Genomic DNA, 57,671 nt, shown 5'->3' with positions numbered 1-57,671 from the left:
CCGAACCACGTCCGACGCGCCCGCGGAGCTGGTGCAGCTGGCTCACCCCGAACCGGTCCGCGTCCATGATCACCATCACGGTCGCGTTCGGCACGTTCACGCCGACCTCGACCACGGTCGTGGCCACCAGCACGTCCAGCTTCCCGTCGGCGAAGCCGCGCATCACCGCGTCCTTGTCGTCGGCGGCCAACCTGCCGTGCAGCACGCCGATCCGCAGCTGCGCCAGCGGTCCCTGGCGCAGCCGCTCCGCCACGTCGAGCACGGCCAGCGGCGGGCGGCGCTCGTCGGAACCCGCGCCCGCGTCCTCCGGTTCCTCCACCCCGTCGTCGGTGCGCGGCTTCTTCCCGCCCTTCTTCGGCGGGTTCTGCTCGTCGTCGCCGATGCGCGGGCACACCACGTACACCTGGTGCCCGGCGGCGACCTCCTCCCGGACGCGCTCCCACGCGCGGTCCAGCCACGTCGGCTTCTCCGCGACCGGCACCACGCTGGTGCTGATCGGCGAACGCCCGCTGGGCAGCTCGCGCAGCGCGGAGGTCTCCAGGTCGCCGTACACGGTCATCGCCACGGTCCGCGGGATCGGCGTCGCCGTCATCACGAGCACGTGCGGCGCGGATTCCGCCCCGCCGCGAGCCCGCAGCGCGTCCCGCTGCTCCACGCCGAACCGGTGCTGCTCGTCGACGACGACGAGGCCGAGGTCGGCGAACGACACCCTGTCCTGGATCAGCGCGTGGGTGCCGACGACGATGCCCGCCTCCCCGGAGGCCGCCTCCAACAACGCCTTCTTGCGCGCCGCGGCGGGCAGCGAACCGGTGAGCAGGGTGATCTTGGTGGACTGCTCGGCCGCGCCGAGCTGACCCGCCGCGCCCAGCTCGCCGAGCAGCTCCGCCAGCGACCGGGCGTGCTGGGACGCCAGCACCTCGGTCGGCGCCAGCATCGCGGCCTGACGGCCCGCGTCCACCACTTGCAACATGCCGCGCAACGCCACGACGGTCTTGCCGGAGCCGACCTCGCCCTGCACCAGCCGGTTCATCGGCTGCTCGGTGGCCAGGTCGGCGGCGATCTCGGTGCCGATCTCGGTCTGCCCCGCGGTGAGCTGGAACGGGAGCCTGCGGTCGAACTCCGCGAGCAGCCCGTCCTCGCGGCGCGGGCAGGACGGCGCCGGATGTTCGTGCGCCGTCTCGCGCAGCCGTGCGAGCACCAGTTGCACCGCCAGCGCCTCGTCCCACTTGAGCCGGTTCTGCGCGGCGGCGACCTCGCTCTGGTCCTGCGGCCGGTGGATCTTGCGCAGCGCCGTCTCCAGCCCCAGCAGCCGATGTTCGGTGCGCAACACCTCGGGCAGCGGATCGTCCGCGCCGTCCCAGGTGTCGAGCACCTGGCGCACGCAGCGGGAGATCGACCAGGACGGAAGTCCTTGCGCCGACGGGTAGACCGGGATCAGCGCCGCCGCGAACTCCTCCGCCACCGAACCGGCCTGCTCCGCGTCCTCGCCGTCGAACAGCTGGTACTCGGGGTGGGCGAGCTGGAACGAGCCCCGGTAGGCGGTGACCTTGCCGGCGAACATGCCCTGCCGTCCGGGCAGCAGCTCCCGCTCCCGCCACGCCTGGTTGAAGAAAGTGCAGGTCAGCGAGCGATGCCCGTCGGTGATGCGAGCTTCGACGATGGTGCCGCGGCGGGATTTCATGGTCCGCTTCGAGACCCGTTCGACCTTCGCCAGCACCGTCACGTGCTCGTCGAGCTCCAGTCCGGCGATGGCGGTGAGCTCACCGCGTTCGGCGTAGCGGCGCGGGTAGTGCCGCAGCAGATCGCCCACAGTGGACAGTCCGAGCGACGATTCGAGCGCCTGCCCGGTCTTCGCGCCCAGCACCCGGTCGAGCCCCGTCTCCGAAGTGGTCATCCCGCCCTGCCCGTGTCGCCTGCTGTGCCGGTACCTGGCTCGAAGTTATCGGACGAACGCGGGCCGCGGTCGGACCGGTTCACCGAATCCGCGCCGCGCCGGACGATTCCGCGCCCGCCGCGCTACTCGACGCCCAGCAGCAGCGCCGCCGGGGAACCGCCCGCCGGGTAGCTGACGCACTCCACCTCCGGGCGGTGCTTCGCCAAGTACTCGACCAGCTCCGCCGACACCGGTTCCGGAGCGCCGTCGCCCACCAGCACCGTCACCAGCTCGCCGCCCGCCGCGAGCATCCGATCCACCAGATCCCGCGCCACCGCGAGGAAATCCCGGCCCAGCAGCACGACCTCGCCGTCCACCAGCCCCAGCACGTCGCCGGGCACGCAGCGACCGGCCCAGGTCAACGCCTCCGACTCGGCGATGCGCAGTTCGCCGCGCCGGGTCGCCGCGGCGGCCTCCGCCATCACCACCGCGTCGTCCGAGCTGCGGCGCGACGGATCGTGCACGGCCAGCGCCGCCAGGCCCTGCGCCGGGGACGCGGTGGGCACGACGACGACGTCGCGGCCGTCCCGGACGGCGCGCTTCGCGGCCAGCTCGGCGAGTTCGGTGATCGCCTCGCCGTTGGGCAGCAGCACGACGTGCGCGGCGCGAGTCCGCTCGATCGCCGCGACCAGCTCCGGCACCGAGGGATCCGCCGGGCGCAGCTCGAACACCTCGGCGCCCTCCGCGCGGAACAGCTCGGCGAGCTCGGCGCCCGCGACGCAGGCCAGGATCGCGTGCCCCACCGGGTGCGCGGCGGTCTGGTCGGCGAACCGCTGCACCCGGATGCGGCTGGGCCTGCCGGTCTCCACGCCCGCTTCGATGGCGCCACCGATGTCGTCGCAATGCACGTGCACGGCCCATCCGCCCGCGCCGTCGCCGACCACGGACACGCAGTCGCCGAGTTCCGCCAGCACGGAGCGCAGCCGGTCCACACCGGCCGGTTCGGCGTCGGCGAGCAGGTACATCACTTCGTAGGCGTAGCCGCCGTGCTCGGCGGGGAGTTCGACGTGGCCGGTCGGCGGTTCCGGCGCGAGCCGCACTCCGTGCACCACCGAGTGCAACGCGTCGAGCAGCACGACCAGCCCTCGGCCGCCCGCGTCCACCACTCCCGCCGCGGCCAGCGCGGGCAGCTGCGCGGTGGTGCGCTCCAGCGCGCCGATCGCGGCCAGCGCGGCCGCGCGCACGGACTCGCCCAGCCCGGCGGCGCCGGACGATTCCTCTGCCGCCGCGTGCAGCACCGACAGCATCGTGCCGTCGACGGGTTCCGCGACGGCGTCCGTCGCGAGCACATCCGCATGGTGCAACGCGTCGTGCAACGCCGATCCGTCCATCGCCGCCGCGTCCCGCAGCTGCTCCGCCATCCCCCGCAGCACCTGCGAGAGCAGCATCCCGGAATTGCCGCGCGCCCCGGACACCGCACCCTCCGCGAGCGCCGCGAGCACCTCGCCCAGCCGCCCGTCCGGCACCCGCTCGGTCGCTTCCAGCGCCGCGCGCATCGTGTGCAGCAGGTTCGTCCCGGTGTCGCCGTCCGCCACGGGGTACACGTTGATCCGGTCGAGCGCGGCGCGATCCCGCGCCAGCGCCGCCACCGATTCCCGCGCCCACCGCCGCGCCGCTTCCGCGCCGAACTCCGGCAGCGCCTCCGGACTCCCCACCACACCGCGAAGCCTAAGGGGTCCTTTCAGGATGACCTTCGCTGCTGGTCGCTCAGCGGAACCTCAGCGGCTTCCCCGCTGACGAAAGATCCTTCTGATAGGACGCCTGAGCCGTCCTCGCCCGGCGCCCGGCGCAGCGGATCGAAGATCATCACCGGAGGCCGGGCGCCCGCGCCGACCACCCCGCCCGGCTCCGCGCGCGGGCGACCTCGCACGATGCCGCGGAGCGCTTCCGGCGCCCCGGGTCAGGGGCCGACGGGCCCGATCAGGGCGTGGGGTAGGCTTATCGGGTCCCGGGTGGCGATGACCCAGGGCACCCGTAAGGCATGCAGGTCCGCACCGGCTTCCGGCCGGGAGGAGATCGCCGGGTACCCCTGGCGAGCAGCAAGCCCAGCGGTACGCGATCCGGTCCGCTCAGCGGTCGGGATCCCCAAGCGGGCAGCGCTCGCGTGGACTCATCGCCGCATCCGAACTCAGGCTTCCCCGCCGCGGGCGTGGGAGGACGTCGAACGCAAAGTAAGGGGTGTCTGACGTGGCTGCCGTCTGCGACGTCTGCAGTAAGGGTCCGGGCTTCGGTAACTCGGTCTCGCACTCCCACCGGAAGACCAGGCGCCGGTGGAACCCGAACATCCAGACCGTGCACGCCAAGTTCGGTCTCTCCCAGCGCAAGCGCATGAACGTGTGCACCTCCTGCCTCAAGGCGGGCAAGGTCGTGCGCGGCTGAGCGCAGGCCTTTAGCGCCGAACCCCGGAGCGGCTCGCCGTTCCGGGGTTTTTGCGCGCCCGGAACCGGTTCGTCACGGCAGGTGGTGGCGCCAGCGCGGGCCGACCTGCGCCCATTCCGCCTCCCAAGCGGCCAACCGGCGCTTGCCCACGTACCAGCGGGCTCCCGTGAACAACCCGCCCAGCACCAGCCCCGAGCCGAGCAGAATCCCGGCTCCGGCGGTCCCGGCGGCTTGCGTCGCTTCGGAGCGGGTCCGCGGCGGCGGCACCGGAGTGTCCCGCGGGTCGACCCAGATCGGCACCGCGTCGGCGAGCTGCTGACCGGTCGGCACCTCGATGACCGCGACGTGCTGCGGGCCCGGCGGCGCTCCCCACCCGACCCGGATCGAACGGACCACCGCGCTCTCGCCCGGCACCTCCGCCAGCACCTTCGCCGACACCTGGTGGCGATCGGCGTGCTCGGCGTTCACCTGCGCCAAGTGATCCCGCAGCACCGCCTGCGACGCCACGAACGACGCGATCAGGACCACCACCGCCGCCACCAGCACCACCAGCAGCGCGATGGGCTCGAACAAGTCGGTCCGGCGCCGCAACGGGTTGGCTCCGGGCCACACCCCACGTCGCAACCGCGCCAGGACTCCTCCACTGACCGGGCCGGCACCCATGACAAGCCTTCTTCCATCGGCGAGCACAAGTCCACCGCAAGACTCGAATGTACGACCGGCGGAGGTCGAAATCCATCCGCCGAACCGGGACCTCGGCCGGTGCTCCCAGAGCACCCGATGATCACGGTGCGTGCAACTCGGGCACCCGCGCCGACGTGGAAGAACGCGCGGCGGAGCCGTCGGCCTGCTCCGCTCCGAATCGCTTCGAACAGGCGTTACGAGCACCGGAGAACGGGACGCGCGCGGCCCGGCTCCGGACTCGGCGCGCGACTACGTCGAGCCGACGCGACGCGGCGCGCTGTCACTCAACGTGAACGTGGAAGGAAGTCCTGGATCGCTCGGCGATCAGGGTGCGGCAGCGACTAGGGGAGCTTCCAGTCGACCGGTTCCGCTCCTGCTCGCTGCAGGATCTGGTTCGCCCGGCTGAACGGGCGCGTGCCGAAGAAGCCGCGGTCCGCCGACATCGGGCTCGGGTGCACCGACTCGATGCACTCCACGCCCGGCATCATGACCCGCGTGCTGCGGGCGTCGTTGCCCCACAGGATCGCCACCATCGGCTGCTGCCGGGCGGCGAGCGCGCGGATGGCCTGCTCGGTGACCGCTTCCCAGCCCTTGCCGCGATGCGAGGCCGACTTGCCGGGCTGCACGGTCAGCGCCCGGTTGAGCAGCAGCACCCCGTTCTCCGTCCACGGCGTCAGATCACCGCTGGTGGGCCTGGGGTGGCCGAGGTCGTCGCAGTACTCCCGGAAGATGTTGATCAGGCTGCGCGGCGGCTGGACCCCTGGAGCGACCGAGAAGCTCAGCCCCACCGGGTGCCCCGGCGTCGGGTACGGGTCCTGACCGACGATGAGCACTCGCACGTCGTGGAACGGCTGCTGGAACGCACGCAGCACGTTCTCCCCCGACGGCAGGTACTCCCGCCCGGCCGCGACCTCGGCGCGCAGGAAGTCGCCCATCGCGCCGATCCGGTCGGCGACGGGTTCCAGCGCCTCGGCCCAACCGGCCTCGACCACCTCGTGCAACGGACGTGCCATGGTGGCGCACTCTAGCGAGCGGCCGAGATCGACTGCCCGGCGCCCCGGCCGCGTCGGCCACTGCGGGTCAACGTGTTGTGCCCCACACTGCGGCCAGTCATCATCGACCCTCGTGCGGGTCATTCCCCCGGCCCAACGATCGTGATCTCCATAGCCGCCTGTGACCAGCGTTCCACCTCCGATCACCCCCTGGCGAGCCTCGCGGCAAACCTACTGCGGAGTGATGTTTTACCCACGACAACAATTATCGAAACGGACACAAGTAGGCGTTTTGGTGGCCAGGAGGCAGCCGCTCGGCTAAGTTCCTCAGTACTCCAAACGTGTTCACACACCGTGGACGGCACGACCCGGAGGTGGCACACACCCTCATGACTGCACAGGAAACGGAAGAGATAAGCCCGGAACAGCGATCACTGCTCCGGCGAGCAGTCGGCGCAGCGGCAATCGGGAACACGACGGAGTGGTACGACTTCGGCGTGTACGCCTACGTGGCGAGCTACGTGGGACATCAGTTCTTCCCCGGCCCGTGGGAGACCGTGTCCGCTTTCGGTGTCTTCGCGATCTCGTTCCTGCTGCGACCGCTGGGCAGCATGTTCTTCGGTCCGCTGGGGGACCGGATCGGACGCCAAAAGGTGCTGGCGATCACGATCCTGCTGATGTCCGGATCGACATTCTTGCTCGGCTGCCTGCCGAACTTCGACACAATCGGACTTCTCGCGCCGATCCTGCTGTTGTTGTGCCGCATGGTGCAGGGCTTCTCCACCGGCGGTGAATACGGTGGCGCGGCCACCTACATCGCCGAGTACGCCCCGAACCGGAAACGCGGTTTCTACGGCAGCTGGCTCGAATTCGGCACCCTTGCGGGATTCGGGCTCGGCGCGCTGGTGCCGACCGTTCTGATCCTCACGCTCCCCGCGGAGTCGATGGAGTCCTGGGGCTGGCGAATCCCGTTCCTGCTGGCCGGTCCGCTCGGGCTGATCGGGCTCTACCTGCGGAGCAAGCTGGAGGACACTCCGGCGTTCAAGAACCTGGAGAAGAGCGACAACCTGGCGCGCTCGCCGCTGAAGTCCTTGGTGCGCGAGTACTGGCGGCCGCTGCTGATCCTGATGGGCGTCGTGGTGCTCATCAACGTCGCGAACTACACGATTCTGACCTACATGGAGAGCTACCTCACCGACACCCTGGAAATTCCGGAGGGTCGCGAATACGAGGTGCTCGTCCCGCTGCTGCTGGTGGTCGCGCTGATGATGGCGGCCATCGCCCCGGTGGGCGCGCTGTCCGACCGGATCGGCCGGAAACCGTTGTTCATCTCGGCGGCGATCTGCTTCATCGTGCTGCCCTACCCGGCGTTCATGCTGATCTCGCAGGGCACGATGATCACGACCATGCTCGGGTTGGCGCTGCTGGGCGTCGGGCACCTGCAGTTGATCGGACCGCTGGCCGCGACGCTGCCCGCGATGTTCCCGACGAAGGTGCGTTACGCGGCGTTCAGCGTCGGTTACAACGTCTCCACGGCGGCGTTCGGCGGCACCGCGCCGCTGATCAACGATTGGGCGGTGAGCTACACCGGGAATTCGTTCTTCCCGGCGTTCTACCTGATGGGCGCGGCGGTCGTGGCGCTCATTCCGATCCTGCTGATGAAGGAAACGGCGGGCGAGCCGCTGATGGAGGAATCCGACACACCCGGAACCTCCGCTTCGGCGTCGTCGAGCTGAATCAACTCGAACGGCGAAAGGCCCGGTGGGAACTCCCACCGGGCCTTTTCATGTCATATGGGACGAATCCGGCTCAGATCGAGGCAATACCTGTTCAGGTGATCAACGCCAGTGCTCCCACCCCGAGGACCCCTCGTAGGTCGCGCCGTCCACGGTGACTCCGCTGCCCTCCACCACGGCGCCGACCGCGCGCCAGCCCTCCGGCAGCGGCTGGTCCGGCGGGAACGTCGCCGCCAGCGCCTGGTCCTCACCTCCGGTGAGCACCCAGTGCCGGGCGTCCGCTCCCAGCGCCGAAGCGACCTCCGTCAGCCGCTGCGGCACCTCGATCAGCTCGTCGCGCAGGTCGATGCCCACCTGCGAGGCCTCCGCGATGTGCCCCAGATCGGCCAGCAGCCCGTCCGAGGTGTCGATCATCGAGGTGGCGCCCGCGTCCGCTGCCAGCGGTCCCGCCGCGTACGGCGGCTCCGGCACCCGCTGCGCACCGACCACCGCCACCGGTGAGCGGAATCCGCGCCCCAGCACCGCGAGACCCGCGGCGGCCCAGCCGAGCCGCCCCGCCACCGCGACCACGTCGCCGGGGCACGCGCCGGAGCGGGTCACCGGGGTGCGGCCCTGCAGATCGCCCAACGCCGTGATGGAAATCGTCAGCGCGGGCGCGCTCACCATGTCCCCGCCGATCAGACCGGCACCGACGCGCTGCGCCTCTTCCCACATGCCCGCCGACAGCTCGTCGATCACCGACCTCGGCGTCTCCGGCGGGCAACCCAGCCCCACCAGCAGGCCGGTCGGGACCGCGCCCATCGCGGCCAGGTCGGACAGGTTCACCGCGACGGCCTTGCGCCCCACCTGGTGCGGCGTCGACCACGCCAAGCGGAAGTGCACCTGCTCGACCAGCACGTCGGTGGTCGCCACCACCCGGCCGTCGGACGCCGCCAGCACGGCGGCGTCGTCACCGGGCCCGAGCAAGGTCGCGGCGGGCTGCGCCCGCCCGGAGGTCACCCGCTGGATGAGGCCGAACTCACCGGCCTCGGACACGGTCTGGTCCTGCGCCGAAGTGTCCGAACCCACGTCAGACCTCCCTTTCTTGAGCATCCGCTCGGCCCGATGGGGTAGCTTTCTCCCAGTTTCCTACCCCGCGCACCACGCCTAGACGAAGGGGCACGCCGTGGTTCAGGCATACATCCTCATCCAGACCGAAGTCGGCAAGGCCGCCGCCGTCGCCGCCGAGATCTCCGGCTCCACCGGCGTGATCACGTCCGAGGACGTGACCGGTCCGTACGACGTGATCGTGCGCGCCGAGGCGGAAAATGTCGACCAGCTCGGCAAAATGGTCGTCGCCGGCATCCAGAACGTGGAAGGCATCACGCGGACGCTGACGTGTCCCGTCGTACACCTGTGAGCGCCCCGTTCCCGCTGCCGCGCCCGCGCGTGCTGTAGTGGACTCCGTGGTCGACGAGCATCCGAAGTTCCCCAAGCCGGTCCTCATCGTGGCGCTTTCGCTGAGCGGGCTGCTGGCATTGGGCGTGATCACCCTCGGACTGGTCTCGCGGTTCTCCGAGCAGCAGGAGCAGGATGCCGTGGAGGCGGCGCAGCAGGCCCGTCGCACCGGCCCGCTCGCGCTGCCGCCCATCCCCTCCCCCGCCGCGTCCGGGCCCGACTGCGCGAAGCTGCTCTCCGCACTGCCCGCCGAGCTGGAAGTGGACGGCGCGCAGGTCCCCCGGCGGGCTCTCGCCGACCCGGTACCGCCCGGCGCGATCGCCTGGGGCGACGCCGAGCACGACCCGATCACCGTGCGCTGCGGCCTGTCCGCCCCCGCCGAACTCACCCCGACCTCGCCGCTGGTGGACATCTCCGGGGTGAGCTGGCTGCGGATCACCGAAGCGGGCAACACCTCGTGGCTCGCGGTGGACCGGCCCGTGTACGTGGCGCTGACGGCGCCGGAGAACTCCGGCAGCGGCCCGGTGCAGGACCTCTCGAACGAACTGCGCTCGCTGCCGAAGCAGCCCGTCTTCCCCTGAGCGGGATCAGCGCAGCCCGGTGCCCCGGGCCTGAGCCGTCTCGATCAGGGTCGTCAGCAGCGCCGGGTAGTCGACACCGGTCTGCGCCCACATGCGCGGGTACAGCGAGATCGCGGTGAAGCCGGGCATCGTGTTGACCTCGTTGACGATGAGCTCGCCGTCCTCGGTGACGAAGAAGTCGACCCGCGCGAGGCCCTGGCACTCCAGCGCGCGGAACGCGGTGACCGCGGTGGCGCGCAGCCGCTCGATGGTGTCGTCGCCGACCTTCGCGGGGATGTCGAACTCGGTGACGTCGTCGAGGTACTTGGACTCGAAGTCGTACCAGTCGGCGGCACCGGTGACGCGGAGTTCGGCGGGCAGCGAGGCTTCGATGCGGCCGTCCGGGAATTCGAGCACGCCGCATTCGACCTCGCGGCCGACGACCGCGGTCTCGATGATGACCTTCGGGTCGGTGCGGCGGGCCTCCGCGATGGCGTCGTCCAGCTGCGCCCAGTCGGTGATCTTGGTGATGCCGAGCGAGGAGCCCGCGCGGGCGGGCTTGACGAAGGCGGGCAGGCCGATCCGCTCCCGGCGCCGATCGTCCAAAGTGGACTCGTCGCGGCGGAGCACCTCGAAGGTGCCGACGGAGATGCCTTCGGCCGCCAGCAGCTTCTTCGTGTACTCCTTGTCCATCGACACCGCGCTGGAGAGCACACCCGGACCCGCGTAGGGCACGTCGGCCATCTCCAGCAGGCCCTGGATGGTGCCGTCCTCGCCGAAAGCGCCGTGCAGCACCGGGAAAACGACGTCCACTTCGGACAGGACCTCGCCACCGCGGCCGGGCTCGACCAGGATCAGCTCCTGGCGCGTCGGGTCGCCGGGCAGCGCCACGGCGGTGCCCGCGGCGACCTCGGGCACGCGGCGGTCGCGGATCTCCAGCTCGGCCGGGTCCGAGGTGCCCAGCACCCAGGCGCCCTCGCGGGTGATGCCGACCGGAACGACCTCGAAGCGCTCCGGATCCAGGTGGCTCAGGACGCTGCCCGCGGACAGGCAGGAAACGCCGTGCTCGGTGCTCCGTCCGCCGAAGACGACGGCCACCCTGGTCTTGCGCTGAGTCATGCGCGGAACCCTACCTGCAGGCGCGCGCGCCGCCAGCGACCTCCTCGTCGCACCACCGGGCCACGAGCCCCAGCGAACGCTCCAGGTCAGCACGCGTGCACGAAGCGTAGCCGAGCGCGATGCCGGTCCACTGCCGCGGGCCGTGGTGATGCCTGCGCAGTCCGTCCAGGACGATGCCGTGCTCCGCCGCCCGGTCCACGACGCGCTGTTCGGCTTCGGCGGAGGGCAGCGGCAGCACGACGTGAGCGCCCGCCTCGTCGCCGAAGACCTCGATCCCCGCCTCGGCGAGCCGGGACACGACCAGCCCGCGCCGCTGCGACAGTTCGCGGCGCAGTCTGCGCAGGTGCCGCCCCAGGTCGCCGTTGCGCGCGTACTCGACGAGCACCCGCTGCCCCGCCGGGGCCGGCCCGGTGCTGGTGCGCTCGCGGTGGTCGAGCACTTCGGCGACGACCCGGTCCGGCCCGAGCATCCAGCCCACGCCCAAGGTCGGCGTGAGGATCTTGCTGGTGGTTCCCAGGTGCACCACGACGTCCGGGGCCATCGACGCCAGCACGGGAAGCGGCGCCACGTCGTAGCGCAGCTCGCCGTCGTAGTCGTCCTCCACGATCAGCCACCCCTCGGCGCGCGCCCGTTCGACGAGCGCGACGCGCCGGTCCGCGGGCAACCGGCCGCCGATCGGGTATTGGTGCGCGGGCGAGCAGTACACGGCCCGCACCCCCCGCGGGATGGCCTCGACGATGATCCCCGCGTGATCGACGGGAGCGGGCACCACGGTCGCCCCGGCGGCCAGCAGCGTCTGCACCGCGCGCTGGTAGCCCGGTTCCTCCACGGCCACGGTGGCGCCGCGACCGAGCACGGTCGCGGCGAGCTCGGTGACCGCCGCGGTCGTGCCGCCGGTGGCCACGACGGTGCCCAGGTGCGGGCCGCCGGTGGTCATGCCCCGGTGCCGCAGCAGGTGCTCCACCACGGCCTCGCGGTACTGCTCGACGCCCGCGAGCCGCCGGGTCTCGTCCGGTTCCCGGTCGGCGGCGGCCCGCCAGGCCCGCCGCCACGCCGCGCGGTCGATGCCGCCCGTCCACGGGATTCCCGGCATCAGCCGCACCATCGACTCGGTGTCCCGGCGAGCCGGGCCACCGCCGGATTCCGCTGCGGCGGAAGGAGATCCGGGCGGGGCGGTGGTGACGTAGGTGCCGGAGCCGTGCTTGCCGACGATCCAGCCTTCGGCGTGCAGCTGCTCGTAGGCGGCGGCGGTGACGGTGCGGCTGACGGCGAGGTGCCGGGCCAGCGCCCGCGTCGAGGGCAACCGGTCGCCGCCCCGGAGCTGCCCGAGCGTGGCGGCGCGCCGGAGCGCGTCGGCGAGCTGCACCGCGAGCGGGCGGTCGTCGTCGCGGCGCAGTTCGATGGCCGGTTCCAGCAGCGGCGAGCTCGCCGCGGGCACGGCATGTGGCATCTCAGAGTTCCCCCCGCTCGGCCTCCCGATGATGCCACCACCCGGGGAGCCCGTTCAGGACGGCTCGTACGAGCTCACCGCATGTCCTTGATCTCGTCCGTCCAGGTGAGCGACGTTGTCGGTCGGCGTCGTGTCAGCGGCGACGCCGCTGAGCAGCGACCACCGGAGCAGAACGACCACCGGCGGGGTCTCAGCGGCTTCCTCTCGCGAGGACGGGGAAGCCGCTGAGGTTCCGCCGAGCGACCGCCCGCGCAAGCCGAGCGGAGGTCGGTCAGGCTCGGGTGAGGCCGTCCACGGGATCAAGGGAGTAGAGCGTCATCTGGGTGCGGCCCGGCCGGTACACGTGGATCGTGATCGCGGGGTCGGGGCTGTCGTTGACCACCTGGTGCACGTGGTCGGGGCCGAAGACGCGGGACTGGCCGGTCTCCAGGGCGTGCCATTCCTCGACCGGCCCGGTCGGGGTGTCGCGCACGACCCGCTCGGTGACGGTGCCGGAGACCACGGTGAAGGCACCGGTCGCGCCGCCGTGGTCGTGCAGTTCGGTCCGCTGCCCGGGGAGCCAGCTCAGCAGCCAGGCTTCGTGGGTGGCGGTGCGTTCGAGCAGGCCGGCCCAGCGCTGCTGCGGGTCGTAGCGCAGGCGGTGCGCCCAGGAGAGCCGGTCGGCGGCGAGCTCGCGGGCGATCCGCACGGGATGCGCGAGCGACCGGTCCGCGTCGGCGGCGACGGTGTTGGGGGGTACGGCGAACACGGGGCGTCCTCGATGATCGTGAGTGCGGGAAGTGGGAGTGGCTGCGGTGATGAGCCCGGCGACGCACGTCCCGGCGACGCGATCTCCCCGGAGGGGCGCTGCGCGGAACGGGGCTGGTGGCGGAGATCCCGGTTCGGCCACCGCCCGTGTTCGGGGCGGTTCCGGTTTCGCGGATCGGGTGGATCGCGGCGCGAGGCCGCACGGGTCGTTCAGGTCGGTTCGGGGAGCACGTCGCCCGGTCCGCCCTGTTCGCCGATCCTGGGGATCACCGACCGTCAGCGGGGTCGATCACCGCTGCAGACAAAGCGCGCTCGCCACCCGGCGCAGGTCGATGTGACCTCGTCCATCGGTCATGGCTCGCAACACGCCGCGTAGTGAACCAGCGCCGGAAGCGACCCGTCAAGCCGATTGCGCCGATGTCACACCGTCGTGAACCCGCACTCAACGTGATCACAGCGCGGTGCGCAGCAAGATCATCCACTGGCTCGCCGCCGCCGGAGTGATGATCATCATCCTGTCGGCCGGTCCCGTGCGCGATGGGCTCGCGGGGTTCAGGGCAGGGCCGCGAGCACGTCCGCCACGAGGTCGGCGGGGTCTTCGCACCCGGCCGAGAACCGCACGAAGCCCGGTGCCACCGGGTCGCCCCACTGCGCCCGCCGGTCCACGGTGCTGTGCAGGCCGCCGAAGCTGGTGGCCGCCACGACGAGCGCGCTGCGGCGCACGAACTCCGCCACCGCGTCGGCGTCGGCGAGTTCGAAGCGGAACACGCCGCCCCAGCGCCGCATCTGGGCGCTCGCGAGCCGGTGCGCCGGGTCGTCGGGCAGTCCGGGCCAGCGCAGCCCGGTGACCGCGGGGTGCCCGCGCAGGGCGTCGACCAGCGCCGCCGCGTTCGCGGCCTGCCGGGCCAGCCGCAGGTCGAGGGTGCCGAGGCTGCGGTGCGCCAGCCAGGTCTCGAACGGACCGGGGATGGCGCCGGAGAGCGTGCGCGCCCGGCGCAGCCGCTGCGCCAGTTCGCCGTCGGCGGTGGACACGTGCCCGAGCAGCACGTCGCTGTGCCCGGTCAGCGCCTTGGTGTCGCTGGCGAGCGCGATGTCCGCGCCGAGTTCGAGGGGGCGCTGCCCGATCGGGGTGGCGGTGGTGTTGTCCACGGCCAGCAGCGCACCGGCCCGGTGCGCGCGGCGGGCCAGTTCGGCGATGTCGCAGACGTCGAGGCCCGGGTTGGACGGGGTTTCGAGCAGGACCAGCCGGACCCCGTCGAAGACGTCCTCGGGCCACGGCCCCGTCGTGGGGATCTCCCGCACGTCCAGCGAGAGTCCGGCGAGCTCTTCGCGCACGAACTGCCGGGTGGCGTAGTAGCCGTCGGAGGGCACCAGCAGCCGGTCGCCGTGGTGCAGCACGGCGCGCAGCACGGCGCTGATCGCGGCCATGCCGGAAGGCAGCAGCACGCACTCCCCGCCGTCGAGCTCACCGATGGCCGTTTCCAGCGCCCGCCACGACGGATTCCCGGCCCTGCCGTAGAAGTCCCCCTGCGGATCCCCGAGGTGGTACGGAGCGGCGAACACGGGCCCCGGCGCCAGCGGATCGCCCGGCCGCGGATCGCCGTGCCCACCGTGCACGCACTTCGTCCCGTCCCCGAGCTCCGCCACCTGCAACCTCCCCACTAGAACGCCCCTCACCAAATTATTGCGCCCGCAACCCAACCCCTCCAGCAAATGCGCCCCACTCCACAAGAGACCCCTCCACCCACACGCGCCACCCCCGAAGCCCACCCTTCACAGCAGACAACCGCGCAGCGGGCGGCGAAGCCGTGCCTCGGGCGGCGAAGCAAGCCTGCCTCACGGCGAAGCCGTGCCTGGCGGCCGTAGGCCGTGCCTGTATGCGCGTCAGCGCATAGCCCACGTCAAAAAGGTGACAACCCGCGGGTTCTCAGCTGCTTCCTCGCGAGGACAGCTTTTTCCCTCGTGGCGGAGCCACTTGGGAAAAAGATCCCGCAGCGAGGAAGACACTGAGGTTCCGCCACCCGACCACCAAAGCAAAACGAGCCGACGAAGCCCTACTCGGACTTGCGTTCGCGGCCGAGTAGTTGGGCTGCTCCTGGTACTGGGCCGAGGTCTTCGTGGCACACCCGGTGCACCACTTCGGTGATCGGCATTTCCACGCCGTGGTGCGCGGCGAGCTCCCGGATGGACGAGCAGGACTTGACGCCTTCGGCGACTTGGCCGTTGGTGGCGTCCTGCGCTTGCGCCAGCGTTTCGCCGCGTCCGAGCCGTTCCCCGAAGGTCCGGTTCCGCGACAGCGGTGAGGTGCAGGTGGCGACGAGGTCGCCGAGTCCGGCGAGCCCGGCGAAGGTCATCGGTTCGGCGCCGAGCGCGGCTCCGAGCCGGGTGGTCTCCGCGAGCCCGCGGGTGATCAGCGAGGACATCGTGTTCTGCCCGTAGCCGAGCCCGGCGGCCATGCCGCAGGCCAGCGCCATCACGTTCTTGCAGGCCCCGGCGAGTTCGATGCCCACGAGGTCGGTGTTGGTGTAGGGCCGGAAGTAGCCGGTGGAGCACGCCGCTTGCAGCGCGACGGCGCGATCGTGGTCGGTGCAGGCCACGACGGTCGCAGTGGGTTGTTCGCCGGCGATCTCCATGGCGAGGTTGGGACCGGAGACGACGGCGACCTGGTCCATGGGCACGTCGGCGACTTCGGCGACGACTTCGCTCATCCGCTTGAGGGTGCTGAGTTCGACGCCTTTGGCGAGGCTGACGAGCGTGGCATCCGGCGGCAGCAGCGGCTGCCAGCCCGCGAGGTTCTCCCGCAGGGTTTGGCTGGGCACGGCGAGCACCACGGCTTCGGCGCCGTGCATGGCTTCGACGGCGTCGTCGGTGGCTCGCAGCGACTCGGGCAGCGCCACTCCGGGCACGTACCCGGGGTTCTGGTGCTCGGTGTTGATGCGTTCGGCGACTTCGGCGCGGCGCGCCCACAGGGTGACGTCGCTGCCCGCGTCGGCGAGGACTTTCGCGAAGGTGGTGCCCCAGGACCCGGCTCCGAGCACGGTGACCTTGCGGGCGGGTTCAGCTCCGGTCATCGTCGCTCCGGGTCTGCTGGTCGCGGCGGCGGGCCGCCGAGTAGAACTCCCCGGGCGGTTGTTGTTCGCGGATGTCGCCCAGCAGTTCCCGCACCCGGCTCATCGCGAGTTCGCTGACGGTGCGCAGCACGGGGGCGTCGGCAGGCGCGTCGCGGTATTCGGAGAGGTCGAGCGGTTCGCCGATCCGCACGTGCACCGTTTTGCGCGGGAACGGGCGGAACTTCTTCTCGTAGTGGTCGTAGACGTCGCGGGTGCCCCAGCGGGCGGCGGGCACGATCGGCACGTCGTGCTCCACGGCGAGCCTGGCCACGCCGGGCTTCGGCGACATCGGCCAGCCTTCGGGGTCCTTGGTGACCGTTCCGTCCGGGTAGATGATGACGATCTTGCCGGCTTCGAGCGCGTCGTGCGCCGCTTCGAGGCTCTTGCGGGCGTCGGCGGTCTGCCGGAACACGGGGATCTGCTCGACGCCGTTGAGGACGTTTCTCAGCACCGGCACGTTCCACAGCGTGTTCTTGGCCATGAACCGGGGGACGCGGGCGGCGCGGTGCACGGTGACCGCGTCGTAGAGCGGGTCGAGGTGCGACACGTGGTTGAGCACGAGCAGCGCCGGGCCGGTGGCGGGGATGTTCTCCAGCCCGTGCACGCGGACGCGGGACAGCAGTGCGGTCAGCGGGTAGAACACGACCGCCGCCAGCCGCAGCCAGAACCGCCCCATCAGCGTCGGGGGCCGTTCCTTGGTCCGCTTGCGCGACCGCTTGAGGCTCGCCGGTTCCGCCACGCCTGTCTCCTCTCGCCCTAGAGCGGCTGTCAAGTTACCTGGCCCACGCTCCTGGTCGGCGAGCGGTCGGTCCGCGGCGGGCATACTCGATGATCGACGGTGGGCGAAGGATCGGGGATGCGAGGGAGGGCGGGATGAACGGCGGAGTGTCCTTGCTGGTGCCGATCAAGCCGCTGCACTTGGCGAAGTCCCGGTTGCGCGACGATCGGCCCGCCGCGCGGCACGCGGATCTGGTGAGCGCGATCGCGCTCGACACGGTGGAGGCCGCGCGGCGCGCCGCCGGGGTGCGGGCGGTGCTGGTGGTGACCTCCGATCCGAGGCTGGCGGAGTCGTTCGCCGCGGTCGGCGTCGAGGTCGTCGCCGACGACCCGGCGGCGGGGTTGAATCCGGCGTTGGAGCACGGCGAGCGGGTGCTGCGGTCGCGCGGGGAGGCGCGGATCGGCGCGCTGCAGGCGGATCTTCCGGCGTTGCGGTCTGCGGAGCTGGCGGCGGCGTTGGAGCAGGCCGGGCCGGAGCGCGCGTTCAGCGCGGATCACCAGGGCACGGGTACGACGCTGCTGCTGGCCGCCGCGGGCGGTGCGCTCGCGCCCCGGTTCGGGCCGGGTTCGGCGGCCGCGCACGTGTCGTCCGGGGCGCGGGCGCTCGACGGCGAGTGGGCGTCGTTGCGCTGCGATGTGGACACCGCGGCGGATCTGCGGCGGGCGACGGGCCTCGGTCTCGGGGAGCGCACCGCGGCGTGGCTGGCGGGTGCCGCCGGAAACCCGCGCTGACCTGTGTGGTGTTCCCCGCGACAAAGGTCGAGCGACGGCCCCGGAATGGGTGAGAATGGTCGTCGTGAGTACCGACAGCAGCGATCACGAGACCATCAAGCCCGTGCCACGCCGGACCTCGTCGACCGCCGGGGCCGCCGGTGCTCGTCAGAACTCGCCGAAATCCGGTCGCGGGAGCCGGACGACCAGGCAGGACGCGGCGTCGTCGTCGGAGGAGTCCGGTACGTCGCGGACCACGGCGCGGCGCGGCGCGGCTAAGACCGGCGCGGCGAAATCCGGCACCGCGAAGTCCACGGCGGCGAAGCCGACGGCGGCGAAGCCGACGGCGGCGAAGACCACCGCTGCCAAGTCCACTGCGGCGAAGAGCACCGCTGCCAAGTCCACGGCAGCCAAGACCACCGCAGCCGAATCCACGGCAGCCAAGACCGCGGCAGCCGAATCCACAACGGCCAAGCCGGCAGCGGCCGAATCCGGAGCGGCGAAGCCCACCACGACGAGGTCCGCCGCGGCGAAGTCCACGACGGCGAAGTCCACCGCGCGCAAGACCGCCACGGCGAAGTCCGCGCCGAACGCCGCGCAGCCGAGGACGTCTCGGACGCGCACCTCGAAGGCCGCCACCACCGCGGCACCGGCGAGCGCTCGGCGCAAGACCGCCGCCGCGGCTCCCGCGGAGACCGCTCCCCCGGCCCCGCCCGCGACGCCGAAACCGCCGGTGAACGGCGAAGGCGCCCGCGTGCCCGCCGCGCCGCCCGCGGTGACCCGCGCCGCGGCCAGCACGGACCTGCCCGACGACCGGTACCTCAACCGCGAGCTGTCCTGGCTGGACTTCAACGCCCGCGTGCTCGCCGTCGCCGAAGACCCCTCGCAGCCGGTGCTGGAACGCGCCAAGTTCCTGGCGATCTTCGCCTCCAACCTGGACGAGTTCTACATGGTCCGCGTCGCGGGCCTGAAGCGCCGCGAGGAGACCGGGCTCTCGGTGCGCAGCGCCGACGGGCTCACCCCGCACGAGCAGCTCGCCCGCATCGCCGCGCGCAACCAGGACCTCACCGAGAAGCTCGGCCGCACGTTCCTCGACGAGCTGGTGCCGGAGCTGGAGGCCAACGGCATCCGGATCATGCGCTGGCAGCAGCTCGGCGAGCCCGAGCAGCAGGTGCTGGGCCGCTACTTCGACGACCACATCTTCCCGGTGCTGACCCCGCTGGCCGTCGACCCGGCGCACCCGTTCCCGTACATCTCGGGGCTGTCGCTGAACCTCGCGGTCACCGTCAGCGACCCCGAAGAAGGCCTGCGCCGCTTCGCCCGCGTCAAGGTGCCGGACAACGTGCCCCGGCTGATCCGCGTGGAGCCCGACCGCGAGAACGAGCAGGCGACGTTCCTGCCGCTGGAAGAGCTCATCGCCGCGCACCTGGACAAGTTGTTCCCCGGCATGGACATCAGCGACCACCACATCTTCCGGGTCACCCGCAACGCGGACCTGGAAGTGGAGGAGGACCGCGACGAAGACCTGCTGCAGGCCATGGAGCGGGAACTGGCGCGCCGCCGGTTCGGCCCGCCGGTGCGCCTCGAAGTCACCGACACGATGAGCGAGACGATGCTGGAGCTCCTGCTGCGGGAGCTCGAAGTCGACGCGCACGACGTGGTCGAAGTGCCGGGCCTGCTGGACCTGTCCTGCCTGTTCCAGCTGGACAAGCTGCAACGCCCGGACCTGAAGAACCCGCCGTTCGTGCCCGCCACGCACCCGGCGTTCGCGGAAGGCCAGACGCCGAAGAGCATCTTCGCGACGCTGCGCGAGGGCGACGTGCTGGTGCACCACCCCTACGACGCGTTCTCCACCTCGGTGCAGCGGTTCATCGAGCAGGCCGCGGCCGATCCGCACGTGCTGGCGATCAAGCAGACGCTGTACCGCACCTCCGGCGACTCGCCGATCGTGAACGCGCTGATCGACGCCGCCGAAGCGGGCAAGCAGGTGGTGGCGCTGGTCGAGCTGAAGGCGAGGTTCGACGAGCAGGCCAACATCCAGTGGGCGCGCACGCTGGAACGCTCCGGCGTGCACGTGGTCTACGGCCTCGTGGGGTTGAAGACGCACTGCAAGACGGCGCTCGTGGTGCGCCAGGAAGGCTCCACGATCCGCCGCTACTGCCACCTGGGCACCGGCAACTACAACCCGAAGACGGCCCGCACCTACGAAGACCTGGGGCTGCTGACGGCCGCGCCCGAAGTCGGCGCGGACCTCACCGACCTGTTCAACGTGCTCACCGGCTACGCCCGGCACGGCACGTACCGGCGGATCCTGGTGTCCCCGCACGGCATCCGGCTCGGCATCGTGGAACGCATCGAGGCGGAAGCGGAACGCGCTCGCTCCGGGCTGCCGTGCGGGATCCGGATGAAGGTCAACTCGCTGGTCGACGAGCAGATCATCGACGCGCTGTACCGGGCTTCGCTGGCGGGCGTGCCGATCCGGATCGTGGTGCGCGGCATCTGCGCGCTGCAGGCCGGGGTGGACGGCCTCAGCGAGAACATCGAGGTGCGCTCCATCCTGGGGCGTTTCCTGGAGCACTCCCGGGTGTTCCACTTCGTCGGCATCGACGAGCGCTGGATCGGCAGCGCCGACATGATGCACCGCAACCTGGACCGCCGGATCGAGGCGCAGGTGCGGGTGGTCGACCCGAAGCTGACCGAACAGCTGGACGCGATGCTGGATTCGGCGCTGCACCCGTCCACGCGGTGCTGGGTGCTCAACGCCAAGGGCGATTGGGAGGCCTCCCCGCGCAGCGGCGAGCAGGTCCGCGACCACCAGGCGGAAATGCTGCGCCAGCACGGGGCGAAGGTGCAATGACCGCGGCGCACGAACCGGAGCAACCGATGACGACGAGCAGGCCGGTCACGATCCGGGCCGCGGGTGCGGTGCTGTGGCGCCCGGGCACCGACGGGGCGCCCGAGGTGGCCGTGGTGCACCGCCCGCGCTACGACGATTGGTCGCTGCCGAAGGGAAAACTCGATCCGGGTGAGACGGCTGCGCACGCCGCCGCGCGGGAAGTGCTGGAGGAGACCGGGTTCGGCTGCGTGCTCTCCGGCTTCCTGAGCCGGGTCCGCTACGAGGTGCCGGGCGCGGACGGCGGCACCGGCAAGCAGGTCGACTACTTCACCGCCCGCGCCGGCGACGGCCACTTCGAGGTCAACGACGAGGTCGACGAACTCGTGTGGACGGCGCTGCCCAAGGCCCGGGAACTGCTGAGCTACCGGCAGGACCGGCACGTCCTGGACGAGTTCGCGGCCCTGCCCGACGACCCGGTGACGCTGCTGCTGGTGCGGCACGCGAAAGCCGGGAAGCGGGCGGACTTCGACGGCGACGACACGCTGCGCCCGCTGTCCGGGGCCGGCCGCAGGCAGCGCGACGCACTGCACTCCTGGCTGCCGCTGTTCGGCCCGGAACGGGTCTACTCGGCGCCTCGGGTGCGCTGCGCGCAGACGGTGCAGCCGCTGGCGACGGACCTCGGCATCGAAGTCGCCCCGGAGCCGCTGCTGTCCGAGGAGGGCTACCTGGAGGACCCGGCCGCGGCCGTGCACCGGCTGCTGCGGATCGCCGCGGGCGCGGGCACCGCGGTGGTGTGCAGCCAAGGCGGCGTGATCCCGGATCTGGTGGGCAGGCTGGTGGAATCCGCCGCGCTGCACCCGGCCGAACCGGGCGAGGCCCCCGGCGACGCGCCCGCGGTGGGCGACGCCGTCAGCGGGGACGTGGTCAGCGCCAAGGGCAGCGTGTGGACGTTGAGGTTCAGCCGGGACGTACACACCGGCAACGGCTCCGGCCCACTATTACGCCTGGTCTCGGCTGCTTACTTGGCTGATGCTTCTGCCGCTGGATGATTTGCTTTGGTGGTGGGGTGGCGGAACCTCAGCTGCTTCCTCGCTGCGGGATCTTTTCCCCGAGTGGCTCCGCCACGAGGGAAAAAGCTGTCCTCGCGAGGAAGCAGCTGAGAACCCGCGGGTGAGGACTTTTCGACGTGGGCTATGTGCTTCGCACATACAGGCACGGCCTTCGGCCGCCAGGCAGGCGTGCTTCGCCGCCCACTGCACGGCTTCGCCGCTGGGCACGGCCTTCGGCCGCAATGCAGGCGTGGCTTCGCCCGCCCACTGCACGGCTTCGCCGCAAAGGCACGGTCTTCGGCCGCCAGGCAGGCTTGCTTCGCCGCCCAGCTGCGCGGCTGGGGCTGGGGGTGGCTCGCCGTGGGGTGGTTTTGGGGTGGAACGGCGATGATCCCGGCCCGATCGCTGTTGCGATCGCACCGGGATCATCGGTGAGAACCGGCGGAGCACCTTGGATGGGGCACGGCCGCGGTGCCCGTGGCACGGGTACCGGGGCCGCCCGCCGCTCCGCCGCCGCGCGTGGCGCGGGTGACGCTGCGCCGTGTGCGGGGACGCCACCCGCGAACGCCTGCGAAGCTCGGCTCGCTCAGGCGGCGAGCGCTCACTTCTTGGCGGTCTTGCGCGTGGTCTTGCCCGCGGAGGCCTTGGCGGTCGAGGTCTGGGCGCCGGACGTCTTGGCCGCGGAGGTCTTCGCGGCAGAGGTCTTGGCGGTCGACTTCGAGGCGGTGGCCTTCGGCGCGGCCTTGGTGGTGGCGGCCTTCTTCGGCGCCGCCTTGGTGGCCGGAGCCTTGGTGGCCGTCGACTTGGCGGCCGTGGCCTTGCCGGTGGCGGCCTTGGAAGCGGTCGCCTTGGTCGCCGTCGCCTTGGTGCCGGTGGACTTGGCGGCGGTCGCCTTGCTGCCAGCAGCCGTCTTCGGGGCTGCCTTGGCGGCGGCCGGCTTCGCGCTGGACCGCGTGGTGGCGGCCTTCTTCGGCGCGGTCTTGGTGGCCGCGGCGGTCTTCGCCGTGCTCCGGGTGCCCGCCGCCTTGGTGGCGGGAGCCTTGGTCGCCGTGGCGGCGGACTTGGCCGTGGCGCGCCCGGTGCCCGCGGTCTTCGTCGCGGTGCTGCGGGTGCCCGCGGACTTGGTGCCCGCCGACTTCGCGGCAGTCGCGCGGGGCAGTTTCCGGCTGCCGCCCACGACTTCCTTGAACTGGGTGCCGGCGCGGAATGCCGGGACGTTGGTCTTCTTCACCTTGACGGCCTCGCCGGTGCGCGGGTTGCGCGCGGTGCGGGCGGCACGTGCGCGCTTCTCGAAGACACCGAAGCCGGTGATGTTGACCTTTTCGCCCTTGTTGACGTTGCGGACGATGAGGTCCACGACGCCCTCCACCGCCTGACTGGCGGTCTTCTTGTCGCCGAGGCGTTCCGCAAGTGCCTCGATGAGTTGGGCTTTGTTCACTTCAGTCCCTCCCAGGACAACAACGGCCCCGTCGGGCCGACTCAAAACCCACGGTAAAGCCCTGAGTTGCCGAATGCCATTCGCCACGCCCCATTTTTTCGTTGGGGCGTGGGGCTTTCGGCGGCTCAGGGCTCGTTTCGCCGGTTTCCCGGTTGGGTTGTGAACGCCGGCCGCGGAACCGATTTTCCCTGCGCAGCAAGGAGAAAAGGCTCCGCGGCCGATCCGGATCAGCCCGTGCGGGCGGGCAGCGTGGCCGGTTTGAAGGAAGGGCGGGTTTTCTCGTACGTGTCGATCGTCTCGGCGTGGCGCAGGGTCAAACCGATGTCGTCGAGCCCTTCCAGCAGCCGCCAACGGGTGTAGTCGTCGATGGCGAACGGCACGGTGAGGTCTTTCGCCTGCACGGTCCGCTCTTGCAGATCGACGGTCACCTGGGTGCCGGGCTCGTTCTCCAGCAGCTTCCAGAGCAGTTCCACATCGGACTGGGCGCACTCGGCGGCGAGCAGTCCCTGTTTGCCGGAGTTGCCGCGGAAGATGTCGGCGAACCGGGAGGAGATGACCACCCGGAAGCCGTAGTCCTTGAGCGCCCACACGGCGTGCTCGCGGGACGATCCGGTGCCGAAGTCGGGTCCGGCGACCAGCACGCTGCCGTCGCGGAAGGCGTCGTTGTTGAGGATGAAGTTCTCGTCGTTGCGCCACGCGGCGAACAACGCGTCCTCGAACCCGGTGCGCGCGACCCGCTTGAGGTACACGGCGGGGATGATCTGGTCAGTGTCCACGTTGGACCGCCGCAGCGGAACGCCGACGCCGGTGTGCTGGGTGAACGGTTCCATCGTTGCTCCTTTCGGGTCGGGCGGATCAGTCGAGGTCGTCGGGCGAGGACAAGGTGCCGCGCACCGCGGTGGCGGCGGCCACCAGCGGGGAGACCAGGTGGGTGCGGCCGCCTTTGCCCTGCCGTCCCTCGAAGTTCCGGTTCGAGGTCGACGCGCTGCGCTCACCGGGGGCGAGCTGGTCGGGGTTCATCCCGAGGCACATGGAGCAGCCCGCCGAACGCCATTCGGCGCCCGCGGCGGTGAAAACCTCGTTGAGCCCTTCGGACTCGGCCTGCAGCCGGACCTTCATCGAGCCGGGCACCACCAGCATCCGCACGTCCTGGGCCACCTTGCGCCCGCCCAGGACGGCCGCTGCGGCCCGCAGGTCTTCGATGCGGCCGTTGGTGCACGAACCGAGGAAGACGGTGTCCACGGCGACCTCGCGCAGCGGCGTGCCGCCTTCCAGGCCCATGTAGTCGAGCGCCTTTTCCACGGCGTAGCGCTCGGAGTCGTCGCCGATGGTCGCCGGGTCGGGGATGCGCTCCCCCAGCGGCAGGCCCTGCCCAGGGTTGGTGCCCCAGGTGACGAACGGGGTCAGCGAGTCGGCGTCGAGGGTGATCTCGGCGTCGAATTCGGCGTCCTCGTCGGTGCGCAGCGTCTTCCAGTACTCGACGGCGGCGTCCCAGTCCTCGCCTTCCGGCGCGTGCGGGCGGTCCTTGAGGTACTCGAAGGTCGTCTCGTCGGGGGCGATCATGCCGGCGCGGGCGCCTGCTTCGATCGACATGTTGCAGACCGTCATGCGGGATTCCATGGACAGCTGCCGGATCGCCTCGCCCCGGTACTCCAGGACGTAGCCCTGCCCGCCGCCGGTCCCGATCCGGGCGATGACGGCGAGGATGATGTCCTTGCTCGTCACGCCGGGCCGCAACGTGCCTTCGACGTTGATGGCCATGGTCTTGAAGGGGCGCAGCGGCAGCGTCTGGGTGGCCAGCACGTGCTCCACTTCGGAGGTGCCGATGCCGAACGCGAGCGCGCCGAACGCGCCGTGGGTGGAGGTGTGGCTGTCGCCGCACACCACCGTGGTGCCGGGCTGGGTGAGCCCCAGCTGCGGCCCCACCACGTGCACGATGCCCTGCTCGGCGTCGCCCATCGGGTGCAGGCGGATGCCGAATTCCTCGCAGTTGCGCCGCAAGGTGTCCACCTGGGTGCGCGACACCGGGTCGGCGATCGGCAGGTCGATGCCGGTGGTGGGCACGTTGTGGTCCTCGGTGGCGATCGTGAGGTCGGGGCGGCGGACCGGCCGGTCCGCCAGCCGCAGCCCTTCGAACGCCTGCGGGCTGGTGACTTCGTGCACGAGGTGGAGGTCGATGTAGAGCAGGTCCGGCTCATGACCTTCGCCTCGGCGCACGATGTGGCCGCTCCAGACCTTCTCCGCGAGCGTGTTGCCCATCGCTCCTCCCCATCGAGATGTGGTGGTCGCACCCCGGTTCCGGGGCACTGTCCCAAAGAGTGGACTTCTCAGATATCGAGAAGTTAGTATCGGTACGTGGGACAGCATAGCGGCATCGGAGTGTTGGACAAGGCAGTGGCCGTGTTGCAGGCCGTAGCGGGCGAACCGTGCGGCCTGACGGAGTTGTGCGGGCGCACGGGCCTGCCCAGGGCGACGGCGCACCGGCTCGCGGTGGGCCTGGAGGTGCACCGCTTGCTGCGCCGCGGCTCGGACGGGCGGTGGCGCCCCGGTGCCGCGCTGGCGGAACTGGCGGGCGGCGCGGTGGACCCCCTGCTGGAGGCGGCGTCGACGGTGCTGCCCAAATTGCGGGACATCACGGGCGAAAGCGTGCAGCTCTACCGCCGGGACGGCATGCAGCGCCTGTGCATCGCCTCCGCGGAACCCCCCAGCGGCCTGCGCGACACGGTCCCCGTCGGTTCCACCCTCCCGATGGTCGCGGGCTCCGGGGCGAAGGTCCTGGCGGCCTGGGCTGATCCCGCGACGCAGCGAGCGGTCCTGGCCGAAGCCGTCTTCGGCGAACGCACCCTCCTGGAGGTCAGGCGGCGCGGCTGGGCCCAGAGCGTCGCAGAACGCGAATCGGGCGTGGCGAGCGTCTCCGCCCCCGTCCGCGACTCCCAGGGCGGCGTAGTGGCCGCCATCTCCGTCTCAGGCCCCATAGACCGAATGGGCCGCCGCCCAGGAGCCCGCTGGGCAGCGGACCTACTAGCAGCAACAGAAGGCCTCCAAAACCGCCTCTGAAAGCTTGTCGGGGTCCGGTTGCTCTGGTGTCCGGGTGGCGGAACCTCAGCGTTCTTCTCGCTGCCGGATCTTTTTCCCGAGTGGCTCCGCCACGAGGGAAAAAGCCGTCCTCGCGAGAAGAACGCTGAGAACCCGCGGCGGTGCCGGTGGACATGGTGGTCACCGCTCAGCGGCTCCGCCGCTGACAAGACACGGACAGACCAAGGCCGAGACCAATGCCAAGGCCGGTAAGGCGCACGAACCACAAACCTCGAACACGATTAGGGCCCCGCTTCCCAAAGGAAACAGGGCCCTAATCTTTGTAGTCCCGACGGGATTCGAACCCGCGCCGCCGGCGTGAGAGGCCGGTGTCCTAGGCCGCTAGACGACGGGACCGCGCTACGACACAAAGCCTACACACCCCACCCACAACCCCCACACCCACCCCAAGAAACCCACTCCCCCACCAACACCAAGAACAAGACCAAGACCAAGACCAAGAAGACACCAAACCCAAACCCCAAGGCCCAAGTCCCAAGGCCCAAACCCCCAGACCTGAGCCCCCACCCAAAGCACCAAACCCACTCAACCCCACCACCACGCAAAGCGCGAAGCGCGAGCCCCCTCCCGGCAAGCGCGAAGCGCGAGCCCCCAGCCCACCCACAAAACCGCCGGCAAACCCACACCCAGCACCACCGCACCGTGGGGGGCCCGGGGGGTCGCCCCCCGGAAAGCGAGGAAAAACGGAAAAGCGCCCACCCCAAAGGGGTGGGCGCTGAACACACTTCTGTAGCCCCGACGGGATTCGAACCCGCGCCGCCGGCGTGAGAGGCCGGTGTCCTAGGCCGCTAGACGACGGGGCCCTAGAACGAACGATCATTGCTGATCGTTCCGCTGGGGTACCAGGACTCGAACCTAGACTAACTGAACCAGAATCAGTCGTGCTGCCGATTACACCATACCCCATCGGCTTCGGCTTTCAGCGATCCTCTTCCGGGCTTCTGGAGGAAGTCCGACTCGGTGTCGCTGTCTGCCTGCTGATGAAAATAGTAGAGCATGGCCCGCGAGGCCGTGACAGCACCCCCCTCTTTTGCCGATTTCCCTGGTGGGGGCGGGTTTCGGGAGTGCTGTCGCGGATGGACGCCGCCGGTTCGCGGGCCGGGCTCGATCAGCGGGTCAGCGCGCCGATGCGCGTGGTCTCGCGCGGTGCCGGATCACCGGGGGCGTGCTGGGCGGGGATCTCGGGGGCGAACGGCAGGTCGCAGACGAGGAGCTCGGGGAGCTCGGCGAGGCTGGTGATCATCGAAACGCCGTCGGGCGGCGCATGTTCTGTCCCGCTGCGGTTGAGCCAGACGCCGTGCAGGCCCGCGTCGGCGGCGCCGAGGGCGTCGGTGTCGAGCCGGTCGCCGACGTGCACGACTTCGTGCGGGGCCGCGTCGAGGGATTCGCAGGCGGCGTGGAAGATCCGCGGATCCGGTTTGGCGACGCCGAGTTCACCGGAGATGAGCATGCTGTCGAAGGCGCCGGCCAGTCCGGTGTGGCTGATCTTCTTGCGCTGGTAGGCGCTGGGCGCGTTGGTGATGACGGCCAGTTGCAGGCCGCTGGCGCGCATCCATTCGAGGCAGGGCAGGGCGTCGTCGAACAGCCGCCAGGCGGCTTGCATGGCGGCCATCCGGTAGTCCTCGCGGGCGGCGGCTTCGGCGTCGCTGATCTGCTCGCCGAAGGCGGCGAAGAAGGCGCGGGTCCGTTCGACGCACATGGTGGCGAAGTCGACTTCACCGGCCACGTACCGCTCGTAGTGGTCTTCGGTGGTGTGGCGCCACACGGGCCAGGCGGCGTCGTTGCCGATGAGGGCGCGCAGGCCGAGGCGGGAGGAGGCGGCGTTGTCGAGCAGGGTGTCGTCGATGTCCAGGCACACGGCTTTGATGCGGCCGGGTTCAGGCGTGGTCGGGGGGTGCGGCGCGGATGTCACCCCGAGAGGCTAGGGGTTCACCGGCGGTGTCCGCCTCGTCCAAGACGGTGACAGTCGTTGGCCTGACACGGTTTAGTCGAAGTACCAGTACCGGGTGACGTCCACTGGGGACATCACCCGGTCGCCGGAATCGTGCTGCTGATCAGACCAGCGCGCGGCGGAGCCGGTTCAGCGAGACCTCGCGGCCGAGCAGTTCCATGGATTCGTACAGCGGCGGCGAAACGGTGCGGCCGGTGACGGCGACCCGCACGGGTGCGAAGGCCTTGCGCGGTTTGATGCCGAGTCCGTCCACGACGGACTCCCTCAGCGCCGTCTCGATGGCTTCGGTGGTCCATTCGGGAAGCGCGTCGAGCGCCCCGATGGCGGCGTCGAGCACGGGCCGGGCGTCGTCGCCGAGGGCCTTGGCCGCGGAGGCCTCTTCGGGCTCGAAGTTCTCGCCCGCGAACAGGAATCGCATCATGCCGACGGCGTCGGAGAGCACGATGAGCCGTTCCTGCACGAGCGGCGCGGCGGCCCGCACCGTTTCGAGCTGCTGCTCGGTCGGTTCGGCGTCGAGCACTCCGCCGTCGACGAGGTAGGGCACGACGCGCTGCACGAAGTCGTCCGGGGCGAGCGCCCGCAGGTGCGCGGAGTTGATCGCGTCGGCCTTCTTCTGGTCGAACCGGGCGGGGTTGCCGCTGACCCGGCTGATGTCGAAGGCCTCGACCATCTCGTCGAGGTTGAACACGTCGCGGTCGTCGGCGATGGACCAGCCGAGCAGCGCGAGGTAGTTGAGCAGTCCCTCGGGCAGGAATCCGCGGTCGCGGTGGTGGAACAGGTTCGACGCGGGGTCGCGCTTGGAGAGCTTCTTGTTGCCTTCGCCCATGACGAACGGCAGGTGCCCGAACTCGGGGACGAAGTCGGTGACGCCGATGCGCTGCAGCGCTTCGTAGAGCGCGATCTGGCGCGGTGTCGACGACAGCAGGTCTTCGCCGCGCAGCACGTGCGTGATGCGCATGAGCGCGTCGTCGACGGGGTTGGTGAGCGTGTAGAGCGCGTCGCCGCTGCCGCGGACCAGCACCGGGTCGGGCACCGTGCCCGCGCGGAAGGTGATCTCGCCGCGGACGAGGTCGGTGAAGGTGATGTCGTGGTCCGGCATCCGCAGCCGCAGCACCGGGGTGCGGCCTTCGGCGCGGTGGGCGGTCTTCTGCTCGTCGGTGAGGTCGCGGTCGAAGTTGTCGTAGCCGAGCTTGGGGTCGCGGCCCGCGGCCTTGTGCCGGGCTTCGACCTCTTCCGGCGAGGAGAACGCCTCGTAGAGCTCACCGGCGTCGAGCAGGCGCCGCGCGATGTCCGCGTAGACGTCCTTGCGCTCGCTCTGCCGGTACGGCCCGTAGGGGCCGCCGACTTCGGGACCTTCGTCCCAGTCGAGTCCCAGCCAGCGCAGCGCGTCGAGCAGCGCGTCGTAGGACTCCTGGCTGTCCCGGCTGGCGTCGGTGTCCTCGATGCGGAACACCAAGGTGCCTTCGTGGTGCCGGGCGAAGGCCCAGTTGAACAGGGCGGTGCGGATGAGCCCGACGTGCGGTGTGCCGGTCGGTGACGGGCAGAACCGGGCGCGGACGGTTCCGGGCGCTGGTGTGGCGAACTCTGGCGTGCTCATGACCGGTCCACCCTATCCGGCGAGGTTCGGCGCTTGACCAGCGACTCCGGGAGGAGCACCCTGAGATTATTCAACGCTCGTTGAATATCGATCTCGGAGTTCACCGGTGTGCGGCGCCGGATAGGAGTGATCGCAATGGAGCGCACGACTTGCTGCATCATCGGCGGCGGCCCCGCCGGCATGGTCCTGGGTCTGCTGCTGGCCCGCTCCGGAGTGCGGGTCACCGTGCTGGAGAAGCACGGCGACTTCCTCCGCGACTTCCGCGGCGACACCGTGCACCCGACGACCTTGCAGCTCATGGACGACCTGGGGCTGGCGGAGCGGTTCGCGGAGCTGCCGCAGCGCCGGGTGGACATCGTCCAGCTGCCCGTCGGCCGGGACGGCGATTTCCTGACCATCGGCGACTTCCGGCTGCTGCCGATCAAGTACCCCTACATCGCGCTGGTCCCGCAGTGGGACCTGCTGGACCTGCTCGCTGACGAGGCGAAGCAGGAGAGCGACTTCTCCCTCCGGATGCAGACCGAGGTCACCGAGCTGGTCCGGGAACGCGGCCGGGTCAACGGCGTGCGCTACCGAGACGCCGACGGCGGCACCGGGGAACTGCGCGCCGACATCACGATCGCCTGCGACGGGCGGGATTCGCTCGCCCGTCGGCTGCCGGAGCTCCGCCTGCGCGACTTCCCCACCCCGATGGACGTGCGCTGGTTCCGGGTGCCGCGCAAGGAGGACGACCCGGCCGGGCTGATCGGGCTGGTCCGCGACCACACGTTCACCGCGCTGATCGACCGCGGCGACTACTACCAGACGGCGTCGATCATCGAGAAGGATTCCGACGCGGCCGGCAGGTCCCGGCCGATCGAGGAGTTCAACCAGCGCCTGCGGCACCTCGTGCCGTGGTTCGACGACGGTCGCGAGCTGGTCGACACGTGGGAGGACGTGAAGCTGCTGCACGTCACCCTCGACCGGTTGAACAAGTGGCACGTGCCCGGCCTGCTGTGCATCGGGGACGCGGCGCACGCGATGTCACCGGTGGGCGGCATCGGCATCAACCTGGCCGTGCAGGACGCGGTGGCCGCCGCCCGCCACCTCGCGGCTCCGCTGCGGGAAGGCCGGTTGCGCCGCAGGCACGTGGCGGCGATCCAGCGCAGGCGCTGGCCCACGACGCTGCTGATCCAGGGATTGCAGAAGGTGTTGCACCGCAACGCGGTCGAGCCCGGCCTGCGCGGCGAGATCGACTTCGGGGACCGGACCCGGCTGCCGCGCCCGATTCGGATGATCACGCGATTGCCGCTGCTGCGCATGGTCCCGCCCTACCTCCTGGCCTACGGCGCACTACGCGAACGGCCTCCGCGTGAGGCTGTGCGGGGGTAGTCGGGCTCTTCTTGCTCTGGTGGTCGGGTAGCGGAACCTCAGTCGCCTTCTCGCTGCGGGATCTTTTTCCCAAGTGGCTCCGCCACGAGGGAAAAAGCCGTCCTCGCGAGAAGACGACTGAGAACCCGCCGGTGGTCGGCATTGGGACGTGGGCTATTCGCTTCGCGAATACAGGCACGGCCTTCGGCCGCAACGCAAGCCGGCTTCGCCGCCCAAGGCACGGCCTTCGGCCGCCAGGCACGGCTTCGCCGCAGGGCAGGCGTGGCTTCGCCCGCCCACTGGACGGCCTTCGGCCGTGGAGGGGCTGCTACTGGACGGGGTTGGTGAGGGTGCCCAGGCCGTCGATGGAGACCGAGACGCTCTGGCCCGACTTCACCGGGCCGACGCCGGCGGGCGTGCCGGTGAGGATCACGTCGCCGGGCAGCAGCGTCATGATGCGGGACACCCACGACACGAGACCGGCGACGTCGTGCAGCATCAGCGACGTCCGCGACTGCTGCTTGAGCTCGCCGTCGAGCTCGGTGCGCAGGCCCAGATCCGCCGGGTCGACGGAGGTGTCGATCCACGGGCCCAGCGGGCAGAACGTGTCGTAGCCCTTCGCCCGCGTCCACTGCCCGTCGGCCTGCTGCTGGTCCCGCGCGGTGACGTCGTTGGCGATCGTGTAGCCCAGGACCACGTCGAGCCCGCGCGCCTCCGGAACGTCCTTGCAGGGCTGGCCGATGACGGCCGCGAGCTCGCCCTCGTAGTCCACCCGCTCCGAGTTCGGCGGCAGCTTGATCGGTGCGTTCGGGCTCGTCACCGAAGTGGACGGCTTCATGAAGATGACCGGGTTCGCCGGTGCCTCACCGCCCATCTCCTTCGCGTGGTCCGCGTAGTTCTTGCCGACGCAGACGACCTTGCTGGGCAGGATCGGCGCGAGCAGCCGGACGTCGGCCATCGGCCACTTGCGCCCGGTGAAGGTGGGGTCGCCGAACGGGTGCTGGTCGATCTCGATGGCCAGCACCTTTTCCTGCGGCGCGGACGGATCGGGTTCCAGCGCGACGAACGACACCCCGTCGGAGTGGGCGACTCGGGCCAGGCGCACGGCGGACCTCTTTTCGTTCCCGGTTGCTTCGTACTCGGCTCGCTCGTGCTGGGACGAGGCGAACCGTCCCAGCCTATGCGGTGTCGTCGCCGGTGCCGCCGCCGCCCGAAACGGCCCTCACCGCGGACCGGCGATCGCGTTGTGCCGCAAGGCCTTGTAGGCGAGCGCGTCGCACAGGGCCAGCCAGCTCGCCTCCACGATGCTGCCGTGCACGCCCACCGTGGTCCACTCGTCGGTGCCGTCGCGGGATTCGACCAGCACCCGCGTCACCGCGTCGGTGCCGGAGGCGTCGGTGAGGATGCGGACCTTGTAGTCCACCAGCTCCACCGAATCCAGCCACGGCAACCGCCCCACGAGCGCTTCGCGCAGCGCGGCGTCCAGCGCGTTCACCGGCCCGTTGCCCTCGGCGGTGGCGATCACCCGGCTCCCGTCCACGTGCACCTTCACCGTCGCCTCCGACACGACCGTCCCGTCCGGGCGGTGGTCGAGCACCACCCGGTAGGACTCCAGGTCGAACGGCGCGTCGTGCTCCCCCGCGTCCTGCTCGCCCGCGGCGGTGAGCTCGCGGCGCAGCAGCAGCTCCAGCGAGGCGTCGGAGGCTTCGAAGGACCAGCCGCGCGCCTCCAGCTCCTTGACCTTGCGCACCGCCGTGCCGACGGCCTCCGGCGACTCCGTGAGGTCCAGGCCGAGCTCGGCGCCCTTGAGCTCGAGGCTCGCCCGCCCGGCCATCTCGGTGACCAGCACGCGCATCGTGTTGCCCACGACGGCCGGGTCGAGGTGGTTGTAGAGCTCGGGATCCACTTTGATCGCGCTGGCGTGCAGCCCCGCCTTGTGCGCGAACGTCGACGAGCCCACGTAGGCCTGGTGGGTGTCGGGTGCGAGGTTCGCGATCTCGGTGAGCGCGTGCGAGACGCGGGTGAGCTCCCCGATGCCGCCGTCGGGCAGCACCGGCATGTCCAGCTTCGTCGCGAGGTTCCCGAGCACCGCGAACAGGTCGGCGTTGCCCGCGCGTTCCCCGTAGCCGTTCGCGGTGCACTGCACGTGGGTGGCGCCCGCCTGCACCGCCGCCACCGAGTTCGCCACCGCGCAGGCGGTGTCGTCCTGGCAGTGGATGCCGACGCGGAACCCGGTGCGCGCGACGACCTCCCGCACGGTGTCGGCGAGCCCGGTGGGCAGCTGCCCGCCGTTGGTGTCGCAGAGCACGGCCACGTCGGCTCCGGCGGTCACCGCGGCCTCCAGCACCCGCAGCGCGCAGTCCGGGTCGTGGGCGTAGCCGTCGAAGAAGTGCTCGGCGTCGACGAACACCCGGCGGCCCTCCCCGACCAGGTAGCGCACCGTGTCGGCGACCATGGCGCGGTTCTCCTCGACGGTGGTGCGCAGCGCGCGCTCGATGTGCCTGCGGTCGGACTTGGCCACGAGCGTGACGACCGGGGCACCGGAGTCGACCAGCGCCCGCACCTGCGGGTCCTCGTGCGCCTGCGCGCCCGCCCGGCGGGTCGCGCCGAAGGCGACGAGCGCCGCGTGGCGCAGCTCCAGCTCACCGGCGGCGGCGCGGGCGAAGAACTCGGTGTCCTTCGGCAGCGCGCCGGGCCAGCCGCCTTCGATGAAGCCGACGCCGAGGGAGTCCAGCAGCCGGGCGACCGCGATCTTGTCGGGAACCGAGTAGGAGATCCCTTCCCGCTGGGCGCCGTCGCGCAGCGTGGTGTCGTAGACGTGGAAGTCGTCGCCCAGAGGGGTTCCGGCCGGGGTCGTGCGAGTCACTGGATCTCTCCTGTCGGCTTCGATGGCGATGCCTTCGCGGGGCGGTCGGCGATCGTCACCACGCTGCGTGGCGGGGTTTTCCGGGCACAAAAAAGACCCCCCGCGAAATGCGAGAGGTCTGCGCGCCGGGGGTGCGGAGTCGTCACCCGGCGCGCGGTCCAATAATGATCATGGTGTTGAAGGCCACGACCGCATGCTGCCACAACCCGGCCGGCCGCCACCACCTGGGCGGACCGCCCCCGATCCGGACGACTCCGGCCGCGCGCCCAGGCGAACGAGCGGATCTCCGGTGGTCGTCCTGCCGGCGTCGAAGCCGCTGAGGTTCCACCACGCGGGCACCCGCGCAGGCCGATCGAGGCCTCACCACGACGCAGAACGGGCGCCTCCCCGAAGGGAAGGCGCCCGCCGTGCGTGCGTGGATCAGGCCTGCTGGGCCACCTCGCGGGAGGACACCAGCGCCGCCAGCCGGTCGCCGACGGCGAAGGTCGCCCCCGGCGCCGAGTGGTCGCGCGTCGCCAGGTCGAAGGCCACGGAGGCCTCCACCCGGCGCGCCGCCTCGGTCTGCCCGACGTGGTCGAGCAGCAGCGCCACCGACAGCACCGCGGCCGTCGGGTCCGCCGACCCGTGCCCGGCGATGTCCGGCGCGCTGCCGTGCACCGGCTCGAACATGCTCGGGTTGCGGCGGGTGGCGTCGATGTTGCCGCTCGCCGCCAGCCCGATGCCGCCGGTCACCGCGCCCGCCAGGTCGGTGATGATGTCGCCGAACAGGTTGTCCGTGACGATCACGTCGAACCGGCTCGGGTCGGTCACCAGGTGGATCGTGGTGGCGTCCACGTGCTGGTAGGCCACCGTCACGTCGGGGTGCTGCAGCGAGACCTCTTCGACCACGCGGGACCACAAGGAACCGGCGTGCGTGAGCACGTTGGTCTTGTGCACCAGCGTGAGGTGTTTGCGCGGCCGGGATGCGGCGCGGGCGAACGCGTCCCGCACGACCCGCTCCACGCCGAACGCCGTGTTGAGGCTGACCTCGGTGGCGATCTCGTGCGTGGTGTCCTTGCGCAGCAGACCGCCGTTGCCCGCGTAGGGGCCCTCGGTGCCTTCGCGCACCACCACCATGTCGATCTCGCCCGGGTCGTTGACCGGGCTCTTCACGCCCGGGTACAGCCGAGCGGGGCGGAGATTGACGTGGTGGTCGAGCTCGAAGCGCAGCCGCAGCAGCAGCCCCCGCTCCAGGATCCCGCTGGGCACCGAGGGGTCGCCGACCGCACCGAGCAGGATCGCGTCGTGCTGGCGCAATTCGGTGAGCACCGATTCCGGTAGCAGCTCACCGGTCGCGTGCCAGCGCGCGGCTCCCAGGTCGTATCGAGTGATCTCGGTATCGGGAACGACCTCACCGAGCACCTTCAGCGCCTCGGCCACTACCTCCGGCCCGATCCCGTCACCGGGGATCACAGCGAGCCGCATGTACACACCTCCCGACTACCACCCCGAACCGCGGGGCTAGAACTGTTGCGCCGAAGGCTACCGGCAAGGCCACGCAGGCAGGCACGCCGGACCCACCAAGTGGTCGAGGCTTCCCGATTGGCGGGACACCCGATCGGGTGACGCAGGTGAGCCGGGTCGCGAAAAGGGCCGCCCACAAGTGTGGGACGGCCCTTTTCGCAATCGCACCGGACCACGTCCGGCCGGAGATCAGCGGATCACTCGAAGTCGACCGTCCGCACCGTGCGGGCGCCGACGGCCGCGCCGATCGGCTCCAGGACGCCGGCCTCGACCGGGCGATCCACCCGCAGCAGCATGATCGCGTCGGAGCGCTCGGTCGTCTGGCTGACCGTGGCGGCCTCGATGTTCACGCCGACCTCGCCGAGCAGGGTGCCGACGGTGCCCATCACGCCGGGGCGGTCCGGGTACTCCAGCAGCAGCACGCTGCCCTCGGCCCGGAGGTCGAAGTGGCGGCCGTTGACCTCGATGAGCTTCTCCACCAGGTTCGCCCCGGACAGCGCGCCCGACACGACCGCGGTGCGCCCGTCGGCGAGACCGGCGCGCACCGAGACGACACTGCGGTGGTTCGGGCTCTCCGGCGTGGTCTTCACCTCGACCTCGACCCCGAGGTCCTCGGCCAGCTGCGGCGCGTTGACGAAGGTGACCTGGCTGTCCACGGCCCCGGAGAACACCCCGCGCAGCGCCGCGAGCTGCAGCACCGACACGTCCTCGTCGGCGAGCTCGCCGCGGGCCTCCACGGTCACCGAGGTCGGCGTCGTGCCCAGCACGGCCGCGAGCAGCTGGCCCAGCTTCTGGGTCAGCGGCAGGTACGGGCGCACCTCTTCGCCGACGGCACCGCCCTGCACGTTCACCGCGTCCGGGACGAAGTCGCCGCGCAGCGCCAGCAGCACCGAGCGGGCCACGTCGGTGCCCGCGCGGTCCTGCGCCTCGGCGGTGGAGGCGCCCAGGTGCGGGGTGGCCACGACGTTGTCCAGCTCGAACAGCGGGCTGGAGGTGGTGGGCTCGGTCTTGTAGACGTCGATGCCCGCGCCGCCGATGTGGCCGTTGCGGATCGACTCGGCCAGCGCCTCCTCGTCGATGAGACCGCCGCGGGCGGCGTTGACGACGATCAGGCCCTTCTTGGCCTTCTTGAGCTCCTCCGCACCGATCAGGCCCAGCGTCTCGGCCGTCTTCGGCAGGTGGATGGAGAGCGCGTCGGCCCGCGCCAGCAGGTCTTCCAGGCTCACCAGCTCGATGCCCAGCTGCGCGGCGCGCGCGGCGGACACGTAGGGGTCGTAGGCGATGAGCTTGGTGCCGAAGGCGGCGATGCGCTGCGCGAACAGCTGGCCGATCTTGCCGAGGCCGACGACGCCGACGGTCTTGCCGTTGAGCTCGACGCCGCTGAAGGAGCTGCGCTTCCACTCCCCCGCCTTGAGGCTGGCGTCCGCGGCGGCCACGTTGCGGGCCACCGACAGCAGCAGCGCGAGGGCGTGCTCGGCGGCGGAGACGATGTTGGAGGTGGGCGCGTTGACCACCATCACGCCGCGCTCGGTGGCGGCGGGCACCTCGACGTTGTCCAGGCCCACACCGGCGCGGGCGACGACCTTGAGCTTGCTCGTCGCGGACAGGACCTCGGCGTCGACCTTGGTCGCGGAGCGGACCAGCAGTGCGTCGGCGTCGGCGACGGCCGCGAGCAGGGCCGGCCGGTCCGTGCCGTCGACGTGGCGGATCTCGACCTCGTCTCCGAGCGCTTCGAGCACGGAGGGGGCCAGCTTCTCGGCGATCAGGACGACAGGACGATTGGTCACGGGCGCGCTCCATTGAGAGGGATCACGGTCGTAGCAGGGCACGGCGTTGTACCCGGACGGTCAGGCAGTTTAACGGGAGATTGAGAACTCGTTCACAAGGGTGTGACGCATCCCAATCCCACTCCACGCCGTCCGGGGCTACCGGCAACGGTGTTCGACCGGATCGGAATAAGAAGGTGTTCTAGCAGCTCAGCCGCTTGATTGCGCGGTTAATTGATCACGGTTCGTCGAACTCGCCATCCTTTGCTCCGGCGACGAAAGCGTCCCATTCCTCGGGAGTGAAAACGAGGACCGGGCCTTCGGGTTCGGCACCGTTGCGCATGCCGATGTAACCGTCGACGAAGGCGATCTCCACGCCGGGTTCGTCGTCGTCCTCGGTGCTGGTGATCCATTCCGCGTCGGTGAAGTCCAGCTTGTGCCGGATGTGCGCTTTGTCGTCCACCGGTGCGTCCACTGTCGTACTGGTCTCTTCGCTCACGCCGGGCACCATACCGCCGCCGTCACGCCCGCTCGATCGCGTGATCGGGTGTGGTCGGTGCTGCCGTGCGCTCGTCGCGTCGCTGCTCAGCGGGGGCGATCCCGCCTCCGCGCACGATCTCGGCCCGCGGGGCGGCCAGCGTCGCGACCGCGTTGGCGCCGACGATGACCACGATGGCGGCCCATTCCGGCCAGCCCGGCCGCTGCCCCAGCACCACGGCGCCGACCAGCGCGGCCAGCACCGGATTGACGCTCATGAACACCCCGAAGAACTGCGCGGGGACGCGGCGCAGCGCGAGCAGGTCGGCGAGGAAGGGCACCACCGACGACAGCACGCCCGCGACGACGGCGAAGCCGAGCGCCGCCGCCGTCGGCGGGTGGTGCACGAGCACCAGGGCACCGATCGGCAGGTATGCGACCGCGGAGACGGCCGCCGCGGCGGCCGAACCCTGCAGGCCGGGCACCCGGCGGCCGACGGTGCGGTTGAGCAGGATGTAGCAGCCCCAGCACACCGCCGCCAGCAGCGCCAGCGCGATGCCGGGGTAGTCGGTGCTCGGCTGCGGGCGGACGAGCACCACGACGGCCGCGGCGGCGGCGAGCGCGCAGCCGAGGTCGAGCAGCCGCCGGGACGCGATCAGCGCCACCGCCAGCGGCCCCAGGAATTCCAGCGTGACGGCGAGGCCCAGGCCGATGCGGTCGATCGCGGTGTAGAGCGACAGGTTCATCGTGGCGAACACCCCGGCCAGGCCCAGCACGGGCCACCACTGGCGGGCGGTGAACGAGCGGAACCGGGGCCGCCCGGCCAGCAGCAGCACGATGCCCGCCACCCACTGGCGCACGGCGACCACGCCCGCCGGGCCGATCACCGGGAACGCCAGCGCCCCGGTCGCCGCCCCGAGCTGGTTGGACAGCCCGCCGCCCAGCATCAGGGCCATCCCGGCGCCCCGGCCGGTGGTCCCGGTTCCCTGCGCACCGGTGCCCGCCGCGTCGCTCACCGCGGCGGTCTCCGGTCCGGCGATTCCCATCGTGGCGGGGATTCCCGCCCGCTCCGCTCCCGTCATGGTCCCGAGAATCGGGGTCGGCATCGGCCGCGCAAAATGCGTCGGCGGCCCCGGCCATACGCTGGAGTCATGGATGTGGAGCTGCGGCACCTGCGGTGCCTGGTCGCGATCGTGGACACCGGCACGTTCACCGACGCCGCGATCGAGCTGGGCGTCTCGCAGGCGGCGGTCTCGCGCACGGTGCTGGCGCTGGAGCGCGCGCTCGGCGTGCGGCTGCTGCACCGGACGAGCCGCACCTGCACTCCGACCACGGCGGGCGTGCAGGTGCTCGCCCGCGCCCGGCACCTGCTCGCCGAAGTCGACGACCTCGTCCGCGAGGCCACCACCGGGCACACGCGGTTGCGGCTGGGGCACGCCTGGTCGGCGATGGGCGGGCACACCAACGAGTTCCAGCGCCGCTGGGCGGACCGCCACCCCGACGTCGAGCTCCACCTGGTCCGCACCAACACGCAGACCGGCGGCCTCGCCGAAGGGGCGTGCGACCTGGCGGTGGTGCGCGTGGGGATCGACGCCCACCGCTACGACCACGCCACCGTCGGCCACGAACGCCGCTACTGCGCGCTGGCCGCCGACGATCCGTGGGCGCGCCGCCGTTCCTTGACGCTGGACGAGATCCGGCAGCGCGTCCTGGCCGTCGACCACCGCACCGGCACCACCACCACCGACCTGTGGCCGCCGCAGGACCGCCCCGAACTGGAACGCACACCGGACATCGACGACTGGCTGGCCGCGATCTCCACCGGCCGCTGCGTGGGCATCACCCCGCAGAGCACCCTCACCCAGTACCGCCGCGACGGCATCGTCTACCGCCTCGTCCGGGACGCCGACCCCGTTCCCGTCCACCTGATCTGGCGCCGCCACGACCCGCACCCCGCGACCTCCGCCGCAGTAGCCCTCCTCACGGAGCTCTACGCCGAGGCGGTTCGTTGACTGCTTCCACGGCTCGTTCTGCTTTGGTGTCCGGGTAGCGGAACCTCAGCGTCCTTCTCGCTGCGGGATCTTTTTCCCAAGTGGCTCCGCCACGAGGAAAAAAGCTGTCCTCGCGAGAAGAACGCTGAGAACCCGCCGGTGAGCGGCTTTTCGACGTGGGCTATTCGCTTCGCGAATACAGGCACGGCCTACGGCCGCAAGGCAGGCTGGCTTCGCCGCCCACTGCACGGCTACGCCGCGGGGCAAGCGTGGCTTTGCCCGCCCACTGCACGGCTTCGCCGCCCAACTGCACGGCTTCGCCGTGGCGCGAGTTTCGGGTGCAGGGGGCAGTGAACCCGGCATTCCATGCACCACGGCAACCACGCGCCGAACCCGGGAAGGCTCCAAAAACCGACGCCCCATGCCAAGCCGAGCGAGACTCCGAAGTAGTCCCGGACGACGAAGGCCCGGTGATCCCTTGTGGGGATCGCCGGGCCTTGATCGCGGACGTCACCGATCAGATGACTCCGCGAAGTCGTCGTTCGCGAACGCTCACTTGCCGGTCCAGGACATCAGCGCGCGCAGCTTCTTGCCGACCTCTTCGATCTGGTGGTCGTTGCCGGCCTGCTGGAGCTTGTTGAAGTTGGGGCGGCCGGCCTCGTCCTCGGCGACCCATTCCTTCGCGAAGGTGCCGTCCTGGATCTCGCCCAGGATCTTCTGCATGGACTCCTTGACGTGCGCGTCGACGACGCGCGGTCCACGGGTGAGGTCGCCGTACTCGGCGGTGTCGGAGCAGGAGTAGCGCTGCCCGGCGATGCCGCCCTCCCACATGAGGTCCACGATCAGCTTCAGCTCGTGCAGGACCTCGAAGTAGGCGATCTCCGGCTGGTAGCCGGCTTCGACGAGCACCTCGAAACCGGTCTGCACGAGCGCGCTGGCGCCACCGCAGAGGACGGCCTGCTCACCGAACAGGTCGGTCTCGGTCTCTTCCTTGAAGGTCGTCTTGATGACGCCGGCGCGCGCGCCGCCGATGCCCGCGGCGTAGGACAGCGCCAGCGCCTGCGCGCTGCCGGAGGCGTCCTGCTCGATGGCGATCAGACACGGCACGCCCTTGCCGTCGACGAACTGGCGGCGCACGAGGTGGCCGGGGCCCTTGGGGGCGACCATCGCGACGTCGACGTCCGACGGCGGCTGGATCAGGCCGTAGCGGATGTTGAAGCCGTGCCCGAAGAAGATCGCGTCGCCGCTGTTGAGGTTCGGGGCGACGTCGTTGGCGTAGATCTCGCGCTGCTTGGTGTCGGGCGCCAGGATCATGATCAGGTCGGCTTCGGCGGAGGCCTCGGCCGGGGTGAGCACCCGCAGGCCCTCTTCTTCGGCCTTGGCGCGGGACTTCGACGACTCGGGCAGGCCGATGCGCACGTCCACGCCGGAGTCGCGCAGGCTCAGCGCGTGCGCGTGGCCCTGGCTGCCGTAGCCGATGATCGCGACCTTGCGGCCCTGGACGATGCTCAGGTCGGCGTCGGCGTCGTAGAAGATCTCAGTTGCCATGATGGTTTCCGTGTTCCTTTCGGGACTTGTTCGATTGTCTTCCCGGCGGTGCCTGCCCGGTGTCGCCCGCCCGGTGTTCCACGGCCGGTGCGTTCGCGGCGGGGCCCGGCCGCGGGCCCACGCCTGCCGCCGGTCGGTTTCCCGGCGCCGCTGCCGGGATTCGGGTCAGCGGACCGCGGTGGCGGTGATGGAGCGGGGGCCGCGGCCGATGGCGATCGACCCGGACTGCACCATCTCCCGCACACCGTAGGGCTCCAGCATGCGCAGCAGCGCGTTGAGCTTCTCGCCGTCGCCGGTGGCCTCCACGGTCAGCGCCTCCGGGGAGACGTCGACGACCTTGGCCCGGAACAGCTGCACGGTTTCGAGGACCTGGCTGCGCACCGAGGCGTCCGCGCGGACCTTCACCAGCAGCAGTTCGCGCTGCACCGCGACCTCCGGTTCCAGCTCCACGATCTTGATCACGTTGACGAGCTTGTTGAGCTGCTTGGTGACCTGTTCGAGGGGCTGGTCGCTGACGGCGACCACGATCGTCATCCGGGAGATCTCCGGGTGCTCGGTCGGCCCGACGGCCAGTGACTCGATGTTGAAGCTGCGGCGCGAGAACAGTCCCGAGACGCGGGCGAGCGCACCCGGCACGTTCTCCACCAGCACGCTGAGCGTGTGTCGGCTCATCGGTGGGTCACCCCTCGTCCTCGTCGAACAGCGGGCGGATTCCGCGCGCCGCCATGATCTCGTCGTTGCCGGTGCCCGCGGCCACCATGGGCCACACCTGGGAGTCCTTGCCCACCACGAAGTCGATCACGACGGGTCGGTCGTTGATCTCCATGGCCCGCTGGATGACGCTGTCGACGTCCTCGCGGGATTCGCACCGCAGTCCCACGCAGCCCAGCGCTTCGGCGAGCAGTTTGAAGTCGGGGATGCGGTGCTTGTGGGTTCCGAGGTCACTGTGTGAGTAGCGCTCGGCGTAGAACAGGCTCTGCCACTGCCGGACCATACCGAGGTTGCCGTTGTTGATGACGGCGACCTTGATGGGCAGTTCTTCGATGGCGCAGGTGGCGAGTTCCTGGTTGGTCATCTGGAAGCAGCCGTCGCCGTCGATGGCCCAGACGTCCTTGCCGGGCACGCCCGCCTTGGCGCCCATCGCGGCGGGAACGGCGTAGCCCATGGTTCCGAGCCCGCCGGAGTTCAGCCAGCTGCGCGGCTGCTCGTAGCCGACGAACTGGGCCGCCCACATCTGGTGCTGCCCGACACCGGCCGCGTAGACGGCGTCCGGGCCCGCGAGGGCGCCGATGCGTTCGATGACGTACTCGGGGGCGAGGCTGCCGTCCGCGGGCCACTCGTAGCCCAGCGGGAACGTGTCGCGCCAGGTGCTCAGCTGCGTCCACCAGGCGCCGAGGTCGGCGGTGCCGCCGTCCGCGGTGGCGGTGGCGACGGCGTCGATGAGCTCGGCGATGACCTCCTTGCAGTCACCGACGATCGGCACGTCGGCGTTGCGGTTCTTGGAGATCTCCGCCGGGTCGATGTCGGCGTGCACGACCTTCGCGTCCGGCGCGAACGAGGACAGCTGGCCGGTGACCCGGTCGTCGAACCGGGCGCCGAGGGTGATCAGCAGGTCGGAGCGCTGCATCGCGGCGACGGCGGCGACCTTGCCGTGCATGCCGGGCATGCCCAGGTGCAGCGGGTGCGAGTCGGGGAACGCGCCGCGCGCCATCAGCGTGGTGACGACGGGGATGTTGGTGGCTTCGGCCAGTTCGCGCAGCTGCTCGGTCGCTTCGGCCTTGAGCACGCCACCACCGACGTAGAGCACCGGCCGCTGCGCCGCGGTGATCAGCTTCGCGGCTTCCCGGACCTGCTTGCCGTGCGGCTTGCTGGTGGGGCGGTAGCCGGGCAACTTCATCTCCGGCGGCCAGGAGAACGTGGTCGCGGTCTGCTGGACGTCCTTCGGGATGTCGACCAGCACCGGACCGGGGCGCCCGGAGGCGGCGATGTAGAACGCCTCGGCGATGGTGCGCGGGATGTCCTCGGCCTTGGTGACCAGGAAGTTGTGCTTGGTGATCGGCAGCGTGATGCCGCAGATGTCGGCTTCCTGGAACGCGTCGGTGCCGATCAGGCTGGTGGCCTGCTGACCGGTGATCGCCACGATCGGCACGGAGTCCATCTGCGCGTCGGCCAGCGCCGTGACCAGGTTCGTCGCGCCGGGACCGGAGGTCGCCATGCACACGCCGACCTTGCCGGTGGCCTGGGCGTACCCGGTGGCGGCGTGCCCGGCTCCCTGTTCGTGGCGGACCAGGACGTGCCGGACCTTCGTGGAGTCCAGCAGCGGGTCGTAGGCAGGCAGGATGGTGCCGCCGGGAATGCCGAAGACGATCTCGGCCCCGACGGACTCCAGCGACCGCACGAGCGACTGCGCGCCGGTGACCTGCGCTGGGGCGTCGTGGGACGGTGCTGGTTTGGAACGGTGTCCCGGCGGCGGTGCCGGGACCGGGCTCTGCCTGGTGTGGGCGCTGGTCATCGAGTTCGCCTCTGTCCGAACGGTGGTGGTCGGTGAGTGGGCACGAAAAAACCCCCGCCGGGCCGAAAAGGGGACCGTACGAGGGTTGGCGCGTCGACGCTGCGGAGCTTCCTCAGGCGTCGACGCGCCGGGGAAGTACGAGAATGTCGTGCAGTCGCAGCATGGCGAGGACGTTAACGGCACTGGTGCCACCGGGTCAAACCATGCGGGACGCGATTCCCGCATGGTGGACGCCGAAAACGGCTCGAAACCCCGCTTCCGCTGGCGTTTTCCCTGTTCACGGATATCCCGTTCGCATTCGGCCGAGCCCGGTGTGGCGTACGTCGCTCCTCCTCCGGCTCGGTGGGTCACAGGTCGCGGGACCGGCGGTGCCACCAGGTGGGAACGGTCCGGGCGGTTCGCCGGCGCCTGCGGTCCGGGACTCTGCGGACCGCGTGCGCACGGGTGAGAGCATCGGGGGGTGAGCGAGTCCCCAGCGGCATCGGAACGGCCCGGCGAGAACGGGCCCGGCCGCACCGGCTCCGGCTCCGCCCCGGCGGAATCGGGCAGTCCGGACGCGGCGGGCTCGGAACGCGCCGAGGCAGAGGGGACCCGCGAAGTGAGCACGTCCGAGGAGCAGGGCACGACCGGCACGGCGACCCGGGACGCCGCGGAGCTGCCCGACGCCGCCACGTCCGGCGCCGGAACGTCCGAGGCGACCGCCGAGCGCGAGATCGCCGAGCCGAACTCCGGTGAGCAGGACTCCGCTGAGAACGCCCCCGGCGAACGGGACGCGGCCCCGGAAGACCCCGCGAACCCGGCGGTGGCGAAGGCCACCGCCGGGCGCGCGAAGGCGCTGCCGAAGTCGCTGACGTTCCAGCTCACCCGGATCTCGCTGCTGGCGGTGTTCGCGGTGGCGATCAGCGTGACGCCGATCGCGTTCGCGCAGCCGTTCCCGCTGCTGCTGCCCGCGTACCTGATCCCGCTGGCGCTCGGCTACGCGATCATGCGCCCGCGCACCGTGGTGACGGCCGAGCGCATCAGCTCGCGCGGCCAGTTCAGCACCACCCGCTTCGGCTGGGACGAGCTCGCCTCGGTGCGGCTGGACGAGAAGCGCTGGGTGCGCGCCGTGCTCGTCTCCGGCAAGGAGGTCGTGCTCCCGGCGATCCGGGTGCGCGACCTGCCCCGGCTCGCCGAGCTCAGCGGCGGTCGCCTGCCGGACCCGAACGCCGCACCGGCGCAGCCCGAGACCGGCGAGGACGAGCCCGCCGACGACACCGCCTCCGAGCCTCCGGCCGCCGATCAGCAGCCGTCCGAGACCGGCGCCGACCCGGCCGAGCGCGCGGAATCCGGCGACGACGGGCGCACCGGCCCGAAGTCCGCGGACTGACGCACCGCACCCGCACGACCACGAGCGCGCTCCCCGAACGACGCGCAGCACCGCCCGCACGGCTCCCGAGGCGTGCGTCACGAACGCCCGACGAGCGAGAACCGGTCGGACCGGACGGCACCGGGCAGGAGTAGCGTCGTGGTCACCGCCGTTCGCCCCCACCCACAAGGTGGGCGTCTTTCGCCGCTATGACGCGAACTTCGCGAGAAACCGAGAAGGACCATGCCCCAGTTGCGCTCCCGCACCACCACGCACGGACGGAACGCCGCAGGCGCCCGGTCGTTGTGGCGTGCCACCGGCATGACCGACGACGACTTCGGCAAGCCGATCGTGGCCATCGCCAACTCCTACACCCAGTTCGTGCCCGGTCACGTGCACCTGCGCGACCTCGGCGACGTGGTGGCCGAGAAGATCCGCGAAGAAGGCGGCGTGCCGCGGGAGTTCCACACGATCGCGGTGGACGACGGCATCGCCATGGGCCACAGCGGCATGCTCTACTCGCTGCCCTCGCGCGAGATCATCGCCGACTCGGTGGAGTACATGGTCAACGCCCACCAGGCGGACGCGCTGGTGTGCATCTCGAACTGCGACAAGATCACTCCGGGCATGCTCAACGCCGCGATGCGGCTCAACGTGCCGACGGTGTTCGTCTCCGGCGGGCCGATGGAGGCCGGCAAGGCCGTTGTCGTGGAGGGCGTCGCGCAGGCCCCGACCGACCTGATCACGACGATCTCCGCGTCGGCGAACGCGGCGGTGGACGACGAAGGGCTCAGCGAGGTCGAGCGGTCCGCCTGCCCGACCTGCGGGTCGTGCTCGGGCATGTTCACCGCGAACTCCATGAACTGCCTCACCGAAGCGCTGGGCCTCGCGCTGCCGGGCAACGGTTCGACGCTGGCCACCCACGCGCTGCGCCGCGAGCTGTTCGAGGAGGCCGGGCGCACCGTCGTGCGCATCTCCAAGCGCTGGTACCAGGAGGACGACGACTCCGTGCTGCCGCGTTCGGTGGCCAACAAGCAGGCGTTCGAGAACGCGATGGCGCTGGACATGGCGATGGGCGGCTCCACGAACACCGTGCTGCACACGCTGGCCGCCGCGCGCGAGGGCGAGATCGACTTCGAGCTCTCCGACATCGAGCGGATCAGCCGCCAGGTGCCGTGCCTGTCGAAGGTGGCGCCGAACTCCGATTACCACATGGAGGACGTGCACCGGGCCGGCGGAATCTCCGCGATCATGGGCGAGCTGGACCGCGCCGGGCTGCTGCACCGCGAGGTGTCCTCCGTGCACAGCGGCAGCCTCACCGAATGGCTGTCGCAGTGGGACGTGCGCGGCGAGTCGCCCTCGCAGCAGGCGCTCGACCTGTTCCACGCCGCTCCCGGCGGGGTGCGCACCACGCAGGCGTTCTCCACGGAGAACGTCTGGTCCTCGTTGGACACCGACGCCGCCGACGGCTGCATCCGCGACTTCGAGCACGCCTACACCGCCGACGGCGGCCTGGCGGTGCTGCGCGGCAACCTCGCCGAGGACGGCGCGGTCGTGAAGACCGCGGGCGTCGAGGAGGAGCTCTGGTACTTCCAGGGCCCCGCGCGGGTCATGGAGAGCCAGGAGCAGGCGGTGGCCGCGATCCTGCAGAAGCAGATCGAACCGGGCGACGTGCTGGTGATCCGCTACGAGGGCCCGGCGGGCGGCCCCGGCATGCAGGAGATGCTGCACCCGACGGCGTTCCTGAAGGGCTCCGGCCTGGGCAAGAAGTGCGCGCTGATCACCGACGGCCGGTTCTCCGGCGGCTCCTCCGGGTTGTCCATCGGGCACATCTCGCCGGAGGCGGCGGGCGGCGGCACGATCGGCCTGGTGCAGGACGGCGACCAGATCCTCATCGACGTCCGCGAACGCGCCCTGAAGCTGCTCGTCGACGACGAGGTGCTCGCCGAGCGGCGCGCGAAGATGGACGCCGCCGAGCACCCGTGGCAGCCGGAATCCCGGCAGCGACCGGTGACCAGCGCGTTGCGGGCCTACGCGCGGCTGGCCACCTCGGCCTCGTACGGCGCGGTCCGCGACGTCTCGAAGTGACCGGATGACGAAGAAGACCGGCCGGGTTCCACGGGGAACCCGGCCGGTCTCGTTTCGGGGGATGTAGTTCTCGGGGGAATCGCGCGGCTCCGCCCGGCGGGCGGGGCCACCGGTTCAGGAGCGCAGCAGGATCAGCACCGCGGCCGACGAACCCGCCGCGATCACCAGGCTGATGAAGCCGCTGACCAGCGGGTGCCGGAACCAGGCGCGCCCGTTGTCCAGCGCGACCCGGCCGGGCCCGGCGAACATCAGGCACAGCGCGGCGGCGATGAGCACCACGAGGTACTCGTAGCCGCCTTCCTGGTCGAAGAACGGGCCGGGCAGCTTCATCGACACGATGGCGCTGGCCATCACGCCGACGATGCCCGCGGCGGCCAGCGGGGTGAACAGGCCGAGCACCAGCAGCGCGCCGGCGCCGAGCTCGGTCCCACCGGTGACCAGGGACAGCACCGCGCTCTGTTCGAACCCGGACTTCGCCAGGGATTGCGCGAACGCTTCCGGACCGGTGCCGCCTAGCACGCCGAACAGTTTCTGCGCACCGTGGGCGGCGAAGATCCCGCCGATCACCAGCCGCAATGCCAGGAGTCCGAGGTCGGCTCCGGCGTTCCAGCCGAATGGTTTCCGGGTGTCCAATTCTTCGTAGAACTCGTCGCCGGAACGGCGGTCGACCACCGAGGTCGCCGCACCGTCGTTGTAGGCGGCGTCGTCGTAGTAGTCGTAGTCCTGCACGCCGAGGCCCTGGGTTCCCGTAGGCCCGTCGGCGGACTTTTTTCCGCCGCGTTGCGCGCGGTCGTCGCGGTTTCCGCCCGCGCCGCTCGGGCGATCGTCGTGAATGCTCACGGCGGTGAAGGTTAAGGCATCACACACGGGTGAAGCGACCCTTTCGGGTGAACCTTTTCCAGACGTAATTCGGTCGGCATCCGGGTGTTCCGGCATCCGGCAGAATGCTCCGCCGGTCCCGCGAACCTTCGGTGAATTCCCGGTTTCCGCTGGCGACAGCAGTAAGATCGGCATCTGAGAACACCGGGAATCACCGAGTCGGCACCGTCCGTCGCCACCGATCCGCACCGATCGGTGTCCGGGGGCCCATCCGGAATTGCTGCATTCGGTCGCCGTGCGGCGACTGCTCGGCTCGAACCGGCGGGAAGCGGCTTCCACCGGGTGGGACGGCGCGAGCTCCCGGGCGCGGCGCCGCATGATCCGGACCCTCGGGTGCTCACCGTGCGTTCACGACCGGGCCGATACCCTCGGACCTCGTGGCAGCCTCCCAGCGCACCTCCCGCCCCGATCGCCGTACTCGCGCGCGAGCGGTGGGAGTGCTGCTGGCCGTGGGCGCCTTCACCGCGGGCGGTTGCGCGCAGTTCCCGAACGAGCACCCGAACGCCTGGCGGGACCAGCCTTCGCTGGAGCCGCAGGCCGGACCGCAGCCCTCCATCGAGCAGCCCGCCCCTCCCCCGCCGGAACCCGGGCAGCCGACCGAACCGCCGTCTTCGGTACCCGCGGGCTGCGTCGACCCCGATCCGGCGGTCGTCGCGACCTGCCTGGACCCGGTGGGCGCGATCACCGTGCTGCCCGACGGGAAGGCCGCGCTGGTGGGCGAACGCACCACCGGCCGGATCCTGCGGGTCGAGCAGGACGCCGAACCGGTCGAGGTGGCGCGCGTGCCGGTCGACCCCTCCGGCGGCGGCGGGCTCACCGGGCTCGCGCTGTCGCCGAGCTACCAGGAGGACGAGCTGATCTACGCCTACGCGAGCGTGGACGGCGAGAACCAGGTGCTGCGGGTCGCGCCGCGGGACAACCCGAAACCGGTCCTCACCGGCATCCCCAAGGGCGCCTCCGGCAACTCCGGCGCGCTGCTCGACGACGGCCGGGGCGCGCTGCTGGTCGCCACGGGCGACGCGGGCGACCGGGCGAACGCGACCGATCCGGCTTCGCTGGCCGGCAAGGTGCTGCGCATCGACGGGTTCGGCGCGGCGGCGCCCGGCAACCCCGACCCGGCTTCGCGCGTGGTGGCGTCCGGGGTGTCGAATCCCGGCGGGCTGTGCGGGGCGATCAACACCGGTGGCTACTGGCTCACCGACCGCGCCGGTTCGCGCGATGCGCTGCACCGGCTGGAGTTCGGCGCGGCCCTCGGCGCCCCGGCGTGGAGCTGGCCGGACCGCCCCGGCGTGGCCGGATGCGCGGCCGGGCCCGCGTCGGTCGTCGTGGCGCTGACGGACGCGGCGGCGCTCTACACCCTCAACCCCGGCCCGGACGGCACCTTCACCGGCCAGCCGTCCAAGGTCATGGAACGCACCTACGGGCGCTTCTCCGCCGCCGCGACCGGCCCGGACGGCCAGCTCTGGCTGGGCACCGCGAACAAGTCCGGCGGCACCCCCGTCCCCAGCGACGACCGGGCCATCCGCATCGAACCGCCCTCGGGCGACAGCGGCAAGGACTGACCGCGACCTGACGAGGCCGATCCGCGCCGCGTGACCGCAGCGCGCACCGGGAGCCGGTCCCGCCTAGGGGCGCGCACGGCACACGTCGCAACCCCGCGGGTCCGGCAGCGTCCCGCTCGCGGGGAAAGCGACGCCGCTCGTGGCGCGGCCGCGCACGACATCGGTCCTGCGGCGAGCACGACGCCGAAGCAGAGCGACCGGCGCGGACCAGCGTGGCGCACCGGACGAAACGACCCGGCTCATGGTCCACTCAGGACGCATCGCCGATCCGGAGCGCGGCGACGCGCCGGTGGCCGGGACGGGGAAGCGATGAGTTTGCCGCAGCTGTACACGGCGCTGCTGGCGGGCGGACTCGTGCTGCTGGCCAGCATCGTCGCCACGCGGGCCGCGGCGCGCTTCGGGCTGCCCGCGCTGCTGCTGTTCCTCGCGCTGGGGCTGGTGATCGGCGAGGACGGGCTGGGACTGCGCTTCGACGACGCCCAGCTCGCGCAGAACCTGGGCACCGCGGCGCTGGCGGTGATCCTCGTCGAGGGCGGGCTCACCACGCGCTGGTCCGACGTGCGCCCGCTGCTGACGCCCAGCGGTCTGCTCGCCACCGTCGGAGTCGCGGTCAGCGTCGCGATCACCGCGGTGGGCGCTCACCTGCTCATCGGCATGCACTGGCAGGCGGCGCTGCTGCTCGGCGCCATCGTGTCCTCCACCGATGCGGCGGCGGTGTTCTCGGTGCTGCGCACGCTGCCGCTGCCGCGGCGCGTGTCGGGCATGTTGGAAGCCGAGTCCGGGTTCAACGACGCGCCCACGGTGATCCTCGTGCTGCTGTTCAGCACGATCCCGCTGGAGATCCACCCGCTGGAGGTGGCCGGGAACGTGCTCTACCAGCTCGCGGTGGGCACCGTGATCGGCGTGGGGGTCGGCTGGTTCGGGGCGTGGGTCCTGCACCGCATCACGCTCCCGGCGTCCGGCCTGTACCCGCTGGCGATGTTCGGGCTCGGGGTGGTCGCGTTCGCCGCCGCGGGCTCGGTCGGCGCGTCCGGGTTCCTCGCCGCGTTCGTTTCCGGGCTGGTGCTGGCGAATTCGGGGCTGCCGCACCGGGCTTCGCTGCGCTCGTTCGCCGAGGGGCTCGGGTGGCTCGCGCAGATCGGCCTGTTCGTGCTGCTGGGCCTGCTGGTGACGCCGCACGAGCTGCTGCCGGAGCTGCTGCCCGCGCTGGTGGTGGGGTTGGTGCTGCTGCTGGTGGCGCGGCCGGTGTCGGTGCTGGTGGCGCTGGCGCCGTTCCGGTTGCCGTGGCGGGAGCAGGCGTTCGTGTCCTGGGCCGGGTTGCGCGGCGCGGTGCCGATCGTGCTGGCGACCTTCCCGGTGGTGGCGGGCGTGCCCGGCAGCGACCGGGTGCTCAACGTGGTCTTCGTGCTGGTCGCGGTGTTCACCCTGGTGCAGGGGCCGGGGCTGCTGGGGCTGGCGCGCCGGTTGGGGCTGGTCCGGGCGGATGCGGCGCGGGAGATCCAGGTGGAGGTGGCTCCGCTGGACGTGCTCGACGCGGAGCTGCTCACCGTGTCGGTGCCCACCGGTTCCCAGCTGCACTACGTGACGCTGCGGGAGCTCCGGTTGCCGGAGCCGAGCGTGATCACCCTGATCATCCGGGCGGGCCGGTCCTTCGTCCCCGAACCCGCCACCCGCCTGACCACCGGGGACGAACTGCTCATCATGACGACCGCGCGAGCGCGGGACGCCGCGGAACGCCGCCTGCGCGCCGTGAGCCGCCGAGGCCGCCTCGCGCACTGGTTCGGCGAGTACGGCGCCCCGGACTGACCCCGGCCCGGTGGCGCGGGGAGGCGTCCGGGCAGCGGAACGCCCGCGGTCTCCGGTGCGCGAGCTCCGCCTCCCAGCCGGACATCAGCCGAACAGCACGACGACCTTGCCCACGAGGCCGCCACCGCGCAGCAGCTCCACGGCGCGGTCCGCCTCGGCGAACGGCACGGTCCGGGCCACGACCGGAGTGATCTCGCCGCTGTCGACGGCGGCGGACAGGTCGCGGCGGATCGCCGCCGCGATGGCGGCGCGTTGCTCGTCGTCGCGGGTGCGGAAGGTGGTCCCGACGATCCGGACCCGACGCAGGGCGAGCCGGTCGAGGTCCAGCGCGGCGCGCCGCCCGGCGAGCCTGCCGACCTGCATGATCGTGCCGCCGATCCGGGTCGCGGCGATGAGCTCGTCCAACCAGTCCCCACCGGTGTGGTCGACGATCAGGTCGGCCCGCAGCCCGTCCGCGACGGCGCCGCGCAACCCGCCGATCCCGCCGGTGATCACCCGCAGGCCGCGTCCGGCCAGTTCCGGTGGTGCCTGCGCCCGCGTCGTGGTGACCGCCACCGCCCCCGCCCCGGCCCACCGGGCGATCTCGGCGCCGATCAACCCCACCCCGGAAGTCCCGGCCGTGATCAGCACCGATCCGCCGGGCGGCATCCCGCCCTGCCGGATCAGCGCGTCGTACTCCGTCATCAACGCCGACGGCAGGGCCGCGGCCTGCTCCGCGGTGAGGCGGGCCGGAACGGGGATGACGAGCCGGTGGTCCAGCGCCACGTACTCGGCGAGAGCGCCTTCCACCATGGCCAGGACGCGGTCGCCGATGCGCACGCCCGTCACGTCCGAGCCGACGTCGACGACTTCGCCGGTCACGTCGGAACCCGCGACGTGGCGGTCGGTTCCGGTGCCCCGGGGCCGGTAGGAGCCGTCGGCCTCGTCGAGGTCCGCGCGGTTCACCGCCGCCGCGCGCACGCGGACCAGCACCTGGAACGCGCCCGCTTCGGGCACCGGACGTTCGGCGAGATCCCAGCGCTCGCCGGGAGCGGTCAGCCACGCTCGCATGTCTCCCCCGGTTCGTCGCGTCGAACGAAAAAAGACCTCCCGCCCCGCGAACGGGACGGGAGGTCCGATCAGTCGACCCGGGTCACTGCCCGCAGGCGGCGAGGATGAGCTCGCGGACCCGCTTCGCGTCGGCCTTGCCGCCGGTGGCCTTCATGACCGCGCCGACGACGGCGCCCGCGGCCTGCACCTTGCCGCCGCGGATCTTGTCCGCCACGTCGGGCTGCGCGGCCAGCGCGTCGTCGATGGCGGCCTGCAGCGCGGAGTCGTCCGAGACGACCTCCAGGCCCTGCGCGGTGACGACCTCGTCGGGCTCGCCCTGGCCGTCGAGCACGCCGTCGACGACCTGGCGGGCCAGCTTGTTCGTCAGCTTGCCGTCCGCGACCAGCGCGATGACCCGCGCCAGCTGCGCGGGCGTGATCGCCAGCTCGGTGAGCTCCACGCCGCGGGTGTTGGCCTGCTGCGACAGGTAGGCGACCCACCAGGAGCGCGCCTCCGCCGCGGGCGCACCGGCGTCCACGGTGGCGGCGACGAGGTCGAGCGCCCCGGCGTTGACCAGGTCGCGCAGCTCCTCGTCGGAGAGCTTCCACTCGTCCTGGATGCGCTTGCGGCGCTCCCACGGCAGCTCGGGCAGCGTCGTCGACAGCTCCTCGACCCACTCGCGGGACGGCGCGATCGGCACGAGGTCCGGCTCCGGGAAGTACCGGTAGTCCTCGGAGGTCTCCTTCTTGCGACCCGCCGAGGTCGTCGCGGTCGACTCGTCGAAGTGCCGGGTCTCCTGGCGGATCTCGCCGCCGGAGGTCAGCACCGCGGCGTGCCTGCGCATCTCGTAGCGCACCGCGCGCTCCACGCTGCGCAGCGAGTTGACGTTCTTCGTCTCGGTGCGGGTGCCGAACTCGTCCGCGCCCTTCGGCATCAGCGAGACGTTCGCGTCGCAGCGCAGCGAACCCTGGTCCATCCGCACGTCGGACACGTCCAGCGACCGCAGCAGGTCCCGCAGCGCCGCCACGTACGCCCGAGCGACCTCGGGAGCGCGCTCACCGGCACCGACGATCGGCTTGGTGACGATCTCCACCAGCGGGACGCCCGCGCGGTTGTAGTCGAGCAGCGAGTGCTCGGCGCCGTGGATGCGGCCGGTGGCCCCGCCGACGTGCAGCGACTTGCCGGTGTCCTCCTCCATGTGCGCCCGCTCGATGTCGACGCGGAACGTCTCGCCGTCGTCGAGCACCACGTCGAGGTGACCGTCGAAGACGATCGGCTCGTCGTACTGCGAGGTCTGGAAGTTCTTCGGCTGGTCCGGGTAGAAGTAGTTCTTCCGCGCGAACCGGCACCACTCGGCGACCTGGCAGTTCAGCGCCAGCCCGATGCGGATCGCCGACTCCACCGCCTTGCCGTTGACGACCGGCAGCGCGCCGGGCAACCCCAGGCACACCGGGCACACCTGAGTGTTCGGCTCGGCGCCGAACACGTTGGCGCACCCGCAGAACATCTTGGTGGCCGTGGACAGCTCCACGTGCACCTCGAGGCCGAGGACCGGGTCGAACCGCTCCAGGACCTCGTCGTAGTCCATGATCTCGGCGACCGCGGTCACTTGCCGTCATCCCCCTTGCGCAGGGTGCGGATCGCCAGCGCGGTGCCTGTGATCAGGCCCAGCGCGGTGATGATCGAGTCGGCCATCGCGAGCCGGTCGTTGTTCGCCTTGGCGTCGCGGATGCTCGCGCGCAGCCCGAAGGCCGCGGAGAGCACCGACGCGAGCTGGAACGCTGCCTTGATCTTCGAGTTCATCACGCCACCTCCAGAGCGGGGACACGGTCGAGCAGCGGGCCGCCCTGGGCGGCGTCGCGGGCGGTCTCGTAGGCCGCACCGACCCGGTAGAGCCGGTCGTCGGCCAGCGCCGGGGCCATGATCTGCAAGCCCACCGGAAGATCGTCCTCATCGGACAGTCCGCTGGGGATGCTCATGGCGGCGTTGCCCGCCAGGTTCGACGGGATGGTGCACAGGTCCGCGAGGTACATCGCCAGCGGGTCCTCGGTGCGCTCGCCGATCTCGAACGCCGTGGTCGGCGTCGTCGGCGACACCAGTACGTCCACCTGCTCGAACGCGGCGGCGAAGTCGCGGGTGATCAGCGTCCGGACCTTCTGCGCCTGGCCGTAGTAGGCGTCGTAGTAGCCGGACGACAGCGCGTAGGTGCCGAGCATGATGCGGCGCTTCACCTCAGGGCCGAACCCGGCCTCGCGGGTCAGCGACATGACCTCTTCGGCGCTGTGCGAACCGTCGTCGCCGACGCGCAGGCCGAAGCGCATCGCGTCGAACCGGGCCAGGTTCGAGGAGCACTCGCTCGGCGCGATCAGGTAGTAGGCGCCCATCGCGTACTCGAAGTGCGGACAGGAGACCTCCACGACCTCCGCGCCCAGCTTCGAGAGCTGCTCGACCGCGGCGCGGAACGACCGCTCCACGCCCGGCTGGTAGCCGTCGCCCGCGAACTCGCGGACCACGCCGACCTTGACGCCGGTCAGGTCGCCCGCGGCGCCTTCGCGCGCCGCCGCCACGACCTGCGGCACCGGCGAGCTGATCGAGGTGGAGTCCATCGGGTCGTGCCCGGCGATCACCTCGTGCAGCAGCGCCGCGTCCAGCACCGTGCGCGCGCACGGGCCGGGCTGGTCCAGCGAGGACGAGAAGGCGACCAGGCCGTAGCGGGACACGCCGCCGTAGGTGGGCTTCACGCCGACGGTGCCGGTCACCGCGCCGGGCTGGCGGATCGAGCCACCGGTGTCGGTGCCGATCGCCAGCGGAGCCTCGAACGCGGCCAGCGCCGCCGAGGAGCCACCGCCGGAACCGCCGGGGATGCGGTCGGTGTTCCACGGGTTGCGCGTCGGGCCGTACGCGGAGTTCTCGGTGGACGAGCCCATCGCGAACTCGTCCATGTTGGTCTTGCCGAGGATGACGACGCCCGCTTCGCGCAGCCGTCGCGTCACCGTCGCGTCGTACGGCGGCCGCCAGCCCTCCAGCATCTTCGAGCCGCAGGTGGTGGGCATGTCGCTGGTGGCGAAAACGTCCTTGAGCGCCAGCGGAACGCCCGCCAGCGGCGAGGCCGCCTTGCCCGCGGACCGGTCCTCGTCGGCCTGCCGGGCCGCGGCCAGCGCGCCCTGCTCGTCGACGTGCAGGAACGAGTGCACGGTGCCGTCCACGGCGGCGATGCGGTCCAGGTGGGCCTGGGTGGCCTCCACCGAGGTCACCTCGCCCGAGGACAGCCGGTCGGCGAGATCGGCGGCGGACAGGCCGATCAGGGCCGAGTCACCTCCGGTCGCGGTCGAAGTCATCACGCCTCCTCACTCAGGATCCGCGGAACGCGGAACCGGTTGTCCTCCGCCGCGGGCGCGCCGTCCAGCGCCGCCTCGCGCGGCAGGCTGGGCCGCACCACGTCGTCGCGGAACACGTTCGTCACCGGCACCGCGTGGGAGGTCGGCGGAATGTCGTCCGCGGCGACCTCACCCACCCTCGCCACCGACTCCAGGATGACGTCGAGCTGCCCGGCGAAGGTGTCGAGCTCCTGTTCGGTGACCGCCAGCCTGGCCAGGCCGGCGAGGTGCGCGACCTCGTCGCGGGAGATCTTGGACACTACGAAGGCTCCCTGGTCATGTCCGGTATCACGGTTGGACCTCAGTCTATTGCGGAGCCCGCATGTGCCCGTTCAGGGGGCGAACCGAGTGTCGCGCGCGCTGTGCGCGGCGCCGGTTCGGCCGGTCGTCCGGGCACCGTGAACGGTCACCACCCCCGTTTGCCGGTGACCGTTCACGCGCCACCCCTCCCCCGCTTCCGAATGCTCCCCGCATCGGCACGAGCGCAGCGGCGCGACCGCGGCTCGTAGGGAATTCCCCCGTCCTGCGCCGCCGTCTCCCCGCTCCCGTGATGCGGACGGGACGGGTGCCGCGCCGTCCGCTCAGCGGAAACCCGATCCGGTGCCCAGGGACGTGCGCCCGCGGGCGGGCGGCGGCCGGGGGTCCGCACTCCGGGACGCGGGCGCCGCGGCGCGGGAAACATCCGGGACCAGCGACGGCGGCCCGCCGTTTCACTACACGAACGCCGGTCTCACCGATAGGCTGCGGTGTCTGCCACAATTTGCCCCGCCTGCCGGGCGCACGGTGGCCTCCGCGTGCGGCCGTGCGGCGCGGGGAGCGCGGACGGCGAGGTGCCGCGCACGAAGCTGGAGGCGTTGAGTCCGGTGTCCTTCCTGATCCGGGTGCAGATACCGGACCGTCCGGGCGTGCTCGGCGCGGTGGCCTCCGCGTTGGGCGAGATCGGCGCCGACATCCTCAGCGTCGACGTCGTCGAACGCGGCGGTGACGTGGCGATCGACGACATGGTCGTGGAACTGCCCTCGGGCAGGCTGCCGGACATCCTGATCACCGCCGCCGAATCGGTCGACGGCGTCGAGGTCGACGCGGTCCGCCCCTACGCGGGCGTGCTGGACACCCACCGCGAGCTGGAACTGGTGGAGGACATCGCGGCCGAACCCGGCAACGGCCTGCAGATCTTCGCCGAAGGCGTCCCGAAGATCATCCGATCGGGCTGGGCGATCGTGTTCGGGCACCACTCGGGCGGCGCGGAGCAGCTCGCCGCGAGTTCATCGGCCCCGCAGCAGGGCTACCTGGAACTGCCGTGGTTACCGCTGCCGCGGGCCACGATCCTCGACGGTGACGAGATCTGGGTGCCGGAGACCTGGCAGGAGCTGGGCACCGAACTGGCCGCGACACCGATCGGCAAGCCCGACCGAGTGCTGCTGGCCGGCCGCCCCGGCGGCCCCATGTTCCGCGCCGCCGAGGTAGCGCGACTCGCGCACCTGGCAGGAATCGTCTCCGTCGTCCTCGACGGCTGAGGGCTCTCTTCGGCGCGAGCTGCCTGCGGGGTCGCTCAACGGACCTCAGGTGTCTTCTCGCTGCGGGATCGATCCTTTTCCCGAGTGGCTCCGCCACGCGGGAAAGCCGTCCTCGCGAGAAGACACCTGAGAACCCGCCGGTGGTCCGGCTGCGTGCGTGGTCACTGCTCGTCGGCTTCGCCGCCGCCAAGACGATGATCGAACCGTTCCACACGGTTCCCTGAGCCGCGGACTGCCCACCTTTGATCTTGTCGTTCCAGATGAGCGACGTTCTCGGCCTTTCTCCTGTCAGCGGCGAAGCCGCTGAGCAGTGACCACCAAAGCAAAAAGACCACCCGCGGGTTCTCAGCGGTTTCCTCGCGAGGACAGCTTTTTTCCTCGTGGCGGAGCCACTCGGAAAAAAGATCCCGCAGCGAGGAAACCGCTGAGGTTCCGCCACCCGGCCCACTA

Annotated in this window: 47 protein-coding genes, 3 tRNA genes and 1 pseudogene (1 of these 51 running past the window's edge); 15 read left to right on the top strand and 36 right to left on the bottom strand. The window is 71.2% G+C overall.

Features of this window, described 5'->3' with window-relative positions; translation table 11 throughout:
• Both recG and ACWD38_RS14550 read right to left on the bottom strand, forming a co-directional pair.
• Positions 1-1,894, bottom strand: partial view of an ATP-dependent DNA helicase RecG gene (gene recG, locus ACWD38_RS14555; protein ID WP_450124219.1) — the 5' portion only. Its footprint begins 338 nt before the window's first position; the window shows 1,894 of its 2,232 coding nt (coding positions 1-1,894); its start codon is at positions 1,892-1,894; its stop codon lies beyond the left edge, outside the window.
• 122 nt (positions 1,895-2,016) lie between these two features.
• Entirely contained in the window at positions 2,017-3,591 is a 1,575-nt protein-coding gene (locus tag ACWD38_RS14550) for a DAK2 domain-containing protein (RefSeq protein ID WP_343071548.1), read from the bottom strand.
• Positions 3,592-4,120: 529 nt separating this feature from the next.
• Between ACWD38_RS14550 and rpmB the strand changes: the two genes are divergently transcribed.
• Positions 4,121-4,312, top strand: coding sequence for a 50S ribosomal protein L28 (gene rpmB / locus ACWD38_RS14545; RefSeq protein WP_184481860.1), 192 nt, complete (start codon positions 4,121-4,123; stop codon positions 4,310-4,312).
• 72 nt (positions 4,313-4,384) lie between these two features.
• Here rpmB and ACWD38_RS14540 read toward each other — a convergent pair whose 3' ends face one another.
• Both ACWD38_RS14540 and ACWD38_RS14535 read right to left on the bottom strand, forming a co-directional pair.
• Complete coding sequence (locus ACWD38_RS14540) at positions 4,385-4,975, bottom strand: Rv1733c family protein (RefSeq protein WP_184481862.1); 591 nt, start codon at positions 4,973-4,975, stop codon at positions 4,385-4,387.
• Between the two features lie 362 nt (positions 4,976-5,337).
• Positions 5,338-6,009, bottom strand: coding sequence for a uracil-DNA glycosylase (locus tag ACWD38_RS14535; protein WP_184481864.1), 672 nt, complete (start codon positions 6,007-6,009; stop codon positions 5,338-5,340).
• A gap of 368 nt (positions 6,010-6,377) precedes the next feature.
• Between ACWD38_RS14535 and ACWD38_RS14530 the strand changes: the two genes are divergently transcribed.
• Positions 6,378-7,724, top strand: a complete 1,347-nt coding sequence (locus ACWD38_RS14530) for an MFS transporter (protein ID WP_184481866.1) — start codon at positions 6,378-6,380, stop codon at positions 7,722-7,724.
• Between the two features lie 102 nt (positions 7,725-7,826).
• Here the strand turns inward: ACWD38_RS14530 and ACWD38_RS14525 are convergent, their stop codons facing one another.
• Entirely contained in the window at positions 7,827-8,792 is a 966-nt protein-coding gene (locus ACWD38_RS14525) for a thiamine-phosphate kinase (protein WP_450124218.1), read from the bottom strand.
• A gap of 97 nt (positions 8,793-8,889) precedes the next feature.
• On the opposite strand from ACWD38_RS14525, the gene ACWD38_RS14520 reads away from it, so the two are divergent.
• The gene (locus ACWD38_RS14520; protein WP_184481871.1) at positions 8,890-9,123 is read left to right on the top strand and encodes an Lrp/AsnC ligand binding domain-containing protein; all 234 of its coding nucleotides are present in this window, start codon (positions 8,890-8,892) and stop codon (positions 9,121-9,123) included.
• A 46-nt stretch (positions 9,124-9,169) separates the two neighbouring features.
• On the top strand, positions 9,170-9,742 hold the full coding sequence (locus ACWD38_RS14515) for a DUF3515 domain-containing protein (RefSeq protein WP_343071550.1): 573 nt from the start codon (positions 9,170-9,172) through the stop codon (positions 9,740-9,742).
• A 6-nt stretch (positions 9,743-9,748) separates the two neighbouring features.
• On the opposite strand, the gene ACWD38_RS14510 is transcribed toward ACWD38_RS14515, so the two are convergent.
• The 7 genes from ACWD38_RS14510 to ACWD38_RS14480 all read right to left on the bottom strand — a co-directional run bounded on the left by ACWD38_RS14510 (position 9,749) and on the right by ACWD38_RS14480 (position 16,886).
• Positions 9,749-10,840, bottom strand: a complete 1,092-nt coding sequence (locus tag ACWD38_RS14510; RefSeq protein ID WP_184481873.1) for a D-alanine--D-alanine ligase family protein — start codon at positions 10,838-10,840, stop codon at positions 9,749-9,751.
• Between the two features lie 10 nt (positions 10,841-10,850).
• On the bottom strand, positions 10,851-12,290 hold the full coding sequence (gene pdxR, locus ACWD38_RS14505; protein ID WP_184481875.1) for a MocR-like pyridoxine biosynthesis transcription factor PdxR: 1,440 nt from the start codon (positions 12,288-12,290) through the stop codon (positions 10,851-10,853).
• Positions 12,291-12,344: 54 nt separating this feature from the next.
• A complete protein-coding gene (locus tag ACWD38_RS14500) occupies positions 12,345-12,470 on the bottom strand; it encodes a hypothetical protein (RefSeq protein WP_450124217.1) in 126 nt (41 codons plus the stop codon).
• 91 nt (positions 12,471-12,561) lie between these two features.
• A complete protein-coding gene (locus tag ACWD38_RS14495) occupies positions 12,562-13,038 on the bottom strand; it encodes a cupin domain-containing protein (protein WP_184481877.1) in 477 nt (158 codons plus the stop codon).
• A 551-nt stretch (positions 13,039-13,589) separates the two neighbouring features.
• The gene (locus ACWD38_RS14490; protein WP_450124216.1) at positions 13,590-14,684 is read right to left on the bottom strand and encodes a cystathionine gamma-lyase; all 1,095 of its coding nucleotides are present in this window, start codon (positions 14,682-14,684) and stop codon (positions 13,590-13,592) included.
• Positions 14,685-15,091: 407 nt separating this feature from the next.
• The gene (locus ACWD38_RS14485; protein WP_184481879.1) at positions 15,092-16,108 is read right to left on the bottom strand and encodes an NAD(P)H-dependent glycerol-3-phosphate dehydrogenase; all 1,017 of its coding nucleotides are present in this window, start codon (positions 16,106-16,108) and stop codon (positions 15,092-15,094) included.
• A complete protein-coding gene (locus ACWD38_RS14480) occupies positions 16,095-16,886 on the bottom strand; it encodes a lysophospholipid acyltransferase family protein (RefSeq protein ID WP_450124215.1) in 792 nt (263 codons plus the stop codon). Before ACWD38_RS14480 ends, ACWD38_RS14485 begins: the two co-directional genes overlap by 14 nt.
• A 134-nt stretch (positions 16,887-17,020) precedes the next feature.
• Here ACWD38_RS14480 and cofC point away from each other — a divergent pair, with 134 nt between their 5' ends.
• The 3 genes and pseudogenes from cofC (at position 17,021) to ACWD38_RS14465 (ending at position 21,520) form a co-directional block, all read left to right on the top strand.
• Complete coding sequence (gene cofC, locus ACWD38_RS14475; protein ID WP_450124214.1) at positions 17,021-17,656, top strand: 2-phospho-L-lactate guanylyltransferase; 636 nt, start codon at positions 17,021-17,023, stop codon at positions 17,654-17,656.
• 598 nt (positions 17,657-18,254) lie between these two features.
• Positions 18,255-20,492: pseudogene (locus tag ACWD38_RS14470) on the top strand (RNA degradosome polyphosphate kinase); the annotation flags it as partial.
• Positions 20,489-21,520 (top strand): NUDIX hydrolase, encoded by a 1,032-nt coding sequence (locus tag ACWD38_RS14465; RefSeq protein WP_184481885.1) that lies wholly within the window; start codon positions 20,489-20,491, stop codon positions 21,518-21,520. The pseudogene ACWD38_RS14470 and the gene ACWD38_RS14465, both read left to right, overlap by 4 nt.
• A 601-nt stretch (positions 21,521-22,121) precedes the next feature.
• Here the strand turns inward: ACWD38_RS14465 and ACWD38_RS14460 are convergent.
• From ACWD38_RS14460 to leuC, 3 genes are all read right to left on the bottom strand, one after another.
• Positions 22,122-22,958 carry an HU family DNA-binding protein gene (locus tag ACWD38_RS14460; protein WP_184481887.1) on the bottom strand — a complete coding sequence of 279 codons (837 nt, stop codon included), beginning with the start codon at positions 22,956-22,958 and terminating at the stop codon, positions 22,122-22,124.
• A gap of 227 nt (positions 22,959-23,185) precedes the next feature.
• Complete coding sequence (gene leuD, locus ACWD38_RS14455) at positions 23,186-23,788, bottom strand: 3-isopropylmalate dehydratase small subunit (RefSeq protein WP_184481889.1); 603 nt, start codon at positions 23,786-23,788, stop codon at positions 23,186-23,188.
• Between the two features lie 25 nt (positions 23,789-23,813).
• Complete coding sequence (gene leuC, locus ACWD38_RS14450) at positions 23,814-25,217, bottom strand: 3-isopropylmalate dehydratase large subunit (protein ID WP_450124213.1); 1,404 nt, start codon at positions 25,215-25,217, stop codon at positions 23,814-23,816.
• Positions 25,218-25,313: 96 nt separating this feature from the next.
• Here leuC and ACWD38_RS14445 point away from each other — a divergent pair, with 96 nt between their 5' ends.
• Positions 25,314-26,015, top strand: a complete 702-nt coding sequence (locus ACWD38_RS14445; RefSeq protein ID WP_184481893.1) for an IclR family transcriptional regulator — start codon at positions 25,314-25,316, stop codon at positions 26,013-26,015.
• A gap of 302 nt (positions 26,016-26,317) precedes the next feature.
• On the opposite strand, the gene ACWD38_RS14440 is transcribed toward ACWD38_RS14445, so the two are convergent.
• From ACWD38_RS14440 to gltX, 5 genes are all read right to left on the bottom strand, one after another.
• A tRNA-Glu gene (locus ACWD38_RS14440) sits at positions 26,318-26,390 on the bottom strand.
• Between the two features lie 394 nt (positions 26,391-26,784).
• Positions 26,785-26,857, bottom strand: a tRNA-Glu gene (locus tag ACWD38_RS14435).
• Between the two features lie 31 nt (positions 26,858-26,888).
• A tRNA-Gln gene (locus ACWD38_RS14430) sits at positions 26,889-26,960 on the bottom strand.
• Between the two features lie 202 nt (positions 26,961-27,162).
• A complete protein-coding gene (locus ACWD38_RS14425; RefSeq protein ID WP_343071553.1) occupies positions 27,163-27,966 on the bottom strand; it encodes an HAD family hydrolase in 804 nt (267 codons plus the stop codon).
• 142 nt (positions 27,967-28,108) lie between these two features.
• A complete protein-coding gene (gltX, locus tag ACWD38_RS14420; protein WP_184481895.1) occupies positions 28,109-29,602 on the bottom strand; it encodes a glutamate--tRNA ligase in 1,494 nt (497 codons plus the stop codon).
• Between the two features lie 135 nt (positions 29,603-29,737).
• On the opposite strand from gltX, the gene ACWD38_RS14415 reads away from it, so the two are divergent.
• Complete coding sequence (locus ACWD38_RS14415; RefSeq protein ID WP_450124212.1) at positions 29,738-30,973, top strand: FAD-dependent oxidoreductase; 1,236 nt, start codon at positions 29,738-29,740, stop codon at positions 30,971-30,973.
• 307 nt (positions 30,974-31,280) lie between these two features.
• Here ACWD38_RS14415 and ACWD38_RS14410 read toward each other — a convergent pair whose 3' ends face one another.
• The 6 genes from ACWD38_RS14410 to ACWD38_RS14385 form a co-directional block, all read right to left on the bottom strand.
• Complete coding sequence (locus ACWD38_RS14410; protein ID WP_184481899.1) at positions 31,281-32,057, bottom strand: fumarylacetoacetate hydrolase family protein; 777 nt, start codon at positions 32,055-32,057, stop codon at positions 31,281-31,283.
• A gap of 117 nt (positions 32,058-32,174) precedes the next feature.
• The gene (gene cimA / locus ACWD38_RS14405) at positions 32,175-33,818 is read right to left on the bottom strand and encodes a citramalate synthase (protein WP_450124211.1); all 1,644 of its coding nucleotides are present in this window, start codon (positions 33,816-33,818) and stop codon (positions 32,175-32,177) included.
• 420 nt (positions 33,819-34,238) lie between these two features.
• The gene (locus tag ACWD38_RS14400) at positions 34,239-35,282 is read right to left on the bottom strand and encodes a 3-isopropylmalate dehydrogenase (protein WP_184481903.1); all 1,044 of its coding nucleotides are present in this window, start codon (positions 35,280-35,282) and stop codon (positions 34,239-34,241) included.
• Between the two features lie 236 nt (positions 35,283-35,518).
• Positions 35,519-37,108, bottom strand: a complete 1,590-nt coding sequence (serA, locus tag ACWD38_RS14395) for a phosphoglycerate dehydrogenase (RefSeq protein WP_184481905.1) — start codon at positions 37,106-37,108, stop codon at positions 35,519-35,521.
• Between the two features lie 217 nt (positions 37,109-37,325).
• Positions 37,326-37,586 carry a DUF397 domain-containing protein gene (locus ACWD38_RS14390; protein ID WP_266093008.1) on the bottom strand — a complete coding sequence of 87 codons (261 nt, stop codon included), beginning with the start codon at positions 37,584-37,586 and terminating at the stop codon, positions 37,326-37,328.
• A gap of 22 nt (positions 37,587-37,608) precedes the next feature.
• Positions 37,609-38,646 (bottom strand): EamA family transporter, encoded by a 1,038-nt coding sequence (locus tag ACWD38_RS14385; protein WP_450124210.1) that lies wholly within the window; start codon positions 38,644-38,646, stop codon positions 37,609-37,611.
• Positions 38,647-38,715: 69 nt separating this feature from the next.
• Between ACWD38_RS14385 and ACWD38_RS14380 the strand changes: the two genes are divergently transcribed.
• Positions 38,716-39,576 carry a LysR family transcriptional regulator gene (locus ACWD38_RS14380; protein WP_184481909.1) on the top strand — a complete coding sequence of 287 codons (861 nt, stop codon included), beginning with the start codon at positions 38,716-38,718 and terminating at the stop codon, positions 39,574-39,576.
• A gap of 531 nt (positions 39,577-40,107) precedes the next feature.
• Here ACWD38_RS14380 and ilvC read toward each other — a convergent pair.
• The 3 genes from ilvC to ACWD38_RS14365 form a co-directional block, all read right to left on the bottom strand.
• A complete protein-coding gene (ilvC, locus tag ACWD38_RS14375; protein ID WP_184481911.1) occupies positions 40,108-41,103 on the bottom strand; it encodes a ketol-acid reductoisomerase in 996 nt (331 codons plus the stop codon).
• Between the two features lie 165 nt (positions 41,104-41,268).
• Entirely contained in the window at positions 41,269-41,775 is a 507-nt protein-coding gene (ilvN, locus tag ACWD38_RS14370; RefSeq protein WP_184481913.1) for an acetolactate synthase small subunit, read from the bottom strand.
• Positions 41,776-41,782: 7 nt separating this feature from the next.
• Entirely contained in the window at positions 41,783-43,615 is a 1,833-nt protein-coding gene (locus tag ACWD38_RS14365; RefSeq protein ID WP_184481915.1) for an acetolactate synthase large subunit, read from the bottom strand.
• A 460-nt stretch (positions 43,616-44,075) separates the two neighbouring features.
• Here ACWD38_RS14365 and ACWD38_RS14360 point away from each other — a divergent pair, with 460 nt between their 5' ends.
• Positions 44,076-44,984: a PH domain-containing protein gene (locus ACWD38_RS14360; protein WP_450124209.1), complete on the top strand. Its 909-nt coding sequence runs from the start codon at positions 44,076-44,078 to the stop codon at positions 44,982-44,984.
• Positions 44,985-45,206: 222 nt separating this feature from the next.
• The gene (gene ilvD / locus ACWD38_RS14355) at positions 45,207-47,051 is read left to right on the top strand and encodes a dihydroxy-acid dehydratase (RefSeq protein ID WP_184481919.1); all 1,845 of its coding nucleotides are present in this window, start codon (positions 45,207-45,209) and stop codon (positions 47,049-47,051) included.
• Between the two features lie 114 nt (positions 47,052-47,165).
• Here ilvD and ACWD38_RS14350 read toward each other — a convergent pair whose 3' ends face one another.
• Positions 47,166-47,891: a DoxX family membrane protein gene (locus ACWD38_RS14350; RefSeq protein WP_184481921.1), complete on the bottom strand. Its 726-nt coding sequence runs from the start codon at positions 47,889-47,891 to the stop codon at positions 47,166-47,168.
• A gap of 416 nt (positions 47,892-48,307) precedes the next feature.
• On the opposite strand from ACWD38_RS14350, the gene ACWD38_RS14345 reads away from it, so the two are divergent.
• Positions 48,308-49,492, top strand: coding sequence for a PQQ-dependent sugar dehydrogenase (locus ACWD38_RS14345; protein WP_450124208.1), 1,185 nt, complete (start codon positions 48,308-48,310; stop codon positions 49,490-49,492).
• A gap of 315 nt (positions 49,493-49,807) precedes the next feature.
• Positions 49,808-51,298: a potassium/proton antiporter gene (locus tag ACWD38_RS14340; protein WP_425503614.1), complete on the top strand. Its 1,491-nt coding sequence runs from the start codon at positions 49,808-49,810 to the stop codon at positions 51,296-51,298.
• Between the two features lie 84 nt (positions 51,299-51,382).
• Here ACWD38_RS14340 and ACWD38_RS14335 read toward each other — a convergent pair whose 3' ends face one another.
• The 5 genes from ACWD38_RS14335 to gatC form a co-directional block, all read right to left on the bottom strand.
• Positions 51,383-52,348 (bottom strand): quinone oxidoreductase family protein, encoded by a 966-nt coding sequence (locus tag ACWD38_RS14335; RefSeq protein ID WP_184481925.1) that lies wholly within the window; start codon positions 52,346-52,348, stop codon positions 51,383-51,385.
• A gap of 82 nt (positions 52,349-52,430) precedes the next feature.
• On the bottom strand, positions 52,431-53,936 hold the full coding sequence (gene gatB / locus ACWD38_RS14330) for an Asp-tRNA(Asn)/Glu-tRNA(Gln) amidotransferase subunit GatB (RefSeq protein ID WP_184481927.1): 1,506 nt from the start codon (positions 53,934-53,936) through the stop codon (positions 52,431-52,433).
• On the bottom strand, positions 53,933-54,130 hold the full coding sequence (locus ACWD38_RS14325) for a hypothetical protein (RefSeq protein ID WP_184481929.1): 198 nt from the start codon (positions 54,128-54,130) through the stop codon (positions 53,933-53,935). The genes gatB and ACWD38_RS14325 overlap by 4 nt, the downstream gene beginning before the upstream one ends.
• Positions 54,130-55,665 (bottom strand): Asp-tRNA(Asn)/Glu-tRNA(Gln) amidotransferase subunit GatA, encoded by a 1,536-nt coding sequence (gatA, locus tag ACWD38_RS14320; RefSeq protein ID WP_184481931.1) that lies wholly within the window; start codon positions 55,663-55,665, stop codon positions 54,130-54,132. Before gatA ends, ACWD38_RS14325 begins: the two co-directional genes overlap by 1 nt.
• Positions 55,665-55,964, bottom strand: coding sequence for an Asp-tRNA(Asn)/Glu-tRNA(Gln) amidotransferase subunit GatC (gene gatC / locus ACWD38_RS14315; protein ID WP_184481933.1), 300 nt, complete (start codon positions 55,962-55,964; stop codon positions 55,665-55,667). Before gatC ends, gatA begins: the two co-directional genes overlap by 1 nt.
• 603 nt (positions 55,965-56,567) lie before the next feature.
• Here gatC and ACWD38_RS14310 point away from each other — a divergent pair.
• Positions 56,568-57,221 (top strand): ACT domain-containing protein, encoded by a 654-nt coding sequence (locus ACWD38_RS14310; protein WP_184485672.1) that lies wholly within the window; start codon positions 56,568-56,570, stop codon positions 57,219-57,221.
• A gap of 161 nt (positions 57,222-57,382) precedes the next feature.
• Here ACWD38_RS14310 and ACWD38_RS14305 read toward each other — a convergent pair.
• Positions 57,383-57,671 (bottom strand): hypothetical protein (locus tag ACWD38_RS14305; protein ID WP_450124207.1); only part of this gene is annotated, 289 nt, incomplete at its 5' end.

This window comes from Saccharopolyspora sp. NPDC002578 (assembly GCF_053592695.1).
This window is presented reverse-complemented; position numbering and strand designations above follow the sequence as displayed.

Coding starts and splice junctions, on each gene's coding strand:
- gatA (WP_184481931.1), bottom strand. CDS start 55,665: ATGACTTCGACCGCGACCGGAGGTGACTCGGCCCTGATCGGCCTGTCC.
- pdxR (WP_184481875.1), bottom strand. CDS start 12,290: ATGCCACATGCCGTGCCCGCGGCGAGCTCGCCGCTGCTGGAACCGGCC.
- ACWD38_RS14540 (WP_184481862.1), bottom strand. CDS start 4,975: ATGGGTGCCGGCCCGGTCAGTGGAGGAGTCCTGGCGCGGTTGCGACGT.
- leuC (WP_450124213.1), bottom strand. CDS start 25,217: ATGGGCAACACGCTCGCGGAGAAGGTCTGGAGCGGCCACATCGTGCGC.
- ACWD38_RS14510 (WP_184481873.1), bottom strand. CDS start 10,840: ATGACTCAGCGCAAGACCAGGGTGGCCGTCGTCTTCGGCGGACGGAGC.
- ACWD38_RS14535 (WP_184481864.1), bottom strand. CDS start 6,009: ATGGCACGTCCGTTGCACGAGGTGGTCGAGGCCGGTTGGGCCGAGGCG.
- ilvN (WP_184481913.1), bottom strand. CDS start 41,775: ATGAGCCGACACACGCTCAGCGTGCTGGTGGAGAACGTGCCGGGTGCG.
- ilvD (WP_184481919.1), top strand. CDS start 45,207: ATGCCCCAGTTGCGCTCCCGCACCACCACGCACGGACGGAACGCCGCA.
- gltX (WP_184481895.1), bottom strand. CDS start 29,602: ATGAGCACGCCAGAGTTCGCCACACCAGCGCCCGGAACCGTCCGCGCC.
- ACWD38_RS14530 (WP_184481866.1), top strand. CDS start 6,378: ATGACTGCACAGGAAACGGAAGAGATAAGCCCGGAACAGCGATCACTG.
- ACWD38_RS14380 (WP_184481909.1), top strand. CDS start 38,716: ATGGATGTGGAGCTGCGGCACCTGCGGTGCCTGGTCGCGATCGTGGAC.
- ilvC (WP_184481911.1), bottom strand. CDS start 41,103: ATGGCAACTGAGATCTTCTACGACGCCGACGCCGACCTGAGCATCGTC.
- ACWD38_RS14335 (WP_184481925.1), bottom strand. CDS start 52,348: ATGCGAGCGTGGCTGACCGCTCCCGGCGAGCGCTGGGATCTCGCCGAA.
- ACWD38_RS14385 (WP_450124210.1), bottom strand. CDS start 38,646: ATGACGGGAGCGGAGCGGGCGGGAATCCCCGCCACGATGGGAATCGCC.
- ACWD38_RS14485 (WP_184481879.1), bottom strand. CDS start 16,108: ATGACCGGAGCTGAACCCGCCCGCAAGGTCACCGTGCTCGGAGCCGGG.
- cofC (WP_450124214.1), top strand. CDS start 17,021: ATGAACGGCGGAGTGTCCTTGCTGGTGCCGATCAAGCCGCTGCACTTG.
- ACWD38_RS14365 (WP_184481915.1), bottom strand. CDS start 43,615: ATGACCAGCGCCCACACCAGGCAGAGCCCGGTCCCGGCACCGCCGCCG.
- leuD (WP_184481889.1), bottom strand. CDS start 23,788: ATGGAACCGTTCACCCAGCACACCGGCGTCGGCGTTCCGCTGCGGCGG.
- ACWD38_RS14325 (WP_184481929.1), bottom strand. CDS start 54,130: ATGAACTCGAAGATCAAGGCAGCGTTCCAGCTCGCGTCGGTGCTCTCC.
- ACWD38_RS14465 (WP_184481885.1), top strand. CDS start 20,489: ATGACCGCGGCGCACGAACCGGAGCAACCGATGACGACGAGCAGGCCG.
- ACWD38_RS14400 (WP_184481903.1), bottom strand. CDS start 35,282: ATGCGGCTCGCTGTGATCCCCGGTGACGGGATCGGGCCGGAGGTAGTG.
- ACWD38_RS14415 (WP_450124212.1), top strand. CDS start 29,738: ATGGAGCGCACGACTTGCTGCATCATCGGCGGCGGCCCCGCCGGCATG.